Origin of the sequence: Nocardia vinacea NBRC 16497 (assembly GCF_000308835.1) — a bacterium.
Taxonomy (GTDB): Bacteria; Actinomycetota; Actinomycetes; order Mycobacteriales; family Mycobacteriaceae; genus Nocardia; species Nocardia vinacea.
In genome coordinates this window covers 1-57385 of sequence record NZ_BAGN01000184.1, presented here as the reverse complement: position 1 = coordinate 57385, position 57385 = coordinate 1, and the positions used below count along the sequence as shown (strand labels likewise).

Below are 57385 nucleotides of genomic sequence, written 5' to 3'. Positions count from 1 at the left end.
GGCTCGATGGTCGAGTCCTACGCGTGCGGCGCATGCGCTTCGACGGCTCGGCTGTGTCGATGGCCGCGCCTTCGGCGCGGACGCGAGACGGGCCGCGAACGGGTCGCTCGTAAGACTCGCTCCGTTGGGGTCACCGATGGCGGATCGCTTGGCCACCGATGCATACGCGCCGGATGGTCGAGTTCTATGCGTGCGGCGTATGCGGTTCGACGGCTCGGCTGTGTCGATGGCCGCGCCTTTGGCGCGGACGTGAGACGGGCCGCGAACGGTCGCTCGTAAGACTCGCTCCGTGGGTGGTCGGTTGTGCGGGGGCGGTCGTTGCCCTGCGTTGTTGATACTGGACCATAGATCGGGAAGAACGGCCCGATTGTCGGTGTTGAGTAAGTAGGCGCTGAGCCACCACAGTGCGATCGGCCAATTGATTCGAGGAGCCCTGGACGTGTCATCACCGAAGTCCCTGCCGCCGCTGGTCGAACCGGCCGCGGAGCTGACCAAGGACGAGATCGCCCGCTACAGCCGTCATCTGATCATCCCGGACCTGGGTGTGGACGGGCAGAAACGGCTGAAGAACGCCAAGGTGCTGGTAATCGGCGCCGGCGGGCTCGGCTCGCCCGCGCTGCTGTATCTGGCGGCCGCCGGTGTCGGCACGCTCGGCATCGTCGAATTCGACGAGGTCGACGCGTCCAATCTGCAGCGCCAGATCATCCACGGTGAATCCGATATCGGCCGCCCGAAGGCCGATAGTGCGCGCGATTCGATCCTCGAGATCAACTCCGGCATCGAGGTCCGGTTGCACAAGATCCGCCTGGAGCCGGAGAACGCCGTCGAGCTGTTCGCCGAGTACGACCTGATCGTCGACGGCACCGATAACTTCGCCACCCGCTACCTGGTCAACGACGCCGCGGTGCTGGCGGGCAAGCCGTATGTCTGGGGCTCCATCTACCGCTTCGAGGGCCAGGTCTCGGTCTTCTGGGAGGACGCACCGGACGGCCGCGGCATCAACTACCGCGATCTCTACCCGGAGGCCCCGCCGCCGGGCATGGTGCCGTCCTGCGCCGAGGGCGGTGTCCTCGGCGTGCTGTGCGCCTCCATCGGTTCGATCATGGTGACCGAGGCGATCAAGCTGATCACCGGCATCGGCGAACCGCTGCTCGGCCGTCTCATGGTGTACGACGCATTGGATATGAACTACCGGACCATCAAGCTGCGCCGCGATCCGGAGCGTCAGCCGATCACCGAACTGATCGACTACGAGGCGTTCTGCGGTGTGGTGTCCGAGGAGGGTCAGGCCGCGGCGGCGGGTTCGACGATTACCGCGCGCGAGCTCAAGGAGTTGCTCGACGCGGGCAAGGAAATCGAGCTCATCGACGTGCGCGAGCCGGTCGAATGGGACATCGTGCACATCGAGGGCGCCAAGCTCATCCCGAAGGATCGATTCCTCTCCGGTGAGGCGCTGTCGGATCTGCCGCAGAACCGGCCGATCGTCTTGCACTGCAAGACCGGTATCCGCTCGGCGGAGGTGCTCGCGGTCCTGAAGAACGCCGGTTTCTCCGACGCCTCGCACGTGCAGGGCGGAATTGTCGCCTGGGCGAATCAGGTCGACAAGTCACTGCCGGTCTACTAGACGGGGTACGGCGCGCCGCAGGCGTGCCAAATTCAACACAGGTACCGTACGGCCGTGACTTCTGTGGAACCCCCCGAGCACGTGCGCGCCACGTTCGGTCTGCGCGAAGTGACCCCGGTTTCGCTGGGAGACTGGGACGGCGGCTGGCGGCTCGGTGACGTGGTGTTGAGCCCGATCGCCGATCATGCCAGGGCGGCGTGGTCGGCGAAGGTCCGCGAAACCCTGAAGGTGGACGGCCTACGCCTGGCCCGCCCGGTGCGTGCCACCGACGGTCGCTACGTGGTTTCCGGTTGGCGCGCCGATACCTACCTGGAGGGTGTACCCGAGCCACGTTACGACGAGGTCGTCTCGGTATCACTGCGACTACACAAGGCCACGGCGGAGCTCGAGCGACCACGGTTCCTGGTCCAGCCGCCGGTCGCCCCCTGGGTCGATGTCGACGTCTTCGTCGCCGCCGACCGCGCGGCTTGGGAGGCGGTACCGCTGCGAAGTCTGCGCGCCGGTGGCATCACACCGGCAACCTCCCCCGACGGCCAACGCAGCATGGAACTGATCGGCCAACTCGCCACACTGCGCAAACCGGTCCAAACCCCCGCGCAACTGGTGCACGGAGACCTGTTCGGCACGGTACTTTTCGCCGGCGTCTTCACACCCGGCCTCACAGACATCACCCCGTACTGGCGTCCGGCGCCATGGGCCGCCGGTGTCATCGTCGTCGATGCACTCGCCTGGGGCGGCGCCGACGACGGCCTGCTCGACCGCTGGTCCGATTTACCCGAGTGGCCGCAGATGTTGTTGCGAGCGGTCATGTTTCGGCTTGCTGTACATGCGCTGCACCCCCGCTCGACTCCCGAGGCGTTTCCCGGATTGGCACGTACCGCCGACATGGTTCGCTTGATGCTCTGAGTTCCGTCCCAACCGCGCGATCGCCCGGTTACCCGATCTGCGCCTTGCGCTGCATCGGTTGCTCTATGCTCGGACAACCGCCTCAGGCGGCGTTGTTTTACCTGCTTTTCGGGCCACCGGGATGCTATGTGGTTGCCCGTGCTCGGACGGCCCCGCGACCGGTTCCGATGATGCCGGAATGGAACCGGATCGGACCCTCGTGGAGCCAGCGTAAGCGTTGTGCCCGTGCTAATTTGACGTTCGTGGACGCGGTGAGGAGCGGCGCGCCTGCGACTTGGGGTGAGGACGGCAGCAGGTGAGAATCCAACCGAGGCAACAGATTCTGGACGTGTGGCGCGCCATGCTCGCCGCGTGCTGGGATGGCAGGGACTGGCGCTGGGGCGGTCGGATGGACCCCAACTCTATCAGCGATTCCGAGCAGTTGCTCTGCCTGCTGTATCCGGCCACCGAGATCGATATCTTCGCACTGGACAATCCGGATCGCATGGAGGACGACGTCAGTTCGGTCCTCGAACCGCTCGGCGGTCCGAAGCAGATCGGCAGCTTCGTGGTCTGGCTGCTCGAGCGCTACATCGAGCAGAACACCCGTAGCGACGGGCAGCCGAACTTCTCCGCGGGTAGCTATCTGCGCTCCGCCGATGAGCGCGAACCCAATGCGACGCAGCGCGGCATCGAAGTCGTCGACTCCTATTCGATGTCGCTGACCGTCTGTATGGCGGGCCTGCGCTTCCTGCGCGCCTTCCGCGGTTGGGCGCGACCGGGGGAGCTGACACAGCGGATCGATATCCTCTCCGGGCAGCTCAGTGCGCGGCTGACCGCGGCGATGACCGGACTGGTCCGCAGTTTCGTCGTCAATACCGTCAAGCCGAAATCTCCTGAGGGACAGGCGATTCTGGGGATGCTGAACCAGACCGGCGAGCCCGAGCAGGCCATGGTCGACGGTGTGCGGCGCAGTCTGGAACGGGTTCGGGCGCGGTTGCGTAGTGACGTCACCCTGGGCCAGGAGGAATCGGTCAGGGAGCTCGAGGACGAGAATCTCTTGTTCGAATGCGGGTGGAGTTGGGGTGTGGTGCGTGACGCCACCGAGGTCGACTTCGTCGAGGCGCAGATCGCGAGTGAGAAGGGCATCGCCGATCCGCGCCCGTATCTCTATTTCACGGTCGTCGCGCTGGACGGCATCAACGACCTGGTCTCCCCGCGCACCGGTGAGCTCGGTCTGCTCGACGAGAAACAGCACCGGCTGGCCCAGGCCCTGCGTACCCGCTGGGAGTTGACCCAGCGCTACTGGTCGACGGTCGCGCGGTTCGGCTCCGGCGGTTGGCCGCTGGAGGATATTCCGTGGCGCACCTCCGACGGTGAGCAGTCGGACTACTTCAGTCTCATCGTATCCGCCGTACTGATCCAGGATCTGGTCGCGCGCACCGCCTCCGATGACGACTTGACAAGAGCCGTGGCTATTTTCGACGAATTGGCCGGCCGGGGCCGCATCATTCGCCGGACTATGCGCGATGATCCCGCGGTCGCGCTGCACACTCCCGGTGTACGGCTGACCCTGCGGGGCAGTGAGGGCGTCGACGACGGACCGACGCTGCAGTGGGAGGTTTCGGACTTCTCGGCGGTGCTGCTCAAACGAATGCTGCAGGCGGCCAGGCTGTCCAACAATGTCGCGGCCCGCGACAAGCTGATGGAATTGGCCAAATCGGTGATGGAACATCTGGATCGGCGCATGCTGCGGGCCGGTGCGCCCGGACTGTGGGACGATCCGGCGGGCGCGTTCGGGGAGAACGGCGATGCCGAGGTAACCAGGCCGTCCTGGTACATGACCGAACGTGTCGTCGAATGTTTGGTGGCCGCGGACCGCACCTATCGTGAACCGCCGCCCAACTGGCCGGATCTGCAGGACGTCGCGCGGGTCATGCTGAATACCGCCGAGCACCGATTCGATCAGGAGATGCTCGGTGTGAGCATCGACGACACCTCGGGTAACCGGGCCGCGCTCGATCGCGTGGAGGACCATATCGATCAGGCCAGGCGGTTGGTGCGCGAGGATTCCGCCACCACCTTCGTGCACGCCCTCGACGCGCTGCGTGAACTCGACCGACTGGCCGCCGCCCGCCGCGATGCGACAAGGAACCCCTAGCGCATGATCGTGTTCGCGACCTCCGACAAGGGCGGCACCGGCCGCTCGGTGACCAGCTGCAATCTCGCCTATCGGATGTGTGTGCGAGGTAAGCGGGTCGCCTATCTGGATTTCGATTTCGGTTCCCCTACCGCGGGTGCGCTTTTCGAGATCAGTGGTGTGGAGCGCGGCATCACCGGTGGCGACGGCCTGCATTCCTATTTGCTCGGCCGGGGCGTCGCCACTCGAATCGACGTGCGGGACAATACCGATCGTCGCGAATTACGTAAGATGCGTACGCGAACCGGCAAGCTGTTCCTGTTGCCCGGCGATGCCGGTGGCGCGGAGTTCACCAAAATCGATGACCGAACCCTCGACAACTGCGCCCAGTTGCTGCTCGAACTCGATCAGGACTTCGACGTGTGCATTGTCGATCTCAGCGCGGGTCGCTCGGTGGCGATGGAAATCGCGCTCAAGGCAACGGCTTTGCCGCAGCTGGCCGCGCGAACGGTGCGCTGGTTGGTATTTCATCGCTGGACCCGTCAGCACATCATTGCCGCGCACGGCCTGGTGCGCGGACAGTACGGGATCCTCGACTGCGGTGCGGGCGCCGGCCACGATCCCGAGGCGCTGCTGGACAACCTCAGGTACGTTCGCACCGCGGTGCCGCAATTGAACGAGGCGACCGAATCCCCTGGGCCGCAGGCGGCTTGGTTGCACCAGCAGGACTCCATGTTGAAACGGCTGGCATCGACGAACAAGGTCGGTGCGAGCGCGATGCTCGGCGAGACCCCGGTCGAGCCGGTATTGCAATGGCGTGAACAACTGATTCTGGACATCGACGTGCAGAAGGAAATTGCCAACAGGGCAACCGTCGAGGCCTTCGACATGCTCGCCGATCGCGTGCTCGATCCCGCGACCTGGCGCCGTATCTGAATCGACCGAACTCGAGAACACCATCGGAGGAAAGGGATTTCGAGCACATGGAGCATGCCGCAGGCTACAGCGAGGCCACCGAGCACCCGCGCGTCGCCAAGGTGCCGCTGTCCCATGTGTCGATCGAGGTCGGACATTTCTATATGCACGATCTGGCCAATGGCGAGGAGAAGATTCGCACGCAGTTTCGTCGGATCGTGCCGCTGGTCACGGCATTCACCGAGGCCGCGAAAATCGAATTCGGCCCGCGCGCCAGGGTGAGCACCTGCTTTCTGGTCGACGACTATTTCCGGTCCGATACCAATCCCGGCGAAATCCTCGACAAGTTGCTGCGCAATGCCGACGAATGTGGTTTGAGCATCGACTATTTGGCGCGGGAGGCGGGCTGCTGGGAGGTTCCGGCCGCCGAATACGGCGCGGTGAGCGCGCCGCGTATCGAGCTGGCCGAGTTGGTCCGCGCCCGCATCGTGGCCGAACCGCCCGAGGGCGCGAACGGACGCAGACCGCCCACCGCGGAATCCGGCTGGCTGTGCAATGGCCGACGCGCCTCCGATGATCCCTCGGAGCAGGCCATGCACGACGAGCCGTACGAACCGGCCGAGGAGTTCGGGCGGCGCGAGCATTCGATTTTCCTCGATGTCGAAATGTGGAGCAAACAGACCCGAAAGGTGAACGGGCGCAAGGAAGTCTTCACCAAATGGTCCTGCCCGTATCTGGCCTCCATCTGGCAGTTGCTGCGACTGGGCATGCTGCGCTTCGACGGTATGCCGGTGGTCGAGCCGCAGCCGTGGGAGGCGGGTATGCCATGGCCGAGCAGTTGGTGGGAGATGCCCGCGGTGGTCCAGCTGAATCCGCGAGCCAAACCTTTTGCCGCATATCGGTCACTTTCGCTGCTGCCGCAGCGATATCTGGGTATCGAGCACGCGGTGCGGGTAATACTCGATCACATCCAACTCGACGACGAAGTGGTGGATCAGATCGTCGCCAGGGGCAACGAGGAGGGTATCGACGTATCGCGCAAGGTGACCGAACGCCTCACCCATTTCCTGCTGGACGGATCCTGACGTGAACGAACCGAACGATTCGGCCGTGCGCCGGATGCGCACGGCCCGCTCGACGCCGCATCTGAGGCAGCTGCGTCGTGGCCGAGCCGTGCGCCTGCTGGTGCGCGCCGGTGCGGCACAGACCAGGACACCCGCCGGACCCCTGATCGTATTCGGTGAGGTGGACACCTGCCTGCTGCCCGCGGCCACGCCGCTGCCACGCGGTGATCTCGAGGAACTGCTCGAGCTGGTGCCGGGACGTCCGATGCTGTGGCGGGAGCGGCCGATGTCGCTCGCGGTTTCGCCGACCACCGCCGAGGGTGTGGATTGCCGATTGGCCGCCCCTTCGCATCCCGATGTGCGGGCGATCGGCACGGTGGCAACGCATGCGGTCGTGGTCGGCGGACGGGTGCTGCAGAGTTCGGCACAGACCAGAGTCGTGCGTGCCGCCGGCGATCAGCGCCGGACGTGGTCCCACTACCTGAGCCAGGTCGGGGTGTCCGAGGTGATCACCAAGGTCACCGCAGAAACGGGCGCCCGGCTGGCCGAGGGCTTCCTGGCCGCGGGCCCGCCGCCGGTGGGCACCCTCGATTTCGCGTCGATCGTCAACCGGCTGCTCGGCCGCATTCGGATGGATCACCGCCTCGACCAGAACACGCCGGTGCAATCGGGGACGACCAGGCTGCGCTGGGCGGCGCGGATCGGTGATCCGGCGCAGCCGGTTGTGTGGTTCCGGTTGCAGAACGATACGGTCCGCACCGCGTTGATCACCGTGCGCACCGAGGCGGAACTGGCCGATGTGCAGCGGTTCTGTGAGGATCTCGCGGTGCACGATTGGCTGCTGTCGGTCACCGCCGCGGCGCTGGAGCAGTCCGATCTGTACCTGCCGGGCAGTGCGGAGTCGGTGGCGGTACTGGCCCCGGTGCTGCACCACCTGGCACATCTGTGGGTGCCCGGCGCGCATACGCCGCCCGCGCTGCGCGGGCTGTGGACGCAGCTGAATACCGATCCGGATTTCACCGCGGGACGGCGGGCATTGATCGATCAGCTGCACAATCGGGTGCTGGTGGCGACACTGGATGCGGTGCGGCACACCAGGATCGGCACCGAGGACTACAGCGCGGATTAGCCTTGCGATCAGATCCGGAACCATCGCCGGACCAGCAATGCGAAGAACAGCGAGTTGAGTACGAGTCCGGCGTAGGCCTCGATGATCAGGAGTGTCCGTCCGGCGCCCCTGATGTCCTCGAGATCGCCGAGCCCGAGCGGATTCAGATAGTTGATCAGGCACATATGCAGCGCGGTCGGGATCGGCTGGCCATCGGTCGTCCATAGCACGAAGGTGCCGATGAGCAGGACGGCGGCGATCCAGCAGAGTAGCCGGAACGGCCGAAAACCATAGCCGCACAGCACTTCCAGGGTCCAATGCGGGATCCGCTTCCAGACCGGATAGACGGCGCGGCAGCGAGCTTGCGCCAAGGCATGCCCGCAGCGGTCCTGTGCCTCGAAGTCCTCCTCGACCCGGTGCAGTCCCACCGCGCGTTTGAAGGCCAGGACGGCGTGTTGGGGCAGATCGGCCGCGATCAACGCGCGGCCGAGATGCTCATAAGTTTCCGCGATACGGATGTTCTGGGTGCGGCTCAGCCGTCGTGGTCCGCGGAATTCGACCTCGGCGGCGAGTAGAGCCGTCAATGCGCGCAGCCGGCCGTCGCCGTCCGCGGCGGGTTCCTGTGCCGCCGTGTAGATATGGGAGAAGACCAGGTTGTCGCCGGGCTGGGAGATCTTCACCGGGTCGTAGTCGAGTTCCAATGTCTCGACATGGGTGTTCAAGGAGTCGAGAAGCGGCTGTTCGGACTCGCCCTCGGCCTGTTGGAAGTATTCGGTGATTTCGCCCGCGTATCGGTCGGCATGGCGATCGATGAGCATGGTCATCGAATTGACCGCAGGTGACAGTTGGGATAGGCCCGCGTATTCGGTCATCGTGTGTTCCCCCGGGTGCAGCCGTCACATTCGACGTGATACCCACCATACCAACGCGATTCGACTATCAATCCGGTGCGCGACCGCCCTTGAGCCATCGCTTGTCGTTCGGTCCGGGGAACCGCGAGGTGGTAGGCCAGTGATCGATGCGGTGTACCAGCACATCTCGCGGTTCGTCCGCGCCGAAGTAGCGCTGTTCGTATCCGGCCCAACGGAATCCCGCGTTCTTGTACAGCTTGACTGTGCGCTGATCGGTCGGTCGCACCGTGAGGTATACCGAATCCGCCTGTGCGGTGCGGCAACTCGTCACGGCCCGGTCCAGCAGCGCGCGGCCGAGGCCCCGATTGCGGTAGTTGGGTGCGACCGCGAGACCCATCACCCAGCCGCGCCGCCGGGTGCCGACGCCGACGAGTGCGTAGCCGCGCACTCTGCCGCCGATTTCGGCCACCACCCAATCGGGTCCGTGCAGGTCGAACAGTTGCCGCAGCGTCACATACGGGTAGCACAGGTCGCCGAAATGTTCTCGCTCCAGCGCGGCGATATCGTCGAGATCCGCCAATCGTGCGGTCCGGAACACCGGTTCCCCCGCCCCCTCGGAATTATCCAATGCCCACCCTCCCGGTGTGAGGCTGCTTTCCAGCGTAAAGTGCTGGCGCAGTTGACGGACCGAGACCGCCAAATGCGATCCCTGCTCAGTCGCGGGTGGTGATGCGGATGTGTGCCATCGCGCCGGAGCCCCCCTTGTGCTGCCTACTGACTCGGCGTGATATCCACCATAGCAATGTGATTCGACTCGTGGACGGCCGAATGCCGCGCTGGGGACCTCGTCCAGCGCGGCATTCGGGTCTAGCGGTGATGTGGTTACACGTTGGCGTAGGCCAGTGAGGGGACACGGGCCACGGCGAACGAGGAACGCAGGTAGAAGAACCAGGTGACCGCGGCCATGACCAGGAAGGCGCCGGCGTAGGCCCAGAAGGCCGGGTTCATGCTGTGGAAGTTGATGTTGGACAGGCGAAGTGCCTGCTGGAGCAGGTAGCCGCCGGAGGCGCCGATCGCGCCGATTACTCCGATCGCGGCACCCGCTTGGCGCTTGGCCGAGGCGACGGCGTCGGTGAGGTCGAGTCCGTGTTCGGATGCGTACTTCTTGGCTTCGGCGCTGAAGATGGACGGGATCATCCGGTAGGTCGAACCGTTGCCGATACCGGTCAGCACGAACAGCACCAGGAAGGCGATCAGGTAGAGCGGGAAGCTCTTGGCCTGCAAGCCGGCCATGATCAGCACGCATGCGATCGCCATACCGCCGAAGACGAAGATGGTCATCTTGGCGCCGCCGACCTTATCGGAGATCCAGCCGCCGAACGGACGGCTGAACGAGCCGACCAGCGCGCCGAGGAAGGCGAGGTTACCGAGGGTGGTGATCCAGCCGATCTTGGCCAGATCCGGGAAGTTGGCCTTGATCAGCGTCGGGAAGGCGAAGGAGAAGCCGATGAACGAACCGAAGGTGCCGATGTAGAGGAACGACATCACCCAGGTGTGCTTATTGGTCAGCGCCAGCTTGTAGGACTTGCCGTCGGCCTTCGCGGTGCTGATGCTGTCCATGTACCGCAGCGCGCCGAATATGGCGATCAGGATGAACGGCACCCAGACCAGCACCGACAGCGTGATACCGAAGCGGTAGCCCGCCGCGTCCTTGGCCATGATGTGCGTGCCGAGGGTGATCAGCAGTGGCAGCACCAACTGGGTCTGTGCCACACCGAGATTGCCGCCCGCGGCGTTGATTCCGAGGGCCGCACCCTTTTTCCCTTCCGGGAAGAAGAACGAGATATTGGCCATCGAGGACGAGAAGTTACCGCCGCCGAAGCCGGCCAGTGCGGCAAGCACCATGAACACCCACATGGGGGTGCCGGGCTGGTTCACGAAGTAGGCGAGGCCCAGCGTCGGGATGAGCAGCATGGCCGCACTGAATGCCGTGAACGCTCGCCCGCCGAATTTAGGGATGGCGAAGGTGTACGGAATGCGCAGTGCCGCACCGACAAGCGTCGGGGTCGAGGTCAGCAGCAGCGCATTGCTCACCGCGGTCGGGTTGCCCTTGCCGAGTCCGGCCAGGAAGTCGAAGCCCGCCAGGCCCATGCTGGTCACGACGGTGCCCCAGATGACCCAGACGCTGAAGCCGAGATTCTCGGCGAAGACGGAGAAGATCAGGTTCTTGCGGGCGGTGAATTTGCCACCCGATTCCCAGAATTCGGTGTTGTCCGGCTCCCAGTGATCCAGCCAGCGCCCCCTTTTCTGGTGCGTGAATACTGGGGTGTCCGACTGCTGGCCGGTGGCAGCTACTGCGGCAGTCATCGGCTTCCTCTCGATCTGGCTCGGTGGGTTCGCCGAGCTGCGGTCGAGACAAAGGTAAGAGCCGCTTGTTGCGTGTGAATGGCCCCGAGTGACGTTCCAGGCAAATCCGACTCACACGGCGTTGAGCCGGTCGGTGACCTATTGGTTACCTGCCGGGCGCAAGAGTTTTCGGTCGTCCGACCAGAAGTCTAGCGGTCCGGATATTCGGCGATCAGCGAAGCGAGGAAGCACCTCGCGGCCTGTGCCGCTCGATCCGGATCGCCATCGATAACGGCCTGCACCAATTCATTGTGTTCCGCGTCGTAGGCATCGTCGGATTTCGCGCTTCGCGCCCGGATCACCTGTTCGATAATCGGCAGCAGCGAATCGTAGAACTCCAGATATACCGCGTTGTGGCTGGCGACGACGATCGCGCGGTGCAGTTCCACATCGGCCTCGATGGCCGCGAGATTCTGTTCATCCCAGTGCTGCTGACTGCGTTCCTCCAGTAGCCGGCGCAGATTCGCGATATCGGTCTCGTCGCGACGGCGCGCGGCCAAGGCCGCGGCATTGGTGTCCACGGCCATGCGCAGCTCGAGTACATCGCGTTCCTCCGCGTCGGCGAAGTACTTCGCGAGGGTGCCGCCGACCTCCGAGGCCGCGATGACATAGGTGCCCGAGCCTTGGCGACGCTCCAGCATCCCGGCATGGACTAGCGCCTGCACTGCCTCGCGTACCGTATTCCGCCCGGTTCCGGTGAGCTCGGTGAGCTCCGGTTCGGTGGGGATTCGGGAGCCGATAGGCCAACGGCCGGAACGAATTTCGGCACGCAGCTGCTCGGTTACCTGGGCAATGAGGCTGGTCCGCCGGACGGGTTGCACGGCATCAGAGTACCGCCCATCACAAATCCTTGCCTCCTATCATCGGGTCATCCTATGATTTCGCGGTGACTGCAACTCTCCCGGAAACCACCACTCGCCCGGAACATGTCCGGGTCGAGTGGCGCAAACGTGCACTGACGGAAGGCCGACTGCTCGTCCTCGCCGCCATTGTGATGTCCGCGCTCACCCTCCGGGTCGCCGTCACCGCATTCTCGCCGCTGGCCGAGCGCATCGGCGCCGATATCGGTTACTCGACGGCCGTCGTCGGTGTCTTCGGCATGATCCCGACCCTGATGTTCGCGGTTTCGGGTCTGCTCACCCCGGTTTTCGTGCGCCGGATCGGGCTCGAGCGCACCGCACTCGTCGCGATGCTGATGGCCGGACTCGGCATGCTGATCCGGGCGGTGGTCGGCGGCACGGCCGAACTGCTGATCTTCTCCGCGCTGGCCCTCGGCGGTATGGGCATCGGCAATGTCGTTATTCCGCCGCTGGTCAAGCGGTATTTCCCGGACCGGCTCGCGGTGGTGAGCTCGCTGTACATCACCATGGTCCAGCTCGGCACCGTGGTGCCCGCGCTGATCGCGGTGCCGGTCGCCGACGCGCACGGCTGGCGTATCTCCCTGGGGCTGTGGGCGATTCTCGGCTTCGCGGCCGCGCTGCCGTGGCTCGGTGTGCTGCGCGATCGCCGCGGTCACGATCGGGTCGACAGCACGGCGCTGCCGTCGCGGACCCAGGAGCCCAAGGGCAAGGTGTGGCGTTCGCCGGTGGCCTGGGGGATGGCGGGCATGTTCGGTATGACCTCGCTGACCACCTACGCCATGTTCACCTGGCTGCCCAAGATCCTGTCCGAAGCGGGCGCGAGTGCCGGGTTCGGCGGAACCATGGTCGGTGTGTTCGCGTTGGTCGGGCTGGTGTCGGCGTTCACCGCACCGACGGTGGTCGCGCGGTTCCGCAATCCGTTCCCGTTCGTAGTGGGTTGTGCCGTCTTCTTTTTCACCGCATTCGCCGGACTGCTGATCGCACCGATGACTGTGCCGTTGCTGTGGGTCGTGCTGTTGGGCCTCGGCCCGAGCACCTTCCCGATGGCGCTGACGCTGATCAATATGCGCACCAGGACCCCGCAGGGTTCGGCCGCACTGTCGGGCTTCACCCAGGGCGTCGGATATGCGGTGGCCTGCGTCGGTCCGGTGCTGTTCGGCATGTTGCACAGCGCGACCGGCGGCTGGGCCGCACCGTTCGCGATGCTCGTCATCGCGGTGCTGGTGCTGCTCACCGGTGCATGGCAGGCCTGCAAGCCACGCATGCTCGAAGACACCTGGAATTGATCGCGCCGTTCGAGTTGCGAGGTGGTGTGACGTCGAGCATGCTGTCCGCGTCACACCTCACCGGCCGGTAATTGCAAGATCGGCTGTTTGTGACGTGTAGAAACCGGTGTGTCACATGCGCGAAACATTTCGTTGAAACTCACCCGGCTAACCGGGGAATCGTGAGCAACCGTTGATTTGACGGTCATTTGGGGCATCATTTCGGCAATACCCGTTTCCTACCGTGGGGCTAACCGATTTTGGGAGGCCCCCGTTGAGCACGCTGACGCGTAACCACAACATCGAGCATTGGGATGCCGAGGATGTCGCGGCCTGGGAGGCCGGTGGCAAAGACGTCGCCAAGCGGAATCTGATCTGGTCGGTCTTCGCCGAGCACGTCGGGTTCTCGGTGTGGTCCATCTGGTCGGTCATGGTGCTGTTCATGCCCACCGATAAGTTCGGCATCGATCCGGCGGGCAAGTTCTTCCTGGTCGCCATGCCGACGCTGGTCGGTGCGTTTCTGCGCATTCCGTACACCGTGGCCACGGCGCGCTTCGGCGGTCGCAACTGGACCATCTTCAGTGCCACGCTGCTGCTGATTCCGACGCTGCTCACGCTGTACTTCATCAATCAGCCGGGCACCTCGTACACGACCTTCCTGGTCGTGGCCGCATTCGCCGGATTCGGTGGCGGCAACTTCGCCTCCTCGATGACCAATATCAATGCCTTCTACCCGCAACGGTTGAAGGGTTGGGCGCTCGGGCTGAACGCGGGCGGCGGAAATATCGGCGTGCCCGTCATCCAGCTCGTCGGTCTGCTCGTCATCGCCACTCTCGGCAACGGTTACGCCTCGCTGATCTGCGCGATCTACCTCGTGCTCGTCGCGCTGGCCGGTGTCGGCGCCGCGCTGTACATGGACAACCTGAAGAACCAGAAGGCCGATCTCTCCTACATGATCACGGCGCTCAAGGTGCCGCAGTCCTGGGCGATCGCCTTCCTCTACATCGGCACCTTCGGTTCGTTCATCGGCTACAGCTTCGCCTTCGGTCAGGTGCTGCAGATCAGTTTCAAGGCCGGTGGCGACACCGTCGCGCAGGCCGCACTGCATGCCGCGCAGATCGCCTTCATCGGCCCGCTGCTCGGTTCGCTGGCCCGCCCGTACGGCGGCAAACTGGCCGACCGGATCGGCGGCAGCCGGGTCACCCTCTACACCTTCGCCGCGATGACCGCGGCCGCGGTGCTGGTCGGCGTGGCGAGCACCGCGGGTGACCGCAGCGGCGGCGTGCCGAGCGGTACGGCGATGGCCGCACTGGTCGCCGGATTCATCGCGTTGTTCGTGGTGTCGGGTATCGGCAACGGAGCAGTCACCAAGATCATCCCGTCGGTCTTCGACGCCAAATCCAAGAGCCTGGACGCGAGTCCGGCCGCCCAGGCCGCCTGGTCGCAGAACACTTCCGGTGCGCTCATCGGTTTCGTCGGCGCCATCGGTGCGCTCGGCGGTGTCGCGATCAACCTGGTACTGCGCTCCTCCTACGCCTCGACCAAATCGGCGACCACCGCCTTCTGGGTCTTCATGGCCTTCTATGTGGCCTGCGCCGCGGTGACCTGGCTGGTGTTCCTGCGCCGGCCGCGCGGTGTCGTCGACTCCGAGATCGTCACGGAGGCCGAAGCACTCGTCCTCGAAGCCGAGGCAGGCAACCCGTCCCAGTCCACCAGTACGTCGGCCCGAGCCTGACGCCGAATCATCAACGGAGGACAGTCATGAACTCGACAGTCGACCCCACCCAGCGCAAGACCGTCGTGGTCGTCGGCCACGGCATGGTCGGGCACCGGTTCGTGGAGGCGCTGCGGTCCCGGGACGAGGCAGGCCAGTGGCAGGTCGTCATCCTCAGCGAGGAGCAGCTGCCCGCCTACGACCGCGTCGGACTTTCGTCGTACGTCGGCAACTGGGATGCCGCCGCCCTGGCGCTGCCCGGTAACGAATACGCCGGTGACGCCCTGGTGGAGCTGCGGCTGGGCCAGTCCGCGCAGTCCATCGACCGCGAGGCACGCAAGGTCACCACCTCGGCGGGCGACACCATCGCCTACGACGCGCTGGTGCTGGCGACCGGTTCGTACCCGTTCGTGCCGCCGGTGCCCGGTCACGATCTGTCGGAGTGCTTCGTCTACCGGACCATCGATGACCTCGACGGCATCCGTGCGGCCGCTGCCGCGGCGGGTCCCGGTGCGGCCGGTGTGGTCGTCGGTGGTGGTCTGCTGGGTCTGGAGGCGGCCAACGCGCTGCGCCTGCTCGGCATGACGCCGCATGTCGTGGAGTTCAACCCCCGTCTGATGCCCGCCCAGGTCGACGAGGGTGGTGGCGCCATCCTGGAGAAGCTGGTCACCGATCTCGGGCTGCAGGTGCACACCGGTGTCGGTACCGCATCTATCGAGGCCATCGCGGACGCGGAATCGGCTGAGCGCCTGAAGGTTACGCTCTCCGACGACACGGTGATCGACGCCGGACTCGTGGTCTTCTCCGCCGGTGTCCGCCCGCGCGACCAGATCGCCCGCGACAGCGGCATCGAGGTCGGCCCGCGCGGCGGCATCGTTACCGATCTCGGTCTGCAGACCTCGGATCCGAATATCTACGCCATCGGCGAATGTGCCGCGGTGGAAGGTGTCTGCTACGGCCTGGTCGCCCCCGGCTACACCACCGCAGAGATCGTCGCGGACCGATTGCTCGGTGGTGCGGGCGAATTCCCCGGCGCGGATATGTCGACCAAGCTCAAGCTGCTCGGCGTCGATGTGGCCAGCTTCGGTGATGCGCACGCCACCACCGAGGGCGCGCTATCGGTCGTACTGCACGACGCGGCCAAGGGCACCTACGCGAAACTCGTCGTCTCCGATGACGCGCAGATCCTGTTGGGCGGCATCCTGGTCGGTGACGCGACCGCGTACTCGGCGCTGCGTCCGCTGGTCGGGCGTCCGCTGCCCGCCGAACCGGCCACGCTGATCTCGCCCGCCGGTGCCGAACTCGGCGCCGACGCACTGCCCGACGATGCCCAGATCTGCTCCTGCAACAATGTGTCCAAGGGTGCGATCTGCGGGGCCATCGAAGAGGGCGCCTGCGATATCCCGGGCATCAAGAAGTGCACGTCCGCCGGAACCTCTTGCGGCGGTTGCGTTCCCATGCTCAAGAAGCTGCTGGAGCAGTCCGGCGTCGAGATGTCCAAGGCGCTCTGCGAGCACTTCTCGCAGTCGCGCGCCGAGCTGTTCCAGATCGTCCAGGTCACCGGCATCCGCACCTTCTCCGGCCTTATCGCCAAGCACGGTAAGGGCACCGGCTGCGATATCTGCAAGCCGACGGTCGCCTCCATCCTGGCCTCCACCTCGAGCGATCACATCCTCGACGGCGAACAGGCCGCGCTGCAGGACACCAACGACCACTTCCTGGCGAATTTGCAGAAGAACGGCACCTACTCGGTGGTGCCGCGGATGCCCGGCGGCGAGGTCACCCCGGATCAGCTGATCACCATCGGCCAGATCGCCAAGGAATTCGACCTGTACGTCAAGGTCACCGGCGGTCAGCGGATCGACCTGTTCGGCGCGCGGGTCGAACAGCTGCCGCTGATCTGGAAGCGCCTTGTCGATGTCGGCATGGAATCCGGGCACGCGTACGGCAAGTCGCTGCGCACCGTGAAGAGCTGCGTCGGCTCCACCTGGTGCCGCTACGGCCAGCAGGATTCGGTCGGTATGGCCGTGTTGCTGGAGAAGCGGTACCGCGGATTGCGGTCGCCGCACAAGTTGAAGCTGGCCGTCTCGGGCTGCGCCAGAGAATGCGCGGAGGCCCGCGGCAAGGACGTCGGTGTCATCGCGACCGAGCACGGCTGGAACCTGTATGTCGGCGGCAACGGCGGTCTGACCCCGAAGCATGCGGTGCTGCTCGCCGGTGATCTGGACGACGAGACGCTGATCAAGTACATCGACCGGTACCTGATGTTCTACGTCCGCACCGCCGACCGGTTGCAGCGCACCGCGCCGTGGCAGGAGGCACTCGAGGGCGGTCTCGACTATCTCAAGCAGGTCATCTGCGAGGACAGCCTCGGCATCGCCGACGATCTGGAGGCGGCCATGGCCCAGCATGTCGCTGGCTATCGCGACGAATGGGCCGCGGTGCTCGACGACGAGGAGAAGTTGTCGCGCTTCGTGTCCTTTGTCAATGCCCCCGAAGAAGCCGATCCGACCATTTCGTTCGATGCGACCGGGGAGCGGAAGGTCCCTGTGTTGCTCGGCATGCCGGAAGTCCCGGTCGCCACACGCGGGCAATAGCCGCTTAACCCCGAAGAAACAGGGCGCCTGTACCAATGGGTAAGGCGTTTGGAGGATGACACCGATGACCGTGACGGAGACCCCCGGCATTGCCACAGCTACCACCACAGGTTGGACGCAGGCGTGCCGACTCGACTACCTGATTCCCGGCCGCGGCGTCGCGGTGTTGCTGAAGGGTGGCCGACAGGCCGCCCTGTTCCTGATGACCGATGGCACCCTCGCCGCCGTCGGCAATATCGATCCGATCGGCCGGGCGGCAGTGATGTCGCGCGGGATCGTCGGTGACCGCGCCGGTATTCCGGTCGTGGCCTCGCCGCTGCTGAAGCAGGCGTTCTCGCTCCTGGACGGGCACTGCCTGGACGACGATTCGGCGACGCTGCCGGTATACGCGGTGCGCGTCGAGGACGGCATCGTTTCGGTTTCCAATGAGCCGGTCGATGCCGGTCTCGTCGCCACGGATGGTGGATCGGCATGACAACAATCGATACGGGCGCCTGTCTGGCCGGTTTCACGGTCGGCGTCACGGCCGCCAGGCGGGCCGATGAGTTCGCCACGCTGCTCACCCGACGGGGCGCCGGTATCGTCGCCGCTCCCGCCATCCGCATCATTCCGCTGGCCGACGACACCGAACTGGAGCGGGTTACCCGCGATCTCGTGGCCGATCCGCCGCAGATCGTGGTGGCCACCACCGGCATCGGATTTCGTGGCTGGATGGAAGCGGCCGAGGGCTGGGGCATTGCCGAGGATCTGCGGCTGACGCTGTCGTCCACCAGGATGCTGGCGCGTGGGCCGAAGGCCAAGGGCGCCATCCGCGCCGCCGAACTGCGCGAGGAATGGTCGCCCGCGTCGGAGTCTTCCGCCGAGGTGCTCGACCACCTGCTCGCCGAGGGCGTGGAGGGTGTGCGGATCGCGGTCCAATTGCACGGCGCGACAACCGAATGGGAGCCGGTACCCGACTTCTGCGAGGTATTGCGTTGTGCCGGTGCGGATGTCGTCGCGGTGCCGGTGTATCGCTGGGTGCCGCCGGACGATCAGGGGCCGATGGACAACCTGATCGAGGCCATCATCACCTCGAGCCTGGACTGCGTGACCTTCACCAGCGCGCCCGCCGTGGCGTCGATGTTGATGCGCGCCAAGGAAACCGGGCTGCTGGAGGGCGTGCTGCACGCGCTGCGCGGACGGGTGCTGCCCGCCTGCGTCGGACCGATCACCGCGGCTCCGCTGGAGGAGCTGGGTGTGGCGACCTCGATGCCGGGACGCGCGCGCCTCGGTGCGCTGGCCCGGCACGTCGCCGAGGAATTGCCGCGGCGCGCCAATCGAATTCAGGCCGCCGGACACACCATCAGCGTGCGCGGTGCGTGCGTGGTGGTCGACGGTTCGGTGCGCCAGCTCGCGCCCGCGCCGATGGCACTGATGCGCTCGCTGGCGCGGCAGCCCGGCCGGGTAGTTTCCCGGGAGGATCTGCTCGCCGCGCTGCCCGGCGGCGGTGACGACACCCATGCCGTGGAGACCGCGATCGCGCGGCTGCGCGCCGGGCTCGGCACGCCGAAAGCCATTCAGACCGTGGTCAAGCGGGGCTACCGGCTGGCGCTGGACGCCGCGGATTGCGCCGATGACTTTCCGCGCACCGTCGCTAACGGCCGTGCGCCGGTAGCGGGCATCGGCACCCCGGCCCGCACGCCGAGGTACGCACAGCCTGCGGGGAGCTGGTGACGGCTCCGGCCCTGGTCCTGGTCGCACACGGCACCAGGAGTACCAGGGGTGTGCAGATGATCGCCGCGCTCGCCGAGGCGGTGGTACAGGAGTTCAGCGGGATGGCAGCCGGCGGGGTGGGTGAGCTCGGCGCCGCGGTTTCGGGGCGCGACGCCGAACCACCTTGGGTGCGTACAGCTTTCGTAGATGTGCTCGGCCCGTCACCAGCCGAGGTGCTCCGCGATCTGACCGATTCCGCGGGGGAAGCCGTTCCCGCCGTGGTGGTTCCGGCCTTCCTCGCCTCCGGATACCACGTCTATCAAGATGTGCCGCGCGAGGTGGCCGAGAGTGGTCATCCCGAAGTCGCGGTGACACCCGCGATGGGGCCGGACCCGGCATTGGCCCGCATCATGGCCATGCGGTTGCGTGCCGCAGGCTGGCGTCCCGGTGACGCGGTGGTCTTCGCGGCGGCCGGCTCCTCGGATGCCCGTGCGCGCCAAGATGTTCGGCGCGCGGCAGGCATGCTGGCCGAACATCTGGATGTCCCGGTTCGCATCGGCTACGTCGCCACCGGAGCTCCGCGCGTGCCGGAAGTCGTTGCCGAACTTCGCGAGTCGGGTGCGCGGCGCGTCTTCATCGCCTCGTACCTGCTGGCACATGGCCTGTTCCAGCAGCGCCTGCACGAGGCGGGAGCTGATGGTGTTGCGGAACCGATCGGTGTTCACCCGGCTGTCGTCCGCCTGATCGCCGACCGCTACCGTGCTGCCGCCCGAGAACTGATGCGGGCCAACACATTCCCTGTGGAAGTCAGCGGGGCGTAGCGCGCGCTCCAACGGGGATTGCGGCGCGCACCTTCTCTCGCGCCGCGCACGAATTCGCGGGATAAAACATGCGCGCCCCGCGAATCAGTGCGCTGCAGCAACCGGGTGCATGGCGGGAGGGCGATCGGTGATCAGCGGGCAATGTTGTTGGGCGCGGGGGCAAGAGGGTCCGGTGGTCAGTGCGAATCGTCCAGGCGGACACGCACCGTGACTCGCCCGCGCTCGTCACGATGTGCGAGCGCGTGACCATGCCGGTCGCCGCCCTCGAGGTGCAGCGTGATCGGGCCGCCTTCATCGGTGAAGTTGCGCCACCAACTCTTTCGATCCGGGAGCGCAACTCCGATGACGATCGAATCGCCGGAACGGCGGTAGTTCACGGGCGTGCTGAAGGTTTTGCCGGAACGGCGGCCCACGTAACTGATCTCGACGAAGCTCTTGCGCATGAGCGACCCGACCAAAGGTGCATTCGTCAAGGTCAGCGTCACCGAGTTGAAGCCGTTCACGAGCGATTTCGCATTCACCGAATGCCTCCTGGTACAGCCTGGATAGCGGTCGAGCTCACTTTACCGACCATCCATGACACCGGCAGGCGGCGGTTGGTGTATCGAGGTGGGTCCGAATAGGCCGGATTCGGCTGAGTCCCAGCGCTGTTCAGCGGCATTCCGGGCCTGGCGACCTGCCGGGCAACTGCGATCGCACAGATGGCCGGTAGTTGGTCAGGACACCGGGTTTCGCTTTGTCTGCCGGAGCTGACTGTCATTCAGGTATAGCCGCCGCCTCGGGTTCGCTCATGCGGATCGGCGCGGGGTGCGGGTGAAGGAGGCGCGGTAGGCGCTCGGGGGGAGGCCTACGTGGCGGATCATGTGTTGGCGCAGGGATTCCGCGGAGCCGATGCCGCTGTGGCGGGCTACCTGGTCCATGGGCAAAGTGGTGGATTCGAGGAGTTCGCGGGCGCGCTGAATGCGTTGGTGCAGCAGCCATTTCTGGGGGCTGAGTCCGGTTTCCTCGTGGAAGCGGCGGGTGAGGGTGCGCACGCTGGTGCGGGCGTGGGTGGCCAGATCGTCCAGGGACAGGGGAGTGTCGAGGCGTTCCAGGGCCCAGGTGCGGGTGGCCGAGAGGGTGAGACCGTTCTCGGGCGGCAGTGGCGAGTCGACGAATTGGGCTTGGCCGCCGGGGCGTACCGGTGTCACCACGGCGGCGCGGGCCGCGGCATTGGCGACCGTCGCACCGTAGTCGGTGCGAATCAGGTGCAGGCACAGGTCGATTCCGGCGGCGGCACCGGCGGCGGTGGTCACCGGTCCGTCCTCGATGAACAGGGCGTCGGTGCGCACCGTAACCTCCGGGAACATCGCGGCGAGTTCGTCGGCCAGTCCCCAATGCGTGGTCGCGGTGCGGCCGGACAACAACCCGGCCTGGGCCAATACGAATGCGCCGCTGCAGATCGAAGTGACGCGCTTGCCTCGAGCGACGGCCCGGCGCAGTGCCGCGATGGTGGCCGCGTCGGCGGTCCCTCGACTGCCCGTGCTCGGCACGATGACGGTATCCGCCTCGTCGAGCGCATCCAGTCCGCGCGGCACCACGACATCGAAGCCGCCCAATGCGCCGGGAACAACGCCGGGTTCGGCGGTGCACACCACCATCCGATAACACGGCTCACCGTCTACCGTCACCGTGCCGAGCATGGTTCCGGGCATGGCGAGTTCGAAGGGCTTCACCGGCGCGACGGCGACAACGGCAACGGTCTTCATGGCTGGATCCTTGGGATAGATGGCTGACCGGCCACTAGTCTAGCGCTCCCGCGCCCGGCAATGTTGATGGCACGCGATCGGCGAATTTGGCTTGGTTGCGTGAATCATCTTGTCTCAGAAGGGAAGTCGCATGCCTTCGCATGTCATCATCGGCCGGGGCGCCACCGCCTCGGCAACCGCGGTCCGGTTGGCCGAATCCGGCGACCAGGTGCGGGTGATCAGCCGCAGTGGGACCGGCCCGCAGCATCCCGATATCGAGCTCATCGCAACCGATGCCGTGGACGCGACCGCGCTCACCGATCTCGTCAAGGGCGCGGACACCGTATTCAATACCGCGATGCCCGCCTATCACACCTGGCCGGAGGCGGTGCCGCCACTGTTCGGGGCCATACTGTCGGCCGCGGAGCAGTCCGGTGCGAACTACGTAATGCTCGGCAACCTCTACGGCTACGGCCCGGTGGACGGTGTGGTCACCGACGACACACCGCTGGCGGCCACCGGACCCAAGGGGCGGGTGCGCGCACGGATGTGGCTCGATGCCAAGGCGGCGCACGATGCGGGCCGGGTGCGGGTCACCGAGGTGAGGGCGGGCCAATTCCTCGGCCGCGGTGCGGTATCGCTGTTCTCGCTGCTGGTGCAGCCGAAAGTGATTGCGGGCCAACTCGCTCTGGTACCGCAGGACCTGGATCTGCCGCACTCCTATACCGCGATCGGTGACGCGGCCGCCGCACTCGTCGCGGTCGCGCGCAGCGAAAGCTCTTGGGGGCGGGCCTGGCTCGCGCCGACCATTACCAGCACCGTGCGTGCGGCCGCCGAGCGCTTCGCCGCGACAGCGGATGCCCCGAAGCCGCGGCTCGAGGTGATGACGGACCGCGAACTGACCCTCCTCGGCCACACCGACCCGTTCTGGGTCGAATTGTTCGAGACCTACCACATGTCGCATCGCGAGTTCACCGTCGACGACACCACCACCCGGGAGACCTTCGGACTCACCGCGAGCAACCTCGACGATGTCTTCGCGGAGGTGGTTTCGCCATCCTGATCGGGCCTTACGACGACGGCGTCGGCGGCGACATTCCGAGTGTGCTGAACGACGCGGGCTCCGAAGCCTCGTTGTTCAGCCGTCAGTCTTCGTAGTGTGAACCCACTTGCACCACAACGATTTCGGTGTCTGTCACGTAGTAGATCAATCGATGCTCTTGGGTAATGCGCCGTGTCCAGTGCCCAGTAAGGTGGTGGCGTAGCGGCTCGGGTTTGCCGATCCCCTCGAACGGGTCGCGGAGTGTGGCGCTGCATACCCCGCCCTTGCCGTAGCCGGGCACCCCGTGTGTTGGGTGCCCGGCTATCAGACGGGGTGCCCGGTCTCACGCGTTGTCGTACGCGTCCTGCAGAACCTTGATATCCAGCTTGGTCATGGACCGCAGCGCCGTGGCGACCGCGCCGGTCTTTGTGGGGTTCGCACCGTCCATGAGGGTGAGCAGGGCCGCAGGGACGACCTGCCAGGACAGGCCGTAGCGGTCGGTCAGCCAGCCGCAGGGGCCGGGTTCACCACCGTCGACCAGGGCGTCCCACAGGCGATCGACCTCGGCCTGGGTATCGACGACCACCTGGATCGACGCGGCATCCGTGAACGGATGCCCGGGACCGCCGTTCATCAGGGTGTACGGGTGGCCGTCGAGTTCGATCGAGACGATGAACGCCGAACCATCGGGGTGGCGATTGACCTCGACGATGCGAGAGTTGGGGATCAGCGCGGTGTAGCGGGTGGCGGCTTCTTCGGCGTCGCTGTCGAACCAGAAGAACGTGTTGACCGACATGATGGGCTCCTTGGGTTGGTTGTGACCTACTGTCACCCTTTGGTCGGAGCCGCCCCGACGCCTTCTACATATCTCCGCGAAATTTTCTGAAGAGATTTTCGCGCAGGTCAGACGCTCGCGATGGCGACGAAGCGATCGGGGGTAATCGTGATCAGCACCCGCGCACGCTCCACCTCGCCCAGCACCGGCCCACTGCCGTACTTCTCCCAGATGCGCTGGGTCCACACGCCATCCGCATCGATGGTCAGTTCGGCATCCCCGATCACCCGCACCTGCCGATTCGGCCGCTGCCCGCCATCCCGCGAACCCACCACCTCCCGATCGATCACCAACCCGACCCGCGGATTCGCCAGAATCCGCCGCAAATGCGGCCGCCCCGCCCAACTGGTCAGCCGAAAGGCCTGCTGATCCCACAGAAACCAAATCGGTGTGACATGCGGATATCCGGCCGCGTCGACGGTGGCCAGATGCGCGACGATATCGCTGGCCAGTAACCCGGCAATCTCGGCTCGACGTAACGCCCGCATTCAGAACCCCTCGATTCGAACTTATGTTCGAGTCTACCTCGCGGCTGGGGTGCGGGCGATCCGCTCGTTTCAGTTGTGACGACGGACTGTGATGGTCGTGGCAGGGTCGGTACGGCGGAGATGGGCGGTTTTGGCGTCGGGTTCGTTGTTGGTGGTCAGCCGGTGGACGGCCCGTTCCAGGGTGGGCAGGATTTCGGTGATCGCGAGTGCGCCGTCGACGTAGCGGCCGATGAGCCCGTAGCTGAGATTGGTGAGTATGCGACCGAGGTCGTCGAGGTATTCGGGATCGGCGCCGGCCAGGACGGCGCCTGCGGCCGGGAGAAGCGCGGCGAAGCCCTGGGATTCGAGGCGATGTCCGCCCGGTCCGGAGCGGGCGCGATGGTAGGCCTCGAGCATTCGAGGGCTGCGTTCCCAGGGTTCGAAGACCCGGCGGAACAGCCGCATCAGGCCCTCCGGCAGCGTCTCATGCGGTAACGGCGGGGCGAGGTCGGCGTAGCTGGTGTCTGCCATCCATTGTTCGATCGCGGCGACGATCAACTCGTCTCGGGTGCTGAACAGCTTGTACACCGTGGTGAGCGACACCCGCGCGCCGCGCGCCACCTCCTGCAAGTGCACGCCGTCGTAGCCGCCGCGCTCCAGTGATTCCAGCACCACGGCGCGGATGCGCTGCGAGGTATCCGATTCCCGCCCGGTGTCCACACCTGTCAGAGTAATCTCATTACTTGAGTAATCGGATTACTCACTACATAACTCTCATATTTGAGAATGAAATTTTCGGGAGTGAGATGGCTACCTTTGTCCTGGTACACGGCGGTGGGCACGGCGGGTGGTGCTACCGGCAGGTGACACAGCTGCTGCGTGCGGCGGGCCATGAGGTGTACGCGCCGACTCTGTCGGGGCTCGCCGAGCGGGCGCATCTGCGCCTTGCCGGTATCGGTTTGGACACTCATGTTCAGGATGTGGCGTCGCTGCTGCACTACGAGGATCTGCGGGAGGTGATCCTTGTCGGGCACAGCTACGGCGGGATGGTCATCACGGGCGCCGCGGACCGGGCCATCGAGCGGGTCGGTCGCCTCGTGTACCTGGACGCCGCCAATCCGGTCAACGGCCAGTCCCTGGTCGATGTCGCAGGCCCGATCATCGAGGCGACCCGACCGCTCGGTGAGACTGTCGATGGGGTCGAGCTGGTCCTGCTTCCGACCGAGCACGCGGGCCTGTTCTACGGCGTCACCGATGCCGCGGACCTGGCGTGGATGCAGGCGCGGCTGACCGCTCACCCGTGGCGGTGCTTCGAGGACAAACTCGATCTGTGCAACGAGGACGCCCTGTGGGCGCTGCCGCAGTACCACATTGTGTGTACCTCCACGCTGGTCACTCGCGACCCGGTGCTGGTCGAGAATGCCAGGGCATCGGGGCGCCTGTGGGATATCGACACCGGTCACGACCTGATGATCACCGAGCCCCAGTCGGTGGCCGACGCGTTACTGGAGATCGCGGCCGACTGAGCTACCGGCCGGTCGATCCACCGACGCCGGTCGGCGGTTCGAAGCCGCATCGGAGACCCTGCATCCAGGGGTCACCACCGTGGCAATCATCTTGTCGCGCAACGAATTCGTGCTGCGCACGCTCACCACGCAACCGAGGAGATGCCCATCGAAATCGTCGACGAGGTGTACCTGCCGCTGGTCCGGCTGGGGCGCCGAGCTGACTACGTGCAGTCGGCGGCGTCGGTGTCTTCGAAGAGCGGCTTTCCCGAGTTGGCGTTCGTCGAACTCGCCCACAGCATCACCACCGGGCAGGGGGCTTACGCGCGCCGCTATGGGCAGGACTTCTGGGCCGACCTGGCTGAATATCCTTACCTGCGTGAGTCGTTCGACCGGCAGATGACCCACCGGTTTCGCGAGCAGATCCCACGCATCGTCGCTGGTTTCGATTGGTCCCGGTTTTCCAGCATCGTCGACGTGGGTGGTGGCCAGGGGAGCGCGCTCGCCGCGCCGCACGGCCTGGTTCTGGACACGGTGACCGACCTGACCGATCAACGCTGTCTACTCGAATTCCGACTCGCCGCCGACGAGTTGACCGCGACAGTGGTATCCGACAACTCGGATCGGTACCCCGACAGACCATGATCGTCGGTTCCGTCATGATCGCTCGATGGACAAACTCTTGGTGCTGGTCAACGGACTTCCCGGCTCGGGCAAGTCGACGTTGGGCCGATCGTTGGCCCGGACGTTGAACGCCCAGTTCCTGTCGAAGGACACCGTCAAAGAAGCACTCGCGGCCTGCCTTGACGACGCCGATGATCTCCACGCGCTCGGCGGAATCGCGATGGACACGGTGTGGGCCCTAGCGCAGGCAATCCCGGGCATCGTCGTCATCGATTCGTGGTGGTTCAAGCCACGCGACCTGCACTTCGCCCGGACCGGAATCCGGAACACGGGCGCCTCTCGCGCCGTCGAGATCTGGTGCGATGTCCCCTCCGGCTTAGCCAAGGCGCGTTACGCGAGCAGAAACCGCCCAGCCCTCTACCAAGACGAGCAACGGCTGGCCGATGACTGGGACATATGGGCCGCGCATGCCGCACCACTCGAACTCACAGCCACCCTCGTCGTCGACACCACCGGCCCGGTCGATTACTCCCGCCTCGCCGACCGAATCCAACTCACAGCCAGCCCTGTCGGCAACGAACACCCACTTGCCGACTCTCGGTGACGCCACGCTGTCTCGTCAGCATGCGGATTCTGGAGAACAACTATCGGGACCGGTGACATTTCAGTGCTCTCGGTAGTAGTCGGCGAGGGTGTGGAATGCGGCCTTCGGTTCCCATGGCAGGTCCGGATAGGTGGTGCCGCAGTGGTTTTCGAAGACCTTGACGATGCCGTAGCTGGCCAGGTCCAGGTCGTCGCGGGGGTCGCCATCGGGGCGGTGCGGGTGGTCGTGCAGGGCGAGGGTGAAGACGAAGGTGCTGTCCACGCCATTGGCGTCGAAGATCTCCAGTAGCTCGCGGATGTAAGCGGCTTGGCCCGCCTCGTCGCGACGGTAATGGCCGTTCACGCGCAGTGGCGCGCCGGTGTGCGGGTCGTGTTCGACGATCTCCAGGCCGAGTGCGCCGCGATCGCCCGCGCCGTGGAAGGTGGCCGCGCCGAACTCCGTGATCGCGAGCGGCTTACCCTGTGCGACAAGGGTTCCGACGCCGTCGGCGAACCGGTCGGCGATCTCGGCGGACCGATACAGATCCACCGAGGCGATATCGAAGGGCGCCCAGTCGACGCGCTCGAGCGGCACCGCGGCATAGGTGATCTTGCCGCCGAAGTGTTCCCGGACCACCGCGACCGCTTTGCCGAGGAATTCATTGACCCGCGCGCTGACCTCGCCGATCTGCTCGCGCGGCCGATCCGGTCGCAGCAGTAGCTCGAGCCGCTCGTCGATATTGCTACCGGGTAGGAATCCGTGGTTCATCAGGCTCAGTTCGGCACCGGCCACGAAGACGACCTCGGCCCCATGCTGTCGCAGGCGTTCTGCGCGCGCGGCGCAGTCGGCGAACAGTGCGAGCACCTCCTCGGGGTCGAGCTCCAGCGGATAGGGCGAGAACCAGACCTCGAGGCCGAGTTCAGCGGCGTAGGTCGCGGCGAGTTCGATCCGATCCGGATCCCCGCCCATCACGCGTATTGCGTTGCAGTGCAGGTCATCTCGGATGACGCGGAGTTCCCGCTCGACCTCGGCCGCGTCGAACGGCTGCCGGGACAGCCCGCCTTTGCCGAGGAAGCCGGTGCTGTAGCTGATGCCTTTTGCGCGCATGGTGCATTCCTTCGATCGAACCTAGTTAAGGTACGTCCCGTACCTTAACTGCTCAGTGTTCAGGTGTCACGCTCATGTCAGAAGGTACGATGAGTCCCCGTTGGGAAAGGTGGCAGGCGTGGAACAACCCGGGCAAACGCGGCGGCGCGGTACAGCGCTCGAGGAGGCGATCCTGCGCGCCGCAGCAGACGAACTAACCGAATCGGGATACGCCGGACTGACCATGGACAAGGTCGCGGCCCGCGCGGGCACCAACAAAAACGCCATCTATCGCCGCTGGCCGAATCGACTCGCACTCGGCATCGCCGCCTACCGCCAGCTGACCACGGCCGTTCAGCCCCCCGACACCGGCAATCTGCGCGAGGACGTTCTCGAAATGCTGCGCCGAGCCAACCGCCACTGGAGTTCCGCCCTCGGCGCGGTCATGCGCGACTTACTGGCGGCGGCCGGTGGCGCGGCGGAACTGCTCGCGCAGCTACCCGAGCACTCCACGGACTCCGGTGCCGCCACCTGGCTGACCATTCTCGGCCGCGCGGTCGCCCGCGGCGAGGCCGCACCGGAGGCCCTGCATCCGCGGGTCGCTACCGTGGCAATCGTCTTGTTGCGCAACGAATTCGTGTTGCGCGGGGTCCCCACCGCACCCGATGATGTGCTCATCGAAATCGTCGACGAGGTGTACCTGCCGCTGGTGCGGCACCGGTCGCCGGGCTGACTAGGCGCAGTCGGGGGCGTCGGCGTCTTCGAAGAGCGGCTTTCCCGTGGGCGGCGCGTAGACGACGTCGAGGACGAGCGGGTCGGGGCCGAGATTGCGGCCGATGTGCACGTTCCAGGCGCCCTCGGGTTCGTAGATGAAATCGCCGGTGTGGAAGACCGGAGCCACGCAGTCGGGGCCCGGGTGGGTGAGGGTGCCCGAGCGAACGAAGCCGAAGACCGGACCGTAGTGATAGTGCCACCCGGTGGAACCGCCTGGGGCGATGGTGATTTCACGGACGACGAGGTCGGTGCCTGCAACGAACGGCAGCAGGCCCGCGGGTATCTGTGCCTGGGCAAGCGTGACCGCGGTGATATCGGTTCCGGGCGTCGCATGTGCGGTCGTGGCACCGAAAACGGAACCGCCCAGGACGACCGCCGCGACCGCCGCACGCGTATATGGCGTCATCGCCGCAGCTTAATCCCCGAAGACGCTGTCAGAAAAGGGCGAGATCGCCGCTGTTGCTGGGGTATTCGTTCGTTTTGTGTGAATTGCGCGGCTATCTTCTCGCGCGGGCCGGGGCTTGGCCGGCACTGCGCCGACACATCCGGGCACCCCTTGTCGTAGCCAGGCACTCTTGTGCCCGGCTATCCGGCGGGGTGCGCGGTCTCGGGTGTTGCCGTACTCCAGACCAAAGTTCATGAACTGTTCGTAGGTGGGAAGCGGTGTCGGGTTGCGTGATATGCCGGGGCCGTAGAGCATCGGATGCCGTGCCGACGAATCCGTTGAACCCCGCTGGCGATCTGCCGGATACCGGAATTCCCGCTGCCAACGCCGCCCATATGACAATGGACGAGCAGCACGAGTGGCATCGGAACTACCTACGTCGGCACCCGGTCTCCCGGCGCAATGTGCTGCGCGGTACCGCGGCGGCCGCCGCCGTCGCGACCGTCGGGACCTCACCGTTCGGCAGGCGCGCCTACGCCGAGGACGCGCAGCTCGCGGTCGGCGGTCGGCATGTCGGATACGGCCCGGATGCGACGAGTCAGCTCCGGTTCGCCGGTCAACTCTCCCGGCCACCGGCCGGTACCAAGGTCTTCCTGGACCACGGCCCGACGCCCGCGCTCGGCGGAACCGTCGAGGCCGAGGTGCGCAATCTGCTCACCCAGGTCCCTTCCGCCGACGGCGGTGTCCTCGCGGCCGAACAGTTCTACGTGCACGCCCCGGTCGACGGCCTACCCGGCCGCGTGCCGCACTTCTATCGCTGGCGCACCTCCGACGGGTTCACCGGCGATATCCGTGCTGCCGCTTCCGCGATGCCGAGTGCGCGCAGCGCGATCCTGCCGTTCCGGTTCACCATGATGGGCGATCAGGGCACCGACGAGACGCCTGCGCTGCCGCAGGGCACCGTGCCAGGCGACTACGACGATAAGTACTACAAGGCCGATAACGATCCGAACGCACCGCACGCGAGCAATGTGCTGCGCCAAATCGCCGCCGCCAAACCGGATTTCCACATTCTCGCCGGTGATATCGCCTATGCCGACCCGTCCGGCGGGGGCAAGCCGAACGAATTCGTCGCCAACGGCGCGAAGCTCGAATCCGGTTTCGACAAGTACAACCCCTATGTCTGGGATGTCTACTTCGGGGCCATCGAACGCAGTGCCGCCGAGACGCCGTGGATGTTCGCCACCGGCAACCACGATATGGAAGCGACCTACGGCCAGCACGGCTACGGCGGACATCTGGCGCGGCTGGACTTCCCCGGCAACGGCCCGGCGGGCTGCCCGTCGGCGTATTCGTTCACCTACGGCAATGTCGCGGTGCTCTCGCTGGACGCCAATGACATCAGCTATGAGATCAAGGCCAATACGGGGTATTCCGGTGGGGCGCAGACGAGTTGGGTGGAGCGCACTCTCGCCGCCTACCGCGCGGACCCGAATATCGACTTCCTGGTCTGCTTCTTCCACCACTGCGCATACTCGACCACCGACGCCCATGCCAGCGACGGCGGCGTGCGGGATGCGTGGGCCGGATTGTTCGACCGGTATCAGGTGGATCTGGTGCTGCAGGGCCACAATCACGTCTACGAACGCACGGATCCGATCCGCGCAGGCGCCGCGACCAGGATCGCCGCGGACAATTCGATCGTCTACCCGGATACGGACGGCACGGTCTACTACACCGTCGGTGGTGGCGGCCGACCGCGCTACGACTTCCAGCCCGGCTCGCAGGAAACGTACCGGGGCCACGAATTACCGGATACGACGGTCCCGAACAGCTATGTCTGGACCGCATCCGGCGGCAAACAGGACGAGGCGGCACCTTGGTCGCGGGTGCGGTTCCGCGACTACTCGTTCCTGCGCGTGGATGTCCGCCCGGGCGTGTTCGCCAGCGAAATGGATGTGGTCGCGGTGGACGAATATGGTCGGGAATTCGACAAACTCACCTTCCGCCGCCTGGTCCACTGAACCGTTATTTCTCCTTCGGCGGCAGCGAACGCGCGTAGCTGATGCCGCGGTCGATCCATTCATCGAGCGCTTCGTCATCGGCGACGGCCGCGCCGTCGACCCGCAGCCAATTGTTCATTTCGCGACCGCCCATCACCATCGCGCCGACATATTCGCGGGCGAGCAGCGTGGTGCTCTCCTCCGGATCGACGCGGACGAGGAGACCACCCGTCCGGCTCGCTGCTACCGCCATATTGCCGTTGATCAGGAAGGCGAGACCGCCGAACATTTTCTTTTCGCTCACGTCGGGTGTCGGGTCGATCAGCTCCCGGATCCGATCGGCGAGGACTTTGTCATAGGCCATACCGCATTGTCGGCCAGGGCACCGACAAGTTCGTGACGAAGCGTCGGCTATGCGCCCAGCGCGGCTGCGAACAGCGGCCAGGACTGGTCGACATATTGTCCGCATTCGCGCCGAAGACCGCGAGTTGGGCGTGTTTGCTGGGAAAGACACAGCCCCGCCCTCCCGATCAGGGCGGACGGGGCTGCGGGGCATCGGGTGAGAGGACCCGAACTCGGGGTCAGCGCCAGGTTTCGGGCGTGACGGGCGCATCCCAGGCGCGCGCGTAGCGGCGCTTGTCCGGGGCGTTGGATTCCTTCGCGCGGTACACGATGTACGGCCGGGTCAGGTAGCCGACGGGCGCGCTGAACATGTGGACCAGACGGGTGTAGGGCCAGATGGCGATGAGCGTCAGCACGACGAGGCCGTGCAGCTGGAAGGTCCACGGGGTGCCGACCATCAGCTCGGGCTCCGGGTGGACCGTGAAAAGGCTACGGAACCACGGGGATACGGTCTCGCGATAGTTGTAGGTACCCCACAGCAGATTGCTGCCCCAGGTATTGAGCAGACCGGTGATCAGCGCGGCGGCCAGCAGCACATACATGAGCTGGTCATTGCGCGTGGTTGCCTTGCGCACGGCCGGTACGGTGATGCGGCGGTAGAGCAGGATGCCGACGCCGAGGATGACCGCGAGTCCGGCGACCGAACCCGCCGCGACCGCGACCACGTGGTAGGTGTGCTCGGAGATGCCGACGGCGTCGGTCCAGGATTCCGGGATCAGCACGCCGAGGACGTGCCCGCCGATGACGCCGAGCATGCCGAAGTGGAACAGCGGGCTGCCCAGCCGCAGCAGACGGCTCTCGTAGATCTGGGAAGAGCGTGTGGTCCAACCGAATTGGTCGTTGCGGTAGCGCCACAGGTGGCCGAGCACGAACGAGGTGAAGGCCACGTAGGGCAGCGTCATCCAGAAGGTGGTGGTCATCGGCGGGCTTCCGATCCGTCGAACAGCGATGGGTCCATGGCGAAGGGGTCGAGACCGACCTCTTCGTCGGGCGGGCCCTGGGCGGCGAGTTCGGCGATGCGACGCCGGTCCGCAGTGGTCAGCGGCGGCAGGGTGGCGACCACGGCCGCCAGCACTCCGGCGTACGGGGATCCGTTGTCTACCAGGGAAAGTCGCAGTAGCTCGATCACCGGAACGTGTTCGCCCAGCAGACGTTCACCGCCGATCGGGTCGACGGTCGCGGCGAATTCCAGCAGCACCGGCAGGTGATCGGGCAACTCCTCGTCACCGAGTTCGACACCGGCGTGCCGGTAGGCGTGCTTGAACCGCAACAGCGCCATACCGCGTTTGCGGGTGTCGCCGTAGGCGTAGAACGTCAGGTGCATGCTGGAACGGCGGCGCAGATCGAAGGTTTCGACGTACTGCTGGGCCAGCGTGATCGGCGGTGTGGCGCGCAGGTGGTGAATGAATTCCAGCAGCGGCGCGCCTACCACGTCCGGCAATTGCGTTGCGGCATCATCGATCTGGTCGACGGTCGCCAACATCTGCTCGTTCGGATAGTCGAGCAGCAGGGCGGCGATCCGCCACACCAGGCGGCAATCGCGCTCGGACAGCTGAGCGACAGGCTCGGGCCTGCGGCGCACTTTCAGCAGAGCCATCATGCGCCTCCGGGTGTCAGCGGATTCATTTGGTCGCTCCGGTCGGCGTCGGCGTGACGGAACCGTTGGCCGAGCCGTTCGTGGCCGCACCGTTTTTCGCCGAACCATCGGTCCCGTTCGAACCGTTGGTCCCGTTCGCACCGTGCCCATTGGCCGCATTGCCATTGCGCGCGGATGGCAGCAGTCCGTCGGTGCTGCGCCCATCCCAGTTCAACAGATTGATCCGGTTCGACTTCTCCTCCGGCGCAGCGTCATTGGCATCGGTCAGATGGAACTTCTCCACCATCGTGTCGAATGCCGTCATACCCGGCCCGCCGTCGGTATCCAGGCTGCAGCCGGTCGCCAGCGAATCCAGTTCATGCGCCTGCGACGTCGCGCCGTGCGGAATCACATACCGGTGCTCGTATTTCGCGATGGCCAGCAGCCGGTACATCGCCTCGATCTCCTCCGGCTCCAACCGCACCGAGGGTGCGATCGACGGATCCGGCTCCATACCGAGATTCACCGAGCGCATGAACGACCGCATGGCCGCCAGCCGCTGCAGCGACGCTCGCACCGGCCCGATCTCACCGGCGGTGAACAACTCGGCCAGGTACTCGACCGGAATGCGCAGTGCGTCGATGGCGCCGAACAGATTCGACGCGTCCTCCGCATCGTGGCCGGTCTCGGAGAGCACATCCACCACCGGCGACAGCGGCGGCACATACCAAACCATCGGCATGGTGCGGTATTCCGGATGCAGCGGCAGCGCGATCTGGTAATCGACGATCAATTTGTAGACCGGCGAATTCTGCGCGGCCTCGATCCACTCCGGCGAGATCCCGACCCGCTCGGCCTCCGCGATCACCCGCGGATCATGCGGATTGAGGAATACCCCGAGCTGTGAGGGATACAGATCCTTGGTTTCGGTGACCGAGGCCGCCGCCTCCACGGCATCCGCGTCGTACAGCATGACGCCGATGTAGCGCAGCCGCCCGACGCAGGTCTCCGAGCAGACCGTCGGAATACCGACTTCCACGCGCGGGTAGCAGAACGTGCATTTCTCCGCCTTGCCCGTCTTGTGATTGAAGTAGATCTTCTTGTACGGGCAACCACTGACGCATTGTCGCCAGCCACGGCATTTGTCCTGGTCGACGAGCACAATGCCATCCTCGGACCGCTTGTAGATCGCACCCGACGGGCACGAGGCCACACACGACGGATTGAGGCAGTGCTCGCAGATCCGCGGCAGGTAGAACATGAAGGTCTGTTCGAATTCCAGCTTCACCTGATCCGACAGCTTGGCCAGCAGCGGGTCCTTGCCGACCTGCTCCGGGCCGGAGCCCAGGTCGTCATCCCAGTTGGCGCCCCAGGTGATCTTCGTATCCTGGCCGGTGATCAGCGATTTCGGCCGCGCGACCGGACTGGTGTCCATGGCGGGCGCGGACAGCAGGTTGTCGTAGTCGTAGCTCCACGGCTCGTAGTAGTCCGAGACCGTCGGCAGATCCGGATTGGCGAAGATGTTGAGCAGCCGCTTCAGTCGCGAGCCCGACTCGAGGGTCAGCTTGCCGCGCTTGTTGAGCGTCCAGCCGCCCTTCCACTTCTTCTGGTCCTCGTACTGCCGTGGATAACCCTGTCCGGGACGGGTTTCCACATTGTTGAACCACATGTACTCGGTGCCGCCGCGGTTGGTCCACGCCTGCTTGCAGGTGACGCTGCAGGTGTGACACCCGATGCACTTGTCCAGGTTCATCACCATGGCCATCTGTGCCATGACACGCATGTCAGTACTCCACTTCCTGCGAGCGGCGGCGAATTGTCGTTACCTCGTCGCGCTGATTTCCGGTGGGGCCGTGGTAATTCAGCGCGAAGGACTGCTGCGCGTAACCGCCGATGAGATGCGATGGCTTGATCATGATGCGGGTCAGCGCGTTGTGAATGCCGCCGCGCTTACCCTTGCCGGGCTGCTTATCCGGTGCACCCCAATCGAATCCGCCCGGCGCGCCCTCGATGCGCGGCACATCCACCGCCCGGTCCTGGGCGTGGTACATGAATACCGTGCCCTCGGGCATTCGGTGGCTGACGATGGCGCGCGCGACAACCACACCGTTGCGGTTGACCGCCTCGATCCAATCATTGTCCGACACACCGATTTTCGCGGCGTCCCGATCCGACATCCAGATCGACTGCCCGCCGCGCGAGAGCGTCAGCATATGCAGATTGTCCTGGTACGCCGAGTGGATGGACCACTTGGAATGCGGGGTCAGGTACCGAACGGTGACGCCGTTGTCACCGACGGACCCCACCCCTGGCTCACTGAACAGCGCGCTCATATCGAGCGGCGGCCGGAATACCGGCAGCTGCTCGCCGAGTTCGGCCATCCAGTCGTGATCGAGGTAGAAGTGCTGGCGCCCGGTCAGGGTGTGCCATGGCTTGAGTCGTTCGGTATTGATGGTGAACGGCGAATACCGCCGTCCGCCGGTCTCGCTGCCCGACCACTCCGGCGAGGTGATCACCGGTACCGGCCGAGCTTGCGTGTCCGCGAAGGTGATTCGCTTGCCCTCGTGTTCGGCGGCGAGATCGGCCAGCTGGGTGCCGGTGCGCCGCTCCAGCGCGTGGAAGCCTTCGACCGCGAGCCTGCCGTTGGTGGTGCCGGACAGCGCGAGGATCGCCTCGGCCGCGTGAGTGTCCTTCGCCAGCGACGGACGTCCCTGGGCCACACCGGAAACCACGGTGCCGTTCACCCCGGCGAGGTAGGCCACCTCTTGGTCCGGATGCGTGGTGACGCCCTTGGTGGTGACACCGAGCGTATCGATCAGCGGTCCGAGTGCGGCCATCTTCTCCGCGAGCTTCGGGTAGTCCCGCTCGACCACGACCAGTTTCGGCATGGTCTTACCCGGAATCGGTTCGCACTCACCGGTTTTCCAGTCCAGTACGCGCCCACCGGCCTGCGCCAGCGCATCCGGCGAATCGTGCTGCAGCGGTACTGCGACGATATCTTTGCGCTTGCCCAGATGCTTCTCGGCCATCCAGGAGAATCCACGCGCGATCCGGTGGAATGCCTCGAAGTCCGTCTTGGCCTCCCACGGCGGGGAGATGGCGGGGGAGAAGGCGTGCACGAACGGGTGCATATCGGTGGAGGACAGATCGTGCTTCTCGTACCAGGTGGCGGCGGGCAGCACGATATCGGAGAACAGCGTGGTGCTGGTCATCCGGAAGTCCAGCGAAAGCAGCAGATCCAGCTTCCCGCTCGGCGCTTCCTCGCGCCAGACCAGTTCCTGCGGCCGTACACCCGCGGCATCGGTGGTCTGCAGATTGGAGTCCGCGCCGAGCAGGTGCTTGTGGAAGTACTCGTTGCCCTTACCGGAGGAGCCGAGCAGATTCGCCCGCCACACGGTCAGGCAGCGCGGAAAGTTCTCCGGCGCATCGGGATCCTCGCAGGCGAAGCGCAGGTCACCGGATTTGAGCCCGTCCACCACGTGTTCGGGCGCGGTCTTGCCCGCGGCCTCGGCCTCGTCCACCAGATCCAGCGGATTGCGGTCGAATGTCGGATAACTCGGCATCCAGCCGAGGCGACTGGCCAGCGCGATATTGTCCGCGGCGGTGCGGCCCGCGAATTTCCCGGTGCCCAGCGGGGAAGCGAAGGACTGCGCGGTGAACGGGTCGTAGCGCCACTGGTCATTGCTGAGGTACCAGAACACCGTACCCTGCATCTGACGCGGCGGTCGCTGCCAGTCCAGGCCGAAAGCCAGGGTGGACCAACCGGTTACCGGACGGCACTTCTCCTGGCCGACGTAATGCGCCCAGCCGCCGCCGTTGACACCCTGGCAGCCGGTGAGCAGGGTCAGCGTGAAGAAGGAGCGGTAGATCTGGTCGGAGTGGAACCAGTGGTTGGTGCCCGCACCCATCAGGATCATCGAGCGTCCGCCGGATTTATCGGCGTTATCGGCGAATTCGCGGGCGATCCGCCGCGCCTGTGCGGCGGGTACGCCGGTGATGGCTTCCTGCCAGGCCGGGGTGTAGGGCTCCGCGGCATCGTCGTAGCCGGTCGGCCACCTGCCGGGCAGCCCGTCGCGTCCCACGCCGTACTGCGCGAGCAGCAGGTCGAACACCGTGGTGACCCGCTTACCCGCGACGGTGATCGTCGGTACGCCGCGCACCAGCACGCCCGCGGTATCGGTATCGAAGCGCGGCAGCTGCACCGCGACCGGGTGCTGGTCGGCGCGGTCGTGCAGGGTCAGCAGCGGATCGACGCCCTCGAGATCCAGATTCCACTTGCCCGCATCACCCGCGGTGAAGCGATGTCCGAGCGAACCGTTGGGCACCACCGGATTGCCCTCGGCATCGAGCAGCACCATCTTGTGCTCGGCGGTCTCGTCGGTGTGGCCGAGATCGGCGGCGGTGAGGAATTTGCCGGGCAGCGCACCGTCGTGGTGGTAGTTGCCATCGGCGTCCCAGCCCTCCGGATCGTCGAGGCACACCAGGAACGGCAGGTCGGTGTAGCGCTTGACGTAGTCGAGGAACCGCGGCGTGCTGCGCTCGACGAAGAATTCCTTGAGGATGACATGGCCCATCGACATGGCAAGGGCCGCATCGGTTCCCGGTCGCGCGGGCACCCATTCATCGGCGAACTTGGTGTTGTCCGCATAGTCGGGTGAGACCACGACGACCTTCTGACCGCGGTAGCGGGCCTCGGTCATGTAGTGCGCGTCCGGGGTCCGGGTCACCGGGACATTCGAACCCCACATGATGAGGTAACCCGCGTCGAACCAGTCGGCCGATTCCGGCACGTCGGTCTGGTCGCCGAATACCTGCGGGGAGGCCACCGGCAGGTCGGCGTACCAATCGTAGAACGACAGCATCGAGCCGCCGAGCATCGAAATGAACCGTGCGCCGACGGCATGGCTGACCATCGACATGGCCGGAATGGGGGAGAACCCGGCCACCCGGTCGGGCCCGTACTTCTTGATCGTGTGCACGTGCGCGGCGGCGGCGATTTCGGCGGCCTCCCACCACTCCGCGCGGACGAATCCGCCCTTACCGCGAGAAGACTTGTAGCGCTTGGCCTTTTCCGGATCCTCGACAATGGATTCCCAGGCCAGCACCGGATCCTTGAGCCGCTCCTTCGCCTCGCGGTACAGCTCGAGCAGCACGCCGCGCACATACGGGTAGCGCACACGCGCGGGGGAGTAGGTGTACCAGGAGAATGACGCGCCGCGCGGGCAGCCGCGCGGTTCGTATTCCGGCTTGTCCGCGCCGACCGAGGGATAGTCCGTCTGCTGCGATTCCCAGGTGATCACGCCGTCTTTGACGTAGATCTTCCAGGAGCAGGACCCGGTGCAGTTGACCCCGTGCGTGGAGCGCACCACCTTGTCGTGCGACCAGCGATCCCGATAGAACTCGTCGGCGCTGCGCCCGCCCACCTGATGCAGGCTGCGCTGATCCGCCGAGACCTCGCCCCGGTGGAAATACTTGCCGAGACGCAGCAGTGCGTCACTTGCGTCGGTAGATTGCCGATCGGCCGAATCGGAGGACGCGGAAGCCTGAGTGCGCGAATTAACCACGACGCCCCCTTCGAGCTGTGAAATCGGGCTGTTGCACCGACTGTAAGGAGGTCACGACGCACGTCCAAACGAATCTCTCACAGCCCGCACGCCGCGATCGTGAGGTGTGAGGCCGACGCAACGTGGCGGTCACCGCACGATTGCCCCGAAATGCCGAAGACATCGATGTGACCAGGGCGGATCCGCCCTGACCGGCCGAAATACGGCTTCCGCATGGTGTTTCGGGGGCTAGCCGGTGATGCTTTGGAAACCGCCGGTTCTCAGGCGGTTTACATTTGTTAACACATCCGGCGAGGGCTCGGGGGGCCGATTCCGCGCCTACGCGCGGTGGTCGAACCGTCCCGCGCGAAGCCATCCTGCGGGCCGCCGATCCATTCGCTGCCGATTTGCCAACCTTCGAGGTGTCAGCGGATGCGGCCGCGGCGCCAGGACGCGTGCGGCATTTCGATGCGTTGTCGTTTTCGACCCGCCGCGAACTCGTCACGGGTGAACGCGGCGAAGCGTCCGGAGACCCCGGACCCGCCGCATCGAGAAGGCGGTCGCCGCCGCGAGTTGGTTCTACCGGTCGCTCGGCGCGAATATTATTGCTGCTTCAGCACATTCGCACGCGGACCAAATGTCCGCGTGGCGGCCCCGACACGCGGGCGTTGGTCGGAAATTAGAGCAAACCCTTCGTTTAATATCGGATCGGCTCGCCCTCTGTGCAGGACTACCCGACTTTGTTGATACCTCTACAGCTTCATAGGAGTGGATTGCTGTGCCAAGCAGGTCGACCGATGGCGGCGACGGGGCTCCAGTGCGCCCGCCCACGTTCGGGGGTGAGTTGCGCAGACTGCGCGACGATCGACGTATTTCGCGCGAAAAGCTGGCATTCGCCGCTGGCGTGAGCGCCAGCTATATCACCCACCTCGAGGGCGGCGATCGGGAACACCCCACCAGAACGGTGGTGAATGCGCTGATCGGATATCTGGATCGGATCGCACCGCTCACCGATGCCGAACGCAGACTGTTTTTCGATCTGGCCGGATTGGGAGTGGACGGATTTCCCTCCGTACTCGAACTACGCGATCAGATCGGCACCGATATGCGCGACGGACTGCGCCTGCACGAGCCGAATGCGGCGGGCTATGTCGATACCCGGTGGAATGTCCTGTCCTGTAATGACTCCTACGCCGCCGCATTTCCCGGTCTGGTCGACGATGTGAATGTGCTGCGCTGGTTCTTCGGCAACGAGCTGTCCAAACAGGTCATGGTCGAATGGGAGCGCGAGGCCGCGCTCACCGTCGACTGGCTGCGCGGACTGATCGGTCAGTCCGGCGATACCGCCTGGTCCACCGAATTCCTCGGCGAACTCGGCGCGTATCCGGATTTCCGCAGAATGTGGGCCGCGGGCGGTACCACCTATGGCCGGGATCGGCCCATGCATGTGCGCGATCTCGGCTCCGGGGCGTGTTATCGACTCGATGTGCAACTGTTCCGGGTTGATTCGGGCAATCATCCGGGTAAGATTCAATTCTTCCTCGGCATCCGGAGCTCATGTGCCAGTCACTGACCAGTGTGGATACCTCCCAGGGTGCGCCGGATATCGCCAATTATCGGGACAGCGCCGCACCGAACGTATTTGATCCGGTCATCGGAAAATCGAAAACGGGAGGCATTCCATGATCCGCAATTCTCGTGGCACCGCCCCTACGGCCGTCGATCCCGGCGTCGAGTTGCGTTCCGCACTGGAAGCGCTGCTGCTGCACGACGCCGTCGGATTGGATGCCAAAATGCGTCACGCCATCGCCGCTGTGGTCCATTTGGCCGTTGACACTCCGCACGGCGCACCCGAGGACGCCGAGGAATTCCTCGGCCGCCTCGACGCTGCCTGGCTACTCGCCGCCTGGGCGGGCCGGGACAGCGAAATGTCGCTTATCGCAACCCTTGCCGCGGGTGATGTGCCCGCGCTGTCCTGGTGTGAACTCATGTTCACCACCGCCCTGGCCCCCTGGTCCATCAATCCGGCGGCGGTACACGCTCGGGGCGTCTTCGCCACCGTCCAGCACGGCCCCCTGGGCGCGGTCCGCCCGTCGATCGGCATCTCCGGCGCTTGACCCCTGCGGCAGGCGAATATCTCAGGGCAGCGTGAGTTCCGCGAACGAGGAGATCCAGTGATGCGGGGGACGGGGGGAATTCGGTTCACCGGGACGGTGGACACCGGTCACCGACCAGCCTGCGGCGACGGCGGCATCGAGTTCGTCGGGGTGGTCGGACAGGAACAGGATGCGGTCGGCCGGGGTGCCGATGGCGCTCGCGATCTTTTCGTAGGAGGCCGGTTCGCGTTTCGGGCCCGCGCTGGACAGGTCGAAGTAGCCGCTGATCAGTGCGGTCGGCTCACCGCCGCGGGCGAAGGTAAACCAATCCTGTTGGTTGCGTACCGATCCCGATGAGTAGACATAGAGCCGCAGACCGGCGGCGTGCCAGGCGGCGAGAGCGGGTGGGACGTCCGGAAAGAACTCCCCGTGCAGCGCGCCGTTGCGGAAGCCCTCGGCGCAGATGATGCCCTGTGCGGCCTTGAGCGGTTCGGCCTTCACATCGGAGCCGAGCCAGTCGCGCAGGATCGCGGCGACCTCGTCGGTGTCGGCATCGGGGCGGCCGGCGAGTTCGCGGGTGGCCGCGATAATGGGAGCGGCCGCGGCCGTGCGGTTTTCGGCCAGCCATTCGGGCAGGCGGGCGCGGGTATAGCCGTAGAGGTCCTCGCGTACCGAACTGGTCGGGCTGGTGGTGCCCTCGATATCGATGACTACGGTGGCGATCACGGGGCCGTCAGCAGCTGATCGAGGGTCGGGAAACCCGAGCTGATGGGGTCACCGGTGAAATCGCCGACCCAGCCGTCCGCCTCTTCGAAGAAGCGGATGGCGATGAAGTCGGGGCAGGTGCCCATATCGAACCAGTGCAGTGTGCCTGCGGGGACCGAAAGCAGGTCCCCGCCTTCGCATACCGCCGCCACGACCTCGTCACCCAGATGCAGATAGAAGCAGCCGCGTCCGGCCGCGAAGAACCGCACCTCGTCCTCGGCATGCCGATGCTCGTTCAGGAACTTCTCCCGCGCACCCTTGGCGATCTGCGGCCACTCCGGATTCGCGTCGTCGGGGTGGATGCGAGCGATATCGATATGCTTGTAGCGGCCGGAGGCATTGAGTTCGGCCACGCGGTCGTCGTATTCGGCGAGCAGGTCATCCGAGGCGGTCTCGGCGGCATTGTCCAGCACCGGCCAGCGGCCGAAAGTGATACCGCGGGCTGCCAATTCGGCGCCGATCACCGCATCGTCGGTGGTGCGCAGCACTACCTTGTCGGCATCGTCGGCGGCCATAACCTGCAACAGCGTCATGATGTCAGTCCAATCTCGAGGATCTCGTTCGGATTGCGCGCGGCGAAAGCCTGCCGACGGCCGGTGCGGGACACCAGCTCACACAGGGCTTCGAGGCATTCGGCGCGGTCGCGGGCCTGGGAAAGATTGTCTCCCCACGTCGTGATCCCGTGTCCCGCGATCGCCAATACCGGTGCCGCGGAGGGGTTTTCGAGCAGGTAGGCCTCGATATCCGCGCCTATGCGCGCGACGCCGGGCCAGTTCGGGAAGACAGGCAGGTCGAGGATGGTCGGATAGGTACCGTCCGGCTCCTTGGCCACCAGACCTTTGATGAGTTCGTAGTCGGTGATCCGCAGGGTGGTCAGTGCGTCGGAGGAGCCGGCGCGCGTCGCGGCTGCCGTCGCGTAGGGCGGATGAATGTGGACAACGGCTGCGGCACCGGTGGTTCGGTACACCGCCGTGTGAATCGTGGTCTCCGCCGAAGGCTTCCGCTGCTGATTCGGTGTCGGCGCGGAGTCGTCGATGCGGACGGTCACCATATCCGCGCCGGTCAATTCGCCCTTGGACAAACCGCTGCCGGTGATCACCGCGGTATCGCCGGTGCGCACCGAGATATTGCCCGCCGTGCCCGGCATCCAGCCCCGCCCGTACAACTCGCGTGCGATATCGGCGATGGCCGCATCCGGATCACCTTCGGCATTCGCGCCGTATACGACACCTAGTTCGGTAACTACCGCCGTCACCAACTCCGCGGGCGTCACATCGAAGGCCGGGTTGAAAGCCTCGGTGTCGACGGGAGCGGTTGTGACACCGCCGAATCCGGTCACCTCGGCTGTGGCTCGCTGTTCGACGACGATATCGGCACCGGTCGCCGTCTTCGGATCGCGCGTCGACTCCGGCGCCACCACGATGAACGGAATGCCATGGTGGTGGGCTGCGATGGCGAGGCCATAGGTGCCGATCTTGTTCGCGACATCGCCGTTGGCGGTCACTCGGTCCGCGCCGACCAGCACACAGTCCACCTGACCGGTCGCCATCGCCCAGGCGGCGGCCGAATCGATGGTGAGCCGATGCGGTATGCCCGCTTCGGCCAGTTCCCAGGCCGTCAGCCGGGCGCCCTGCAATAGCGGCCGGGTCTCGTCGACCAGGACATTCTCGATCGCGCCGCGCTCCGACAGCACCCGCATCGCCCCGATCGCGGTGCCGAAGGCGCTGGTCGCCAGCCGCCCGGTATTGCAGTGCGTGAGCACCCGCAGCGGCCGGTCCGGGCAGAGCCGCTGCACGAGATCGGCGGCATGGGTCGCGGCGGTCCGGTTGACCCGGCCGTCCTCGGCGAGCATGGCCAGGGTTTCGGCGAGTACCGCATCGGCACCGAGCGGCACCTTGGTCAGCACCCGCCGCACCGCCCAGGCCAGATTGACCGCCGTGGGCCGGGCGTCCGCGATCCGTGCGGCATCCGCCTCGGCCCGCGCCACGTCGACGACACCGTCGGTGGTGTGCGCGGCGGTGGCGATGACCACGCCGAACGCACCGGCGATACCGATCGCGGGCGCACCGCGGATGGCCAGCGTCTTGATGGCGTCGATCACCTGCTCGACCGTGCTGAGCCGCAGCTCGCGCACCTCGTGCGGCAGTTCGCGCTGGTCGATGGTGACCAGCGCACCGTCGTCCCAGATCAGTGAACTGTCGTCCATCAGGTGCATCCTTCGGTCGGGGGGAGTGGGGTGTTGTCCCTGGTCAACGGTATCGGACGGGCGGTGTCGCCGGAAATCCGCACCGCACGCGCATCCGGTTCATTCGGCGACGAACTCCGCCTCGCGTTCCACCGCCTCGATGGTCTGCTGAGGCACCTGGATCGGGCCCGGGGTGTAGGTGATCGCGCGCAGGTCGCCGGTGTAGCGGAAGGTGCCGCGACGTTCGCGCAGCTCCCAGGAGACCGGGCCGCGGGCATCGACGCCGACGGAAATGCCGGTCCACGGTGACATGCCGACGAGCTGCACCTGATCGCGCAGTTCCGGACCGGGTACGCCGTCGATTTCGATGACGAAGTCCGCGCGCAACCGCGGACGAACGGTGGCGCGCACCGCGATCCGTCGAACGTCCGCCGCGAGCGGTTCGCTCGTCACGGTGTTGTAGATGCCATAACTGTTGAGCCCGAACACGACTCGGCCGTCCTCGATGTGGAGCACGTAGCCGCCGAGCGGATCACCGTGCGCGACGAGCACACCCTCGTCGCCGGGGCGGTACCCGCCGAGTTCGGCTTCGATCGTGAAGTCGCGGTAGGCGATCAGTCGCTGCGAGCGATAGCGCTCCAGAGTCGGTGTGCCCGGCAGCAGTCGCACCGGTGCGGAGAAGCGTCCCTCCTCCGGTCGCCGCCGTGCCAGATCCTGGCGGGTGACCAGCGGGAAAACCGTATTCGCCCAAGCAGATTCGTCCCAGGCGGCGGCGAGTTCGGCGACCTTCTCCGGGAATTGCTCGGAAAGGTCGTGCAGTTCGGTCGGATCCGTGCGCACATCGAACAGCTGCCACAGCGGCGCGTCGATATCGGTGTTGGGTTCATAGAGCGAGAGCAGTTTCCAACCGTCACGATAGAAGCCGCGATTGCCGACCATCTCGGAGTACTGCTCGGTGTGCTTGGAAGCCGTCCGTGGATCGCGCAGCGTATCGACGGCGGAAATGCCGTCGAAATCTTTGGCGGGCAGGCCATTACGCACACTGGGCCGTCGCAACCCGGCCAGCTCCAGCAGGGTGGGCGCGAGATCGGTGACGTAGGTGTATTCGTGCCGGATTCCGTCATCGTCCGCGGTGCGCGGCAGTCCCTTCGGCCAGGACAGCAGGAACGGCACCCGCACCCCGCCCGCGAAGGTCTGGCCCTTGTAGAACCGGAACGGTGTATTGGAGGCCTGGCCCCAGCCGCGCGGATAGTGCACACCCAGTTTCGCGGTGCCGATCAGCTCCTCGTCGTGCGGCACATCGCCGATCCAGTCCGGATCGGTGATGTGCGCGAATTCCGCGAAATAGGTGCGGGTGCCCTCCGGTCCGCCCTCCGCGGTGCCGCCGTTGTCCGAGGTGAACAGGACGATGGTGTTATCGAGTTCGCCGAGTTGCTCGAGGGTGTCGAGGATTCGGCCCAGGCTCTGGTCGATGCTGTCGACCATGCCCGCGTACACCTCCATATACCTGGCGAAGCGTCGCTGCTGCTCGGAGGTGAGCGAATCCCATTCCGCGGCTTCATATCCCGGTTCGGTATTGCGCGGCTTCTGCTGGGTCCCCTCCGGGAAAAGGCCCGCGGCAAGCTGATTGGCGAAGCGGGTCTGCCGCAGCTTGTCCCAGCCTTCGGCGTAGCGGCCGCGGTACTTGGCCAGATCCTCCGGCTTGGCCTGCAACGGTCCGTGCATGGCGACATGGGCGAAGTACAGGAAGAACGGTTTGACGGCGTCGTGTGCGCGCAGATCCTTGATATAGCTGATCGCTTTATCCGTCAGATCGTCGGTGAGGTAGTACCCCTCGGGATATTCCTCGATATCGACAACCGAAGAGTCCGAAACCAGCTGATTCGGATAGTAGAAGGAGTTGAGTCCTTCCAGCGAGCCGTAGTAGCGGTCGAAGCCGCGTTGAGTCGGCCACGAATCCCTATGTGCCGCAGGGTTCATCGTGGCATCGCGCACCAGATGCCATTTGCCGACCGCGTAGGTGGCATAGCCGTTGGCGCGCAGTATTTCCGGCAGGGTCAGCACATCGTCGGCGAGTTCCAGGCGCAGACCCGGATATCCGGGATCGGCATTCGCGACGAAGCCGAAACCGGCACGGTGGGCATTGATTCCGGTCAGCAGCGAGGCGCGCGAGGGCGAGCACAGCGGGGTGGTGTGGTAATTCGTGAGCCGAAGACCGTTGGCGGCCAGCCGGTCCAGCGTCGGAGTTTCGATCTCGGAGCCGAACGGGCCGATATCGCTGTATCCCATATCGTCGATGAGCACCACGATGATGTTCGGTGCACCCTCGGGAGCGGTGGGCGGATAGGTCCATTCGGGCGTGGAATCGGCGGTGGTGCGGCCGATGGCGCCGGTGAAACCTTCATAACCGCGAGCGTGGGATGGAGCAGGCATCATTCCAGTCAAAGCCGCTACCCGCCCAGGTCACCAGCCTTTTGCGCACAGTGCGCCTAACCGCTGACGGCGTGGTGGGTCGGCTGTTAATTTCGCCAGCATGCCCACGACTACGCCCTGCGCACCGCACGCCGAGTGCGCGCAGGAACCCTGCTGTTCGTGTCGCTCGCCGCGTTGCTGACGCGCCTTTGATCGCGCGTATGCCAATGCTGATTCCTTCCCGTCCGGTGCCGTCGGCGCACCGAAATCGGTTCCGTATCCACGGGATCGATCTGTCTCTCGAGGATTTGTCAGATGAGTTCTTCCCCCGGCGTGGGCGCCGACCAAGGTGTGGGCCGCCGTAACTTCCTGCGCAATACCGGTATCGCCGCCTTCGCGATCCTCGGCACGGGTGCGCTGGCGGCCTGCTCCTCCGCGGTGAGTGAGCAGAAGGCGGGCAGTGACGACAATGCGCAGCCGGTGCGCGGCGGCACGCTGAAGGTCGGCTGGCCGACCGATGTCATCGCGGCCAACCTGCTCACCAATAGCGGAACGGTGCCCGCGCTCATCGGCCTCGTCTACGAGTCGCTGGTCCGGTATCCGCACGACAAACTGGAACCGGCACCGTTGCTGGCGAAATCATGGACCCTCGCCGAGGACGGACTCTCGCTCACGCTGGACCTGCGCGACGACGTGAAGTTCCACAGCGGCAGGCAGTTCACCGCCAAGGACGTCGAATTCTCGCTGCGCACCTATGCGGATCCGAAATGGTCTGCCCAACTCAAGAGCACGGCTGCCGCGATCACCGAATACGACATCGTCGGACCGAACCGGATCGTGCTGAAGTTCGCACATCCGCTCGGCAATATCTTCGATCTGCTCGATACCGCGCCGATTCTGGACAGTGAGACCATCGCGGAGGCCACCACCGCCGATAAATTCATCGGCACCGGGCCGTTCAAGCTGACCCAGCGCACCCCGAATTCACTGCTGGTCTTCGAGCGCAATGAGCTGTACCGGATCCCGGACCGGCCCTATCTCGACCGGGTCGAGATTTCGATCATTCCGGATACCCAGGCGCTGGTGAACGCGCTCAAGTCGGGACAGATCGCCGTCGCGAACGGACTCAACTATCGCGACAACGAAAACTTCGCCAAGAGCGCCGGATTCACCACCGTCACCTACGAGGGTGCCGAACTGCAGATCTATGTCGGCGCGAATGTCGCCGAGCCCGCACTCGCGGATGTGAAGGTGCGCCAGGCCATCGCATACGCCATCGACCGCGAACGGATCATCTCCGAGGTATTCCGCAATGCGGGCTATCCGGTGAATCTGCCGTGGCCCAAGACTTCGCCCGCCTTCGACGACGCGCGCAACAAGACCTTCAGCCGCGATATCGCCAAGGCCAAGCAGATTCTGGCGCAGACCAGCAAACCGCCGAAGCTGACGCTGTCCTATGACACCAGCCTCCCGTACTACGAGGCGACCGCACAGATCGTGCAGGCCAATCTCGCCGAAATCGGCATCGAGGTCACCCTCGACCCGATCGAATCCGCGACCTTCGTGAAAAGGCTTATCGGCGCGGAATTCCCGGGGCTGTGGGTCACCACGCATTCCTGGGCGCAGTTCACGCCGTCCACGCTCACCGTCAGCGCCTACCCGTTCAATGCGCGAAAGAACGCCTCGCACTACGAATCCCCGGCCTACGTCAGTGCCGCCGATGCGGCATGGCAGGTCAAACAGGGCACCAGTGCCGAGGCTGTGCAGGCCTACCGGAAGGTCAGCGATCAGCTGCTGGACGGTCTGTTCCTCATCGAAATCGGTGTGCACCTCCAGCAGGCCGCCACCTCGCGCAAGGTGCACGGGCTGGACTGGACCAAGCGCCGCGAAACCGTACTCACCGACGCATTCCTGTCATGACCCGATATCTGTTGCGCCGCTTACCTTCCGCGGTACTCGTCCTGTTCGCCGCCTCGGTGCTGATCTTTCTGCTACTGCGGCTGGTTCCCGGTGATCCTGCGCTGACGCTGGCGGGCCCCGATGCCTCGCCGGAGACGATTGCCGCCATCCGTCATCAGCTCGGACTCGACCGATCTATTCCGGCGCAGTACGCGACCTGGCTCGAGAACCTGTGCACCTTCGATCTCGGCCGCTCCTACATCATCGGCGGCCAGATCGCCGATCTCGTCGGCCGGGGCCTGACAAATACCCTGGTGCTGACCGGTGCGGCGCTGCTGCTCGCGGTGGTGGTCAGCGTTGCGGTCAGTGTCGTCTCGGTGGCATGGCCGAATCGCTGGTTCAATGCGCTCGTCGCCGCGGCGAATACCGTCGCGGTGGCGCTGCCGACCTTCGTGACCGGTGTGCTGCTGGTGCTTGTCTTCGCGGTCGCGATTCCGGTGTTGCCCGCCGGTGGAGTACCGCCGGATGGTTTCATCGCGCGCCCCGATATCGCCGTGCAGTACTTGCTGCTGCCTTCGATCTGTCTCGCGTTGCCGGTGGGTGCGGCGCTCACGCGGTTCCTCACCGAATCGCTGCGCACCGAGTTGGGCAAACCGTATGTGCTGACCGCGCGCTCACAGGGGATCTCGCACTGGCAGATCGTGACTCGGGGCGCGCTGCGCAATGCCGTGCCGACCATGCTGACCGCACTCGGCCTGCAGACCGGGCAGCTGCTCGGCGGTGCGGTACTGGTGGAGGCCGCGTTCGCCTGGCCGGGCATCGGGCAATTGGTCGAGCAGGGGATCAGCAGGCGCGATTATCCGGTGGTGCAGGTGCTCCTGCTGCTGTCCGTCGCGGTTTTCGTGACGATCCAGTTGGTCACCGATATCGCCCACGCCTATCTCGATCCGCGCATTCGAATCGGGGCCGGCTCATGACCGTAAGTTCTACGGATCGCGCAGCGGGTACATTGCGAATCGCTTTCCGCAGTGGACAGGGCCTGCTCGGGCTGAGCCTCGTGGTGGTCATCGCGCTCGCCGGAATCTTGGCGGGTGTCCTCGCTCAATACGATCCGATCGCCCAGATACCGGGCGCAAATCTCCTGGGCCCCAGCGGAGATCACTGGCTCGGCACCGACCACCTGAACCGGGATGTCTTCGCGCGCGTGCTGTACGGCATCCGGATCGACCTGATCATCGTCTTCGTCGCCGTCCCGCTCGGCGCGTTGGCCGGTGCGCTCGCCGGACTGCTCGCCAGCAGTAACCCGGTCGCGGATGTCGTGGCACAGCGCGTTTTCGACGTGATCCTCGCGTTCCCGTCGCTCATCTTCGCCATCGCATTGGCCGCGATTACCGGACCCGGTATCCACGCGGTGATCGCGGTGATCATCGCGGTCGAGATTCCGGTGTTCGGCAGGCAGATCCGCACCGCGATCCTGCAAGTGCGCGAACAGCCGTTCGTCGAGGCGGCCGAGGTGATCGGTGCGGGCACCTGGTGGAACTTGCGCAAACACGTGCTGCCCAACGTTGTCGAACCGCTGTCGGTGCAGTTGGCACTGTCCATGTCGGTGGCGGTATTCGTGGAGGGCGCAATGAGTTTCATCGGGATCGGCGTGCGTCCGCCGGACCCGTCGCTCGGTTCGATCATCGCCGAGTCGATTTCGAATCTGGACGCCAATGCCGCATTCGCGATCGGTCCGCTGGTGGTGGTGGCCGGGTTGACGCTCGGATTCCTATTGATCGCCCAGGCATTGGGCCGGGCGAGGAGGATCGGATGAGTTCGGAAATACTGGTGGATATCCGGGATCTGGTGGTGCGCTTCGGTACCCGCACCGTCGTCGACGGTGTCGGCTTCCAGATCCGCCGCGGTCAGGTCGTCGCGCTTGTCGGCGAATCCGGCTCCGGCAAGTCGATTACCGCCCGTGCCGTACTCGGGCTGCTGCCCGATGGCGCGGTCCCATCCGGATCGATTCGCCTCGCCGAGACCGAAATCATCGGCGCGCGTGAACCGGAACTGCGCGCCCTGCGTGGCACCCGGGCCGCGATGGTGTTCCAGGAGCCGCAGACCGCGCTGAACCCGGTGCAGAAGATCGGCACCCAGCTCGTGCAGGCGTTGCGCGCACACGGCCCGATCTCGAAGCCGGATGCCAAGGCGCGGGCCGTGGAATTGCTTCGCATGGTGGATATTCCGGAGCCCGAGCGTCGTGTCGAGTGGTACCCGCATCAGCTCTCCGGCGGCCAGAAGCAGCGTGTGGTGATCGCGCTGGCGTTGTCCGGCGAGCCGGATGTGCTCATCGCCGATGAGCCGACCACCGCGCTGGATGTCACGGTGCAGGCCGAGATCCTGGAGCTGCTGCGCGCCCTCCAGCGGACCCACGGCACAGCAATTCTTTTCATCACGCACAACCTCGGGGTCGTCGCCGAGATCGCCGATCACGTGGTGGTGATGCGCGCGGGCGAGGTCGTCGAACAGCAGCCGGTGCGCCCCCTGTTCGCCGATCCACGTGCGGAATACACGAAGTCGTTGCTCAGCGCCGTCCCACGGCTGCCGGAGGTCGTGCGGGCAGTCGACAAAACGGGTACGCGCGAGGTCGATCACCTCGACGCGAAGAACTCCGCGTCGGTGGTCCGGGGTGATCGGAATGCGATGTCGCTGATCGATGTCGGCCACAGTGCGGCACCGGTGGTTGCGGCCGACCGGGATACCGGATCGGTGGTCGAGGGCGACAGGTCTGCGGCTCTGCAGGCCGTTGCCTCGGAATCACAGCCGGTGCTTCGCATCAGCGATCTAACCGTTGTGTACCGCAACCAAGGCGGCAGCAAGGACTTCCACGCCTTGCGCGATGTCTCGCTCACTGTCGCACCGCGCGAGGTGATCGGTCTGGTCGGCGAATCCGGCTCCGGTAAGAGCACGCTGGGCCGCACCGCGCTCGGTTTGATACCGGCGCATTCCGGACAGGTTGAGCTGCAAGGGGTTTCGCTCAACGGTCTAGCGAACCGGGAGCTGCGTGCCCTGCGCAAGAACGTCGCGCTGGTCCATCAGGACGTCACCGCGTCACTAGACCCACGGCGCAGTATCGAGGACACCATCGGTGAACCGCTCCAGGTGCACCGTGTCGCCTCCGGCGCGCTCCTGCGCGCCAAGGTGGGCGATCTCCTCGAATCCGTCCGTCTCCCACGCGATTACGCCACCCGTCGCCCCGGCGAACTCTCCGGCGGCCAACGCCAGCGGGTCGCCCTGGCCAGGGCACTCGCCCTGGCACCCCGGTTGCTCGTCGCCGACGAACCGACCAGCGCCCTCGACGTGTCGGTTCAAGCCCAGGTCCTGGACTTGTTCGCCGACCTACGCGCCGAATACGGCTTCGCCTGCCTGTTCATCAGCCACGACCTCGCGGTGGTCCACCAGGTCGCCGACCGCGTCGTGGTCCTACGCGAGGGTGCCGTCGTCGAAACCGGACCCGTCGCCGAGGTATTCGCATCCCCCCGGGCCGACTACACACGCAACCTCCTGGAAGCAGTTCCCATCCCTGATCCCACCCGTCGCACTCCCGACAGCCCTGCGCTTCTGCGCCTCGGCGCGTGACTCCGCCAACGGCGAATTACTTCTGCACGGGATCGCTCCGATGGGCACGCAGAATTTTCTGCGGCAAAAGGTAACTCGCCGGGCGTGGCCATCGGCGGGGTAATTCGAACCGCGTGTGACGCGTTCGAAAGTGCGCGTCAAGCTTTATGGATCGATCGGCTGGAATGTATTGCCATGAATAGTTTACGACGGCTCCGAACCCGGAGACCGCGCGCAACGAACCGGGCCGCGCACAAGCGGGCCGCCGGCTCACGTGGAGGAACCGGCGGCCCGTTTCAGATCAGTGCTGTCCGGGTCGGCGCTGCTCAGCGCCTCGCCGCTCCGAGCTCGGCTCCCGCCGCTGCTCGTCACGGTCGCGATCGCTAATCGATCCGGATCGGTTCATGCCCTGGTCCTGGCGCTGCTGTTGCTGCTGCCGTTCCATCTGCTTGGGCATTTTCTTAGGCGCTTTCTTCGACTTTTCAGCCATCTCCACTCGGTCCTTTCCGAAGTGATGTTGTATTCGCCTAACCATCACACAATAGCGAGCGGACATCATGAGTGGAAGAAAAATATCGATTATTTACACCTGGAGTGGGAGGAATTCGACGAGGTCGTCGTCGGTGGCCTCGGCGGGGACGATGACCAGGCCGTCACGGTCGACGAGGCCGCCCAGATGGGTGGTACGGATCTGCGGATCGCCGAGCCAGCCGCCGTATGGGGCGAGCCGAGCCGGGACGATGCGGGTAACGGGTCCGGAGATCGCGCTCGCATTGCGCAGTGGCCCGATGAGCGGTCGCAGCGGGTGGCCGCCGGTTCGGCCCTCGACGACCGCGGGGGACAGGGCCATCAGTACGGCCACGGCCGCGAATGGATTTCCCGGTAGGCCGAGAACGGTTGTACCGCTGGATAATTCGGCGACAACAGTGGAGCCGCCCGGACGCAATTTCAAGCGGTGGACCAGGATTCGAGCTTCGGCACGGGCAATCGCCCCGCGCAACTGGTCCGCCGCGCCGCCACCGGTCGCACCGACGACAACCAGCAGATCGCAATCGTCCGCCGCACCGAGCACCTCGTCGAAGCCGCGCGGAGTATCGCGCAGGTGCACCCGATCGATCGCGCGAATTCCATACCAGGACAGCACATCCGGAAGAATCGGCCCGATCGAGTCGCGGGTCTGACCGGTCTGCAGCGGGCCGGTGCTGCGGATCTCGTCGCCGGTCATGATGATGCGGGCTCGCACCGGGCCGCGCACCATTGCCTCGGTCACTTCCACACTGGCCGCGGCGGAAATCAGCCCGGCCGTAACCGGTGTGCCCTCGGGCGCAACGAGATCGCCCGGTGCCCGGTCCTCGCCGCGACGGCGAATATCGTCGCGCAGCGGGGAATCCTCGTGCTGGTACAGCATTTCATCGTTTTCGATCCGCGCGTATTCGTCACGGAGCACCCGCGTGGTGCCGTCTGGCACATGTGCGCCGGTGGCGATCCGCACCGCCTCACCGGGCAGCAGCCCGACCGGCCGTCGACCGCCCGCGAACCCGATATCGCGGCGCAGACGCCATGGTCCGTCACCGGCGACCGCGTATCCGTCCATGGCGGAGACATCGAAGCGCGGTAGCGCTCCGACGGCTGTCAGCGGCGCGGCGAGAGTCGCACCGCGCACGGAAGCCAGTTCGGTCCGATACTCGGTGAGTCGAGAGATGTTGGTGCGCAATATATCCCGTGCCTCGTCGAGCGGCAGCGGCGTTGTGGAAACCGCGGCCGCCGGTGCGGGACGCGGCGCACCGACGGCAGCGGCGTCCCAAGCCATCCTGGCCCTTCGCACCTGCTCCTCGGTATCGCAATCGGCGATACCGGGCATGGCGACGGTGACGGTATCGGCCGGGATCAGCGCCTTCATCGGCTGATTGATCAGCGAATCCAGCCGCGTCAGCGCTTCCGTCAGCGCCGTCCGGCGCCATACGCCGATCAGATATTGCGGCCGACCGGATTCGTCGGCCGCGAAGACCGCGTCGGCGCCGGATTCGATGCCGCGCCGGATCAGCTCTGTCACCGTCGTCGGCGACAGGAACGGCAGATCCGCCGCGAGCACCACCACCAGCGGCGCGGCGGTCGGGCCGAGCGCGCGCAATCCGGCTCCCACCGCGGCGACCGGACCCGAACCCGGCGGCACCTCGCGCACCTGCACGATCCGCGCGTCCAATTCGGGCCGATGCGGTCCGACCACCACGGTCCGCGCACACGGCGCCACCGCGGCCAGGGCCGCATCGAGCATGGATCGACCGCCGATGATGATGGCGGGCTTATCGACGCCCCCCATGCGGCTGGCGCGTCCGCCCGCGAGCACGATCGCGTCGGCGGTGGTCACCGGTCAGCGCCTGGCGCGAGAGAGGACATGGCCGACATGCTAATTCGTCGGCTGTACAGATCTGGGCAGGGCGGTCTGGTTCCAGCGGTCGCAGGGTCTAGACCGTCGAATAGTCCGGCGTCGGTCGGCGCAGGCAGAACTCGTTCGTCTCCGGATCGGCGAGCACCAGCCCGGGCACGCCGTCGGCATCGATCTGGGTCGCGCCCGCCGCGCGTAGTCGGGCCACCTCGGCGGCCGGATCGTCGGCGGGGAAGGACGCCAAGTCCAGACGCAGTCGATTGCGCCCGCTCTTCACATCCGGCGTATGGACGAACTCCAGCCAGGATCCGAGCCCCGTCGCCGAGCGGAGCCCGGCCACCCGCGCGCCGCCGTAGGTGATCGGCCAGCCCGAGGCGGTGGACCAGAACTCGGCCAGCCGCGCCGGATCGTGCGTATCGATCACGATGGCGGCGACCGCACCGGTATCCACGTACTCCTCGCGCGGCTCCAGCACGCAGAACTCGTTGCCCTCCGGATCGGCCAGCACCACCCACGGCACCGCGCCCTGGCCGATATCGACGTGCCGGGCGCCCAGCGCCAGTGCGCGATCCACCTGCACTCGCTGATGATCGAGCGAGCGACTGGCCAGATCCAGATGCATCCGGTTCTTACAGTCCTTGGCGCGCGCCTCGGGCAGGAAGGTCAGGGCCAGATCGAGGCCGTCCGGATCGGGGGCCGCCACATCGACCTCGTGGGGGCGCTCGATCGTCACCGTCCAGCCAAGCAACTCGGCCCAGAAATCCGCGACGAACCGGGGCCGGTCGGCATCGAAGACGACACACGCCAGGCGGGTGGACATATTTCAACGTTAACCGCCGATCGACGGCGGCGGGGCCGTTTACGGGAGCGGAAAACGCGCGGCGCGCAAGTCCACTCGGCCGTCGTGGATCGGCACGCCCTCGGCGGCCAGCAGGCGCAACTGACGATCGGCCAGATGCGCGGCGGGCTTACCGCCCGCGCCGATCACCCGATGCCATGGCAGATCGGCGGAGTCGGTGCGCATGATCCAGCCGACCGTGCGCGGGGTGGACAATCCGGCCGCCGCGGCGATATCGCCGTAGGTGACGACCCGGCCCGCAGGCACCGTCGCGACCAGCGCGCGCACCCGCTCGACCTCGGCATCGGTGGTGGCCATCTCGACTACAGCACCGATCGGATCAGCGCCGCGGTCTCGGCCGGCCGGGCCTGGGCGACCATATGGTCGCAGTCCCATTCGAGCACGGTCAGATTCTCGCCCAGGTGCGCGGTGAGGGCGGCGCGGAACTCCGGGGTGACGAAGGGCGGCACCACCTTCATGGCCTGCACCAGGATCGTCGGCAGGTCAGCGGGCGGCAGCACATAGTGCCGGGCCAGCTGACCCCAGTAGGAGTTCACGGCGGGCAGACTGATCCGCCAGCCGACCCGGCCGTCGGCGGTGGGCATCAGATGTTCGGTGAGTTCGGCATCGAGCAGGCGCGGCTCCACCTCGCCCCAGCCGGTCGCGACTTTGTCCTGGCGGGCATGCTCGACGGTGTCGTAGTCCGGTGAGGCCAGGCTGGACAGTGCGATATCCATCAGGCGCTCCGGCTCCAGCCCGATCGCCGAATCGAGCAGGATCAGCTTGCGCACCAGGTGCGGATGCCGATGCGCCAGGTGCAGCGCACAGGCACCGCCGAAGGAGTGCGCGACAACGACCACCGGTTCGTCGGTTTCCGCAGTGAGCAGTTCGACCAGATCCTCGACGATGGTCTCGAAGTTCCACGGCGGCAATGCGGTCGAGCGACCGTGTCCGCGCAGGTCGGGGGCGATGAGCCGGACCTCGGGCAGATGTCGGGTGGCCAGTTCCTCCCAGCGTTTGCCGTGGCCGGTGACACCGTGCAGGGCCAGGACTTTCGGCCCGTCGGCGGGGCCGAACCGATATACATGGAGAGGCGACACAAGTCTCATATTGACGTATCTGGAAATCCATCGCAGATCCAAGGCGTGTGTCGGACCTCACCGATCGGTGAATCGCCCGCGTGGCGTGTCGGAGGTGTCTGTTGCAATAGCCCGCGTGGTGCGATCGGATAGCGCGGTGCGACTTGTTCGCCGGAATGTGGCGGCACCCCCGGCTCGGACCTGGGGTACCGATGTCCGCGCGCTGTTCGATGCCGCGGCGACGGTCGGCCCGATCCGGCCGGACTGGCGGCCGTGGCAGGTGCTCGGCGGACCGGGAACCGGCAAGACCGCACTGCTGATCGATCTGGCCGCCGAGCGCATCGCCGCGGGGGTCGATCCGGAATCGGTGCTGGTACTGACCCATTCGAAGCAGGCGGCGAGCACGGTGCGCGACGCCATTACCGCCCGGCTGACCGATCCCGACGCCGCCGAGGGCGGGGTACCCGGCGCCACCAGGGAACCGCTGGTGCGCACACTGCATTCCTACGCGTTCTCGGTGCTGCGCAGACATGCGAGCGCACACGGCAATCCGCCGCCGCGTTTGCTGACCGGTGCCGAGCAGGATGCCGTACTGCGTGAAATGCTGCGCGGCGACCTGAGCGATATTGCGGCCGGGGCGAGCGGTCTGTGGCCGGAACGGCTGCAGCCCGCCCTGGGACTCGGCGGATTCGCCGAGCAGTTGCGCGATCTCATGCTGCGGGCCACCGAACGCGGCCTCGGACCCGAGGATCTGGTGCGGCTCGGCCGCGAGCACGGTCGGCCGGAGTGGGTGGCGGCGGGCAAATTCGCGGTCCGCTACGAGCAGTCGATGCTGCTGCGCTGGTCGGTCGGGGTGGAGGCGCCCGAGGCAACCGCACCGGCGCTGGATGCGGCCGAACTCGTCGGTGCCGCGCTGGACGCGCTGGCCGCAGACGCCGATCTGCTTGCCACGGAACGGAATCGGATCAGATACCTGCTGGTCGACGATGCCCAGCATCTGGATCCGCAGGCCGCGCTGCTGGTGCGGGTGATGGGTACGGCCGCGCATACGGCGGTCGTGGCGGGCGATCCGGATCAAGGCGTATTCGCCTTCCGCGGTGCGGATTCGCGCTTCGTCGCCGAACTCGCCGCACCGGATGGACAGCGAATCCTTCTGCGGGACAACCAGCGATCGGGCGGCGCGGTGGAACTGGCCGTCGCGCGGATCGCGGCCAAGTTGCCCGGCAGTGCGCCACAACGCTTTTCGGCACCCGGGCACACGACGGTACCGAAGGCCGACGACACCGAGGTGCGCGTGCGGGTACTGGCGACCCCGGCGAAGGAAGCTGCCTTGATCGCCGACCATTTGCGCCGCGCCCATCTCACCGATGGTGTGCCGTGGTCGCGCATGGCGGTGATAGTCCGCTCGGTGCCATTGTCACTGGCTCCGCTGCGCCGCGCCCTACTGGCGGCCGGAGTGCCCGTACAACAGCCCGCACTCGACGCGCCACTGGCCCGTCGGCGCGGCGCGGCGTGGATGCTGCTCGCACTGCGCGCGGTGCTCGCCGAGGATGCGCAGCGGCGCGGGCGTCGACGTTCGGCCGAGGCGATGTTCTCGGCGGAAGACGCATTGGATCTGCTTGCCGGACCCC

General features: G+C 65.8%; 51 protein-coding genes. 25 read left to right on the top strand and 26 right to left on the bottom strand.

Features of this window, described 5'->3' with window-relative positions; genetic code table 11:
• The first annotated feature begins 439 nt into the window (after positions 1-439).
• The 6 genes from moeZ (at position 440) to ON44_RS26020 (ending at position 7757) form a co-directional block, all read left to right on the top strand.
• Positions 440-1624: an adenylyltransferase/sulfurtransferase MoeZ gene (gene moeZ, locus ON44_RS26045; protein WP_040694816.1), complete on the top strand. Its 1185-nt coding sequence runs from the start codon at positions 440-442 to the stop codon at positions 1622-1624.
• A 54-nt stretch (positions 1625-1678) separates the two neighbouring features.
• Positions 1679-2530, top strand: a complete 852-nt coding sequence (locus ON44_RS26040) for a TIGR02569 family protein (RefSeq protein ID WP_040694815.1) — start codon at positions 1679-1681, stop codon at positions 2528-2530.
• Positions 2531-2825: 295 nt separating this feature from the next.
• A complete protein-coding gene (locus tag ON44_RS26035; RefSeq protein WP_040694814.1) occupies positions 2826-4670 on the top strand; it encodes an SCO2524 family protein in 1845 nt (614 codons plus the stop codon).
• A 3-nt stretch (positions 4671-4673) separates the two neighbouring features.
• A complete protein-coding gene (locus ON44_RS26030) occupies positions 4674-5585 on the top strand; it encodes an SCO2523 family variant P-loop protein (protein WP_040694813.1) in 912 nt (303 codons plus the stop codon).
• A gap of 47 nt (positions 5586-5632) precedes the next feature.
• Complete coding sequence (locus tag ON44_RS26025) at positions 5633-6649, top strand: SCO2522 family protein (RefSeq protein ID WP_040694812.1); 1017 nt, start codon at positions 5633-5635, stop codon at positions 6647-6649.
• Between the two features lies 1 nt (position 6650).
• On the top strand, positions 6651-7757 hold the full coding sequence (locus tag ON44_RS26020) for an SCO2521 family protein (RefSeq protein ID WP_051182462.1): 1107 nt from the start codon (positions 6651-6653) through the stop codon (positions 7755-7757).
• 8 nt (positions 7758-7765) lie between these two features.
• On the opposite strand, the gene ON44_RS26015 is transcribed toward ON44_RS26020, so the two are convergent.
• The 4 genes from ON44_RS26015 to ON44_RS26000 form a co-directional block, all read right to left on the bottom strand.
• Positions 7766-8608, bottom strand: a complete 843-nt coding sequence (locus tag ON44_RS26015; protein ID WP_040694811.1) for a hypothetical protein — start codon at positions 8606-8608, stop codon at positions 7766-7768.
• A gap of 67 nt (positions 8609-8675) precedes the next feature.
• On the bottom strand, positions 8676-9287 hold the full coding sequence (locus ON44_RS48620; RefSeq protein WP_157187325.1) for a GNAT family N-acetyltransferase: 612 nt from the start codon (positions 9285-9287) through the stop codon (positions 8676-8678).
• A gap of 182 nt (positions 9288-9469) precedes the next feature.
• Positions 9470-10954, bottom strand: a complete 1485-nt coding sequence (locus tag ON44_RS26005) for an MFS transporter (protein WP_040694810.1) — start codon at positions 10952-10954, stop codon at positions 9470-9472.
• Positions 10955-11142: 188 nt separating this feature from the next.
• Positions 11143-11814 (bottom strand): FadR/GntR family transcriptional regulator, encoded by a 672-nt coding sequence (locus ON44_RS26000; protein ID WP_040694809.1) that lies wholly within the window; start codon positions 11812-11814, stop codon positions 11143-11145.
• A gap of 65 nt (positions 11815-11879) precedes the next feature.
• On the opposite strand from ON44_RS26000, the gene ON44_RS25995 reads away from it, so the two are divergent.
• The 6 genes from ON44_RS25995 to ON44_RS25970 all read left to right on the top strand — a co-directional run bounded on the left by ON44_RS25995 (position 11880) and on the right by ON44_RS25970 (position 19942).
• Complete coding sequence (locus tag ON44_RS25995) at positions 11880-13139, top strand: CynX/NimT family MFS transporter (protein WP_040694808.1); 1260 nt, start codon at positions 11880-11882, stop codon at positions 13137-13139.
• Between the two features lie 253 nt (positions 13140-13392).
• The gene (locus tag ON44_RS25990; RefSeq protein ID WP_040694807.1) at positions 13393-14853 is read left to right on the top strand and encodes a nitrate/nitrite transporter; all 1461 of its coding nucleotides are present in this window, start codon (positions 13393-13395) and stop codon (positions 14851-14853) included.
• 26 nt (positions 14854-14879) lie between these two features.
• On the top strand, positions 14880-17429 hold the full coding sequence (nirB, locus tag ON44_RS25985; RefSeq protein ID WP_040694806.1) for a nitrite reductase large subunit NirB: 2550 nt from the start codon (positions 14880-14882) through the stop codon (positions 17427-17429).
• Positions 17430-17493: 64 nt separating this feature from the next.
• Positions 17494-17904 carry a nitrite reductase small subunit NirD gene (gene nirD / locus ON44_RS25980; RefSeq protein ID WP_051182467.1) on the top strand — a complete coding sequence of 137 codons (411 nt, stop codon included), beginning with the start codon at positions 17494-17496 and terminating at the stop codon, positions 17902-17904.
• Positions 17901-19142: a uroporphyrinogen-III synthase gene (locus tag ON44_RS25975; protein WP_040694805.1), complete on the top strand. Its 1242-nt coding sequence runs from the start codon at positions 17901-17903 to the stop codon at positions 19140-19142. The genes nirD and ON44_RS25975 overlap by 4 nt, the downstream gene beginning before the upstream one ends.
• Positions 19139-19942, top strand: coding sequence for a sirohydrochlorin chelatase (locus ON44_RS25970; RefSeq protein ID WP_040694804.1), 804 nt, complete (start codon positions 19139-19141; stop codon positions 19940-19942). Before ON44_RS25975 ends, ON44_RS25970 begins: the two co-directional genes overlap by 4 nt.
• Positions 19943-20118: 176 nt before the next feature.
• On the opposite strand, the gene ON44_RS25965 is transcribed toward ON44_RS25970, so the two are convergent.
• A complete protein-coding gene (locus tag ON44_RS25965; RefSeq protein WP_040694803.1) occupies positions 20119-20463 on the bottom strand; it encodes a PNPOx family protein in 345 nt (114 codons plus the stop codon).
• A gap of 267 nt (positions 20464-20730) precedes the next feature.
• The gene (locus ON44_RS25960; RefSeq protein ID WP_040694801.1) at positions 20731-21690 is read right to left on the bottom strand and encodes a GlxA family transcriptional regulator; all 960 of its coding nucleotides are present in this window, start codon (positions 21688-21690) and stop codon (positions 20731-20733) included.
• A 130-nt stretch (positions 21691-21820) separates the two neighbouring features.
• Here ON44_RS25960 and ON44_RS25955 point away from each other — a divergent pair, with 130 nt between their 5' ends.
• Entirely contained in the window at positions 21821-22732 is a 912-nt protein-coding gene (locus tag ON44_RS25955) for an NAD-dependent epimerase/dehydratase family protein (RefSeq protein ID WP_040694799.1), read from the top strand.
• An 82-nt stretch (positions 22733-22814) separates the two neighbouring features.
• Here ON44_RS25955 and ON44_RS48615 read toward each other — a convergent pair whose 3' ends face one another.
• The 4 genes from ON44_RS48615 to ON44_RS25940 form a co-directional block, all read right to left on the bottom strand.
• Positions 22815-23012 carry a Txe/YoeB family addiction module toxin gene (locus ON44_RS48615; protein ID WP_281005293.1) on the bottom strand — a complete coding sequence of 66 codons (198 nt, stop codon included), beginning with the start codon at positions 23010-23012 and terminating at the stop codon, positions 22815-22817.
• Between the two features lie 42 nt (positions 23013-23054).
• Complete coding sequence (locus ON44_RS25950; RefSeq protein WP_040694798.1) at positions 23055-23507, bottom strand: VOC family protein; 453 nt, start codon at positions 23505-23507, stop codon at positions 23055-23057.
• A 107-nt stretch (positions 23508-23614) separates the two neighbouring features.
• The gene (locus ON44_RS25945) at positions 23615-24034 is read right to left on the bottom strand and encodes a pyridoxamine 5'-phosphate oxidase family protein (RefSeq protein WP_040694796.1); all 420 of its coding nucleotides are present in this window, start codon (positions 24032-24034) and stop codon (positions 23615-23617) included.
• Positions 24035-24103: 69 nt separating this feature from the next.
• A complete protein-coding gene (locus ON44_RS25940) occupies positions 24104-24733 on the bottom strand; it encodes a TetR family transcriptional regulator (protein ID WP_040694795.1) in 630 nt (209 codons plus the stop codon).
• An 86-nt stretch (positions 24734-24819) separates the two neighbouring features.
• On the opposite strand from ON44_RS25940, the gene ON44_RS25935 reads away from it, so the two are divergent.
• The 3 genes from ON44_RS25935 to ON44_RS25925 all read left to right on the top strand — a co-directional run bounded on the left by ON44_RS25935 (position 24820) and on the right by ON44_RS25925 (position 26746).
• The gene (locus tag ON44_RS25935) at positions 24820-25539 is read left to right on the top strand and encodes an alpha/beta hydrolase (protein ID WP_040694794.1); all 720 of its coding nucleotides are present in this window, start codon (positions 24820-24822) and stop codon (positions 25537-25539) included.
• 141 nt (positions 25540-25680) lie between these two features.
• On the top strand, positions 25681-26163 hold the full coding sequence (locus tag ON44_RS47100) for a methyltransferase (protein ID WP_051182459.1): 483 nt from the start codon (positions 25681-25683) through the stop codon (positions 26161-26163).
• A gap of 25 nt (positions 26164-26188) precedes the next feature.
• Positions 26189-26746 carry a P-loop nucleotide/nucleoside kinase family protein gene (locus ON44_RS25925; RefSeq protein WP_040694793.1) on the top strand — a complete coding sequence of 186 codons (558 nt, stop codon included), beginning with the start codon at positions 26189-26191 and terminating at the stop codon, positions 26744-26746.
• A 60-nt stretch (positions 26747-26806) separates the two neighbouring features.
• Here ON44_RS25925 and ON44_RS25920 read toward each other — a convergent pair whose 3' ends face one another.
• A complete protein-coding gene (locus tag ON44_RS25920) occupies positions 26807-27832 on the bottom strand; it encodes a glycoside hydrolase family 113 protein (RefSeq protein WP_040694792.1) in 1026 nt (341 codons plus the stop codon).
• Between the two features lie 118 nt (positions 27833-27950).
• Here ON44_RS25920 and ON44_RS25915 point away from each other — a divergent pair, with 118 nt between their 5' ends.
• Entirely contained in the window at positions 27951-28544 is a 594-nt protein-coding gene (locus ON44_RS25915; RefSeq protein ID WP_085998620.1) for a TetR/AcrR family transcriptional regulator, read from the top strand.
• Here the strand turns inward: ON44_RS25915 and ON44_RS25910 are convergent, their stop codons facing one another.
• Positions 28545-28991: a cupin domain-containing protein gene (locus ON44_RS25910; protein ID WP_040694790.1), complete on the bottom strand. Its 447-nt coding sequence runs from the start codon at positions 28989-28991 to the stop codon at positions 28545-28547.
• A 302-nt stretch (positions 28992-29293) separates the two neighbouring features.
• On the opposite strand from ON44_RS25910, the gene ON44_RS25905 reads away from it, so the two are divergent.
• Positions 29294-30994, top strand: a complete 1701-nt coding sequence (locus tag ON44_RS25905; RefSeq protein WP_040694788.1) for a metallophosphoesterase — start codon at positions 29294-29296, stop codon at positions 30992-30994.
• 4 nt (positions 30995-30998) lie between these two features.
• Here ON44_RS25905 and ON44_RS25900 read toward each other — a convergent pair whose 3' ends face one another.
• The 5 genes from ON44_RS25900 to ON44_RS25880 all read right to left on the bottom strand — a co-directional run bounded on the left by ON44_RS25900 (position 30999) and on the right by ON44_RS25880 (position 38515).
• On the bottom strand, positions 30999-31337 hold the full coding sequence (locus ON44_RS25900; protein ID WP_040694787.1) for a TfoX/Sxy family protein: 339 nt from the start codon (positions 31335-31337) through the stop codon (positions 30999-31001).
• Between the two features lie 217 nt (positions 31338-31554).
• The gene (gene narI, locus ON44_RS25895) at positions 31555-32295 is read right to left on the bottom strand and encodes a respiratory nitrate reductase subunit gamma (protein WP_040694786.1); all 741 of its coding nucleotides are present in this window, start codon (positions 32293-32295) and stop codon (positions 31555-31557) included.
• A complete protein-coding gene (gene narJ, locus ON44_RS25890) occupies positions 32292-32972 on the bottom strand; it encodes a nitrate reductase molybdenum cofactor assembly chaperone (protein WP_040694828.1) in 681 nt (226 codons plus the stop codon). The genes narI and narJ overlap by 4 nt, the downstream gene beginning before the upstream one ends.
• 25 nt (positions 32973-32997) lie before the next feature.
• Positions 32998-34734 (bottom strand): nitrate reductase subunit beta, encoded by a 1737-nt coding sequence (gene narH, locus ON44_RS25885; RefSeq protein WP_051182458.1) that lies wholly within the window; start codon positions 34732-34734, stop codon positions 32998-33000.
• A 1-nt stretch (position 34735) separates the two neighbouring features.
• Positions 34736-38515: a nitrate reductase subunit alpha gene (locus ON44_RS25880; protein ID WP_040694784.1), complete on the bottom strand. Its 3780-nt coding sequence runs from the start codon at positions 38513-38515 to the stop codon at positions 34736-34738.
• A 757-nt stretch (positions 38516-39272) separates the two neighbouring features.
• Here ON44_RS25880 and ON44_RS25875 point away from each other — a divergent pair.
• Together ON44_RS25875 and ON44_RS25865 are read left to right on the top strand one after the other, a co-directional pair.
• Positions 39273-40067, top strand: a complete 795-nt coding sequence (locus ON44_RS25875; protein WP_083898156.1) for a helix-turn-helix transcriptional regulator — start codon at positions 39273-39275, stop codon at positions 40065-40067.
• 109 nt (positions 40068-40176) lie between these two features.
• Positions 40177-40611, top strand: a complete 435-nt coding sequence (locus tag ON44_RS25865) for a hypothetical protein (protein WP_245567340.1) — start codon at positions 40177-40179, stop codon at positions 40609-40611.
• A 21-nt stretch (positions 40612-40632) separates the two neighbouring features.
• Here ON44_RS25865 and mtnC read toward each other — a convergent pair whose 3' ends face one another.
• From mtnC to ON44_RS25845, 4 genes are all read right to left on the bottom strand, one after another.
• The gene (gene mtnC, locus ON44_RS25860) at positions 40633-41316 is read right to left on the bottom strand and encodes an acireductone synthase (RefSeq protein ID WP_040694781.1); all 684 of its coding nucleotides are present in this window, start codon (positions 41314-41316) and stop codon (positions 40633-40635) included.
• Positions 41313-41888 (bottom strand): 1,2-dihydroxy-3-keto-5-methylthiopentene dioxygenase, encoded by a 576-nt coding sequence (locus tag ON44_RS25855; RefSeq protein WP_040694780.1) that lies wholly within the window; start codon positions 41886-41888, stop codon positions 41313-41315. The genes mtnC and ON44_RS25855 overlap by 4 nt, the downstream gene beginning before the upstream one ends.
• Entirely contained in the window at positions 41885-43561 is a 1677-nt protein-coding gene (locus tag ON44_RS25850) for a bifunctional S-methyl-5-thioribose-1-phosphate isomerase/methylthioribulose 1-phosphate dehydratase (RefSeq protein ID WP_051182465.1), read from the bottom strand. Before ON44_RS25850 ends, ON44_RS25855 begins: the two co-directional genes overlap by 4 nt.
• 99 nt (positions 43562-43660) lie before the next feature.
• Positions 43661-45973: an arylsulfatase gene (locus ON44_RS25845; RefSeq protein ID WP_040694823.1), complete on the bottom strand. Its 2313-nt coding sequence runs from the start codon at positions 45971-45973 to the stop codon at positions 43661-43663.
• A gap of 294 nt (positions 45974-46267) precedes the next feature.
• On the opposite strand from ON44_RS25845, the gene ON44_RS25840 reads away from it, so the two are divergent.
• Genes ON44_RS25840 through ON44_RS52800 form a run of 4 tightly spaced genes read left to right on the top strand, consistent with a single transcriptional unit; the run spans position 46268 to position 51472 of the window.
• Entirely contained in the window at positions 46268-47872 is a 1605-nt protein-coding gene (locus ON44_RS25840) for an ABC transporter substrate-binding protein (RefSeq protein ID WP_051182456.1), read from the top strand.
• Positions 47869-48828, top strand: coding sequence for an ABC transporter permease (locus tag ON44_RS25835; protein ID WP_040694776.1), 960 nt, complete (start codon positions 47869-47871; stop codon positions 48826-48828). The genes ON44_RS25840 and ON44_RS25835 overlap by 4 nt, the downstream gene beginning before the upstream one ends.
• Positions 48825-49667 carry an ABC transporter permease gene (locus tag ON44_RS25830; protein WP_051182455.1) on the top strand — a complete coding sequence of 281 codons (843 nt, stop codon included), beginning with the start codon at positions 48825-48827 and terminating at the stop codon, positions 49665-49667. Before ON44_RS25835 ends, ON44_RS25830 begins: the two co-directional genes overlap by 4 nt.
• Positions 49664-51472, top strand: coding sequence for a dipeptide ABC transporter ATP-binding protein (locus ON44_RS52800; protein WP_051182454.1), 1809 nt, complete (start codon positions 49664-49666; stop codon positions 51470-51472). The genes ON44_RS25830 and ON44_RS52800 overlap by 4 nt, the downstream gene beginning before the upstream one ends.
• Before the next feature lie 280 nt (positions 51473-51752).
• On the opposite strand, the gene ON44_RS25820 is transcribed toward ON44_RS52800, so the two are convergent.
• The 5 genes from ON44_RS25820 to ON44_RS25800 form a co-directional block, all read right to left on the bottom strand.
• The gene (locus tag ON44_RS25820; protein ID WP_157187324.1) at positions 51753-51941 is read right to left on the bottom strand and encodes a hypothetical protein; all 189 of its coding nucleotides are present in this window, start codon (positions 51939-51941) and stop codon (positions 51753-51755) included.
• Positions 51942-52034: 93 nt separating this feature from the next.
• Entirely contained in the window at positions 52035-53819 is a 1785-nt protein-coding gene (locus ON44_RS25815; protein ID WP_040694773.1) for an NTP transferase domain-containing protein, read from the bottom strand.
• A gap of 97 nt (positions 53820-53916) precedes the next feature.
• Positions 53917-54657, bottom strand: a complete 741-nt coding sequence (locus tag ON44_RS25810) for a VOC family protein (RefSeq protein WP_040694771.1) — start codon at positions 54655-54657, stop codon at positions 53917-53919.
• A 39-nt stretch (positions 54658-54696) separates the two neighbouring features.
• The gene (locus tag ON44_RS25805) at positions 54697-54993 is read right to left on the bottom strand and encodes an MGMT family protein (RefSeq protein WP_040694769.1); all 297 of its coding nucleotides are present in this window, start codon (positions 54991-54993) and stop codon (positions 54697-54699) included.
• 5 nt (positions 54994-54998) lie between these two features.
• Positions 54999-55784, bottom strand: a complete 786-nt coding sequence (locus tag ON44_RS25800) for an alpha/beta fold hydrolase (protein WP_040694818.1) — start codon at positions 55782-55784, stop codon at positions 54999-55001.
• An 85-nt stretch (positions 55785-55869) separates the two neighbouring features.
• On the opposite strand from ON44_RS25800, the gene ON44_RS25795 reads away from it, so the two are divergent.
• On the top strand, positions 55870-57385 hold a 1516-nt coding region (locus ON44_RS25795; protein ID WP_373283209.1), incomplete at its 3' end, for a UvrD-helicase domain-containing protein.

Coding starts and splice junctions, on each gene's coding strand:
- ON44_RS25850 (WP_051182465.1), bottom strand. CDS start 43,561: ATGGACGACAGTTCACTGATCTGGGACGACGGTGCGCTGGTCACCATC.
- ON44_RS25835 (WP_040694776.1), top strand. CDS start 47,869: ATGACCCGATATCTGTTGCGCCGCTTACCTTCCGCGGTACTCGTCCTG.
- ON44_RS25800 (WP_040694818.1), bottom strand. CDS start 55,784: ATGAGACTTGTGTCGCCTCTCCATGTATATCGGTTCGGCCCCGCCGAC.
- ON44_RS25820 (WP_157187324.1), bottom strand. CDS start 51,941: ATGGCTGAAAAGTCGAAGAAAGCGCCTAAGAAAATGCCCAAGCAGATG.
- ON44_RS26025 (WP_040694812.1), top strand. CDS start 5,633: ATGGAGCATGCCGCAGGCTACAGCGAGGCCACCGAGCACCCGCGCGTC.
- ON44_RS25900 (WP_040694787.1), bottom strand. CDS start 31,337: ATGGCCTATGACAAAGTCCTCGCCGATCGGATCCGGGAGCTGATCGAC.
- ON44_RS25950 (WP_040694798.1), bottom strand. CDS start 23,507: ATGTCGGTCAACACGTTCTTCTGGTTCGACAGCGACGCCGAAGAAGCC.
- ON44_RS52800 (WP_051182454.1), top strand. CDS start 49,664: ATGAGTTCGGAAATACTGGTGGATATCCGGGATCTGGTGGTGCGCTTC.
- ON44_RS47100 (WP_051182459.1), top strand. CDS start 25,681: ATGCCCATCGAAATCGTCGACGAGGTGTACCTGCCGCTGGTCCGGCTG.
- ON44_RS26015 (WP_040694811.1), bottom strand. CDS start 8,608: ATGACCGAATACGCGGGCCTATCCCAACTGTCACCTGCGGTCAATTCG.
- ON44_RS25855 (WP_040694780.1), bottom strand. CDS start 41,888: ATGACGCTGTTGCAGGTTATGGCCGCCGACGATGCCGACAAGGTAGTG.
- nirD (WP_051182467.1), top strand. CDS start 17,494: ATGACCGTGACGGAGACCCCCGGCATTGCCACAGCTACCACCACAGGT.
- narI (WP_040694786.1), bottom strand. CDS start 32,295: ATGACCACCACCTTCTGGATGACGCTGCCCTACGTGGCCTTCACCTCG.
- ON44_RS25960 (WP_040694801.1), bottom strand. CDS start 21,690: ATGAAGACCGTTGCCGTTGTCGCCGTCGCGCCGGTGAAGCCCTTCGAA.
- ON44_RS25865 (WP_245567340.1), top strand. CDS start 40,177: ATGATCCGCAATTCTCGTGGCACCGCCCCTACGGCCGTCGATCCCGGC.
- ON44_RS25810 (WP_040694771.1), bottom strand. CDS start 54,657: ATGTCCACCCGCCTGGCGTGTGTCGTCTTCGATGCCGACCGGCCCCGG.
- ON44_RS25955 (WP_040694799.1), top strand. CDS start 21,821: ATGCCTTCGCATGTCATCATCGGCCGGGGCGCCACCGCCTCGGCAACC.
- ON44_RS25805 (WP_040694769.1), bottom strand. CDS start 54,993: ATGGCCACCACCGATGCCGAGGTCGAGCGGGTGCGCGCGCTGGTCGCG.
- nirB (WP_040694806.1), top strand. CDS start 14,880: ATGAACTCGACAGTCGACCCCACCCAGCGCAAGACCGTCGTGGTCGTC.
- ON44_RS26030 (WP_040694813.1), top strand. CDS start 4,674: ATGATCGTGTTCGCGACCTCCGACAAGGGCGGCACCGGCCGCTCGGTG.
- narJ (WP_040694828.1), bottom strand. CDS start 32,972: ATGGCTCTGCTGAAAGTGCGCCGCAGGCCCGAGCCTGTCGCTCAGCTG.
- ON44_RS26005 (WP_040694810.1), bottom strand. CDS start 10,954: ATGACTGCCGCAGTAGCTGCCACCGGCCAGCAGTCGGACACCCCAGTA.
- ON44_RS25945 (WP_040694796.1), bottom strand. CDS start 24,034: ATGCGGGCGTTACGTCGAGCCGAGATTGCCGGGTTACTGGCCAGCGAT.
- ON44_RS25845 (WP_040694823.1), bottom strand. CDS start 45,973: ATGCCTGCTCCATCCCACGCTCGCGGTTATGAAGGTTTCACCGGCGCC.
- ON44_RS25920 (WP_040694792.1), bottom strand. CDS start 27,832: ATGCGCGCAAAAGGCATCAGCTACAGCACCGGCTTCCTCGGCAAAGGC.
- narH (WP_051182458.1), bottom strand. CDS start 34,734: ATGCGTGTCATGGCACAGATGGCCATGGTGATGAACCTGGACAAGTGC.
- ON44_RS25925 (WP_040694793.1), top strand. CDS start 26,189: ATGGACAAACTCTTGGTGCTGGTCAACGGACTTCCCGGCTCGGGCAAG.
- ON44_RS25840 (WP_051182456.1), top strand. CDS start 46,268: ATGAGTTCTTCCCCCGGCGTGGGCGCCGACCAAGGTGTGGGCCGCCGT.
- ON44_RS25910 (WP_040694790.1), bottom strand. CDS start 28,991: ATGACGCCATATACGCGTGCGGCGGTCGCGGCGGTCGTCCTGGGCGGT.
- ON44_RS25975 (WP_040694805.1), top strand. CDS start 17,901: ATGACAACAATCGATACGGGCGCCTGTCTGGCCGGTTTCACGGTCGGC.
- ON44_RS25830 (WP_051182455.1), top strand. CDS start 48,825: ATGACCGTAAGTTCTACGGATCGCGCAGCGGGTACATTGCGAATCGCT.
- ON44_RS25935 (WP_040694794.1), top strand. CDS start 24,820: ATGGCTACCTTTGTCCTGGTACACGGCGGTGGGCACGGCGGGTGGTGC.